We start from the raw sequence: 57,671 nt of genomic DNA, 5'->3' as shown, positions 1-57,671 counted from the left end.
GGCATCGTTATCCAGGCGCTCATTGGCGCCCTCTCCGTTAAGTTGAAGCTCTCCTGGTGGTCTGTGGCTCTGCACTTCCTGCCGTCGATGATCCTGGTGTGGGTGGCTGCACTGCTCTACATCCGCATCACCGAGTCCGATGAGGACACCCCCACGGTGATGTTCCCCAAGACCATCCGCACCGTCGCCGCCTTGGCCGCCACCGCACTGTCCATCGTGCTCATCACCGGCACCTTCGTCACCGGTTCCGGCACGCACTCCGGCGATGACGGCGTGGGCATGGAGGAACGCCTGGGCATCGACACCTACCAAATGGCCGTGGGCCACGCGGTGTGCATGTACATCTACCTGGCGCTGACCATCACCGTAGTCTTCCTGCTCTACCGCAACCACGCGGCACGGGACACCAAGCGCATCGGCTGGGTGCTCATCGGCTGCATCATCGCCCAGTGGATCATTGGCGTGAGCCAGTACTACCTGCACATCCCGAGCTGGACCGTGCCCTTCCACGTGCTCATGTCCTCGGTAGTGACTACCTACACCGCCTTCTTGTGGGCACAGGGGGTGCGCCGCCTGCCCGCCGCGGAAGCAGCCGTGGCCACAGCCTCCTAGCCCGCCTCCTTGAGGCTTAGACCGCCTCTCCCGCTACGCCCCCGCGTGCCTGTTAGGCAATTTCGGGGGCGTTTGTGCTGCGTCGACCCGGCGTGATTCATTAGCCTGGAAAGCATGCACGCAATCCAGATCACTGAGACCGGAGGGCCTGAGGTCCTCACCTACACCGAGGTTGACTCCCCTGCTCCCACCGAGGAACAGGTGCTTGTCGACGTCCACGTGGCCGGAATCAACTACATCGATACCTATTACCGCGAGGGCATCTATAACGCAGCAACCCCCTTCATCCCGGGCCTGGAGGGCACCGGGCGCGTGGCCTACGATCCGCGCGGGGAGATCGCCGAGGGCACCATGGTGGCCTGGGATCACGCTTTCGGCTCCTACGCCGAGCAGGTCTGCGTGCCGCGTGACCGGCTCGTAGCCGTGCCGGACGAGATCCCCTCCGAGATCGCCGGTTCCATGCTGTTGCAGGGCATGACGGCGCACTACCTCTCCCACGGCGTGTACCGGCTGGGTGAGGGTGCTACCTGCCTCATCACCGCCGGGGCCGGCGGTGTGGGCCAGGCGCTCACTCAGATGGCCAAGGCGCTGGGGGCAACGGTCTACACAGTGGTCTCCACAGACGAGAAGGAGAAGATCTCCTACGCCGCGGGCGCGGATCAGGTCTTCCGCTACAGCGAGGGCCTGGCGGAGCAGGTACGCCGCTTCAACGGCGGCTACGGCGTGGACGTGGTCTACGACGGCGTGGGCAAGGACACCTTCATGGAGTCCCTGGAGGTGGTCCGCCCGCGCGGCACGGTGGCTCTGTTTGGCGCATCCTCCGGCCCCGTTGCCCCGATGGACCCGCAGCTGCTCAACACGCACGGCTCCATTTTCCTCACCCGCCCCTCGCTGGGCGCGTGGACCTCCCAGGAGGGCGAGTTCCAGATGCGCGCCCAAGCGGTGGTGCAGGCCATCGTGGAAGGCGATCTGCGGTTCAACGTCACGGCCGAATACCCGTTGGAGCAGGCCGAGCAGGCCCACCGCGACCTGCACGCCCGCAAGACCACGGGTTCGATCGTGCTCCGCGTGCGCTAGGATTTCCAGCCACGGCTTCCACGATCGCAGCCGGCCGCTGATCGAGCAAGCAATGTGGAGCCAGTGCAAGCAAGGCCCTAAAAACTCACCGATCGCGGACGCTGTTTGGTCTCACGCCACACGGCACCCCAGCGAGCCAGACTAGAACAGGACCGTGGACCAGCCCAGCATGCGGCCAATGGGCTCCCAGCCCACGACGGCGTCGATAGACAGGCCGATGAACAGCACCGAAAGGTAGTTGTTGGAGTAGATAAACAAGCGCATCGGCTTGACCTTGGCGCCGTTCTTTACCCCTTGGTGCAGGCGGATGGCCATCCACAGAAAGACCGCGCCGGAGAGCACCGCGGCCACCAGATAGATCCAGGATGCGGCCGGGATGATGAGGAAGGTCACGATCACCGTGCCCACCGTGTACCACACGATTTGGCGGGTGACCTCCCGCTCAGAGGCGACCACCGGCAGCATGGGCACGCCGGCCTTGCGGTAGTCCTCCTTGTACTTCATGGCAAGCGCCCAGGTGTGTGGCGGGGTCCAGAAGAAGATGATGAGGAAGAGCACGATGGCCTGCCACCAGCGGTCCGGCTGGCTGGGATCAGCGTTGTCGCGGATGACGGCCCAGCCCACCATGGCGGGCATGCAGCCGGCGAGGCCACCCCACACGATGTTCTGCGAGTTCCGCATCTTGAGGAACTTGGTGTAGACCACCACGTAGAAGAAGTTGGTGAGCAGCACGAAGAACGCGGCCAGCCAGGACTTGGCCAGCACGCCCAGCCAGAACACGGACAGCGCCAGCATGATGGTGGCGAAGATGGCCGCGTTGCGGCGCGAGATGGTGGCCCGCACGAGCGGGCGCGCACGGGTGCGCTGCATCTTCTGGTCGATCTCATAGTCGACCACGTTGTTGTAGGTGTGAGCAGCCGCAGCGCCCATCCAGCCACCAAAGATGGTGGAGATGATGAGCCAGAAGTTGCCCGACACCGCCTCGAAGCCTCGCTCTGCTTGGAGCATGGCCGGGATTGCAGCAACGAGGAGGAGCTCAATGATCCTCGGCTTCGTTAGCGCAAAGTAGGCCTTGATGGTCTCCAAGGAAATGCCCTCCAATATCCGGCGCGACACGTTTTCACTGTTTCTTGCTCGGTTTAGGCCCTCGAGCGCGGGGCTTTATTACAGGCGCCTTGTACTTGTCGTTGCCGCTCACGCGAAAGTTCCCGGGGAAATTCATTATGCACATTCACAGTCGGGAGATGTGCCGGGTACATCCGGTGAGAGCACACGACGCTAACCATGCCAGCCTACCGGTTCGGTGCCAGTTTCAATAATCCGAGAAATTGGCCCGACTTTGCCCGAACTTTGCTCCGGCTTTGCGCCGCCGCCCATTCAAAAACCTCTAGACTGAGGAGAGTCTATGTACATAACCGCTAAGCGAAATGAGGCTTTTCATCGTGTCACAAGATAAGTTGTCGCCGGAACTGCAGGCCATGGTCCAGCGCCGCTACCCGGAGGACTGGAGTGACCTCGATACCCGCGCCGTGGACACCATTCGTGTGCTGGCTGCCGACGCCGTCCAGAACTGCGGCTCCGGCCACCCGGGTACTGCGATGTCACTCGCCCCGCTGGCGTACACCCTGTACCAGCGCGTCATCAACCACGACCCGAGCGACGTCAGCTGGGCTGGCCGCGACCGCTTCGTGCTCTCCGTGGGCCACTCCTCGCTGACCCAGTACATCCAGCTCTTCCTCGGCGGCTTCGGCCTCGAGATGGAGGATCTCAAGGCGCTGCGCACCTGGGGCTCCAAGACCCCGGGCCACCCGGAGGTGCACCACACTGACGGCGTGGAGATCACCACCGGCCCACTGGGCCAGGGCTTGGCCTCCTCCGTGGGCATGGCCATGGCCGCCCGCAAGGAGCGCGGCCTCTTCGATCCCGAGGCCGCTGCCGGCGAGTCCCCCTTCGATCACTTCGTCTACGTCATCGCCTCCGACGGCGACCTGCAAGAGGGCGTCACCGCCGAGGCCTCCTCCCTGGCTGGAACCCAGAAGCTGGGCAACCTCATCGTCTTTTGGGATGACAACCGCATCTCCATCGAGGACGACACCAACATCGCCTTCAACGAGGACGTCGTGGCCCGCTACGAGGCCTACGGCTGGCACGTCCAGACCGTCGAGTCCGGCGAGGACGTCGTGGCCATCGAGGAGGCCGCCGCTGCCGCCCGCGCCGTCACCGACCGCCCCTCCTTCATCCGTGTCAAGACCGTCATCGGCTACCCCGCACCGAACAAGATGAACACCGGCGGCGTGCACGGTGCCGCACTGGGTGAAGAGGAGGTCGCCGCCACCAAGGAGGTGCTCGGCTTCGACCCGCAGCAGCACTTCTACATCGACGAGGACGTCCTGGCTCACACCCGCCAGCTGCGCGAGCGCGGTGCCGCCAAGCACGCCCAGTGGCAGGAAAAGTTCGACGCCTGGGCTCAGGCGAACCCCGAGGCCAAGGCCCTCTTCGATCGCATGCAGGCCCGCGAGCTGCCGGCTGACTTCGCCGCCGAGCTGCCCACCTGGGAGGCCGGCGAGTCCCTGGCCACCCGCAAGGCCTCCGAGGCCACTATCCAGGCCCTAGCGAAGTCCCTGCCGGAGATGTGGGGCGGCTCCGCCGACCTGGCCGGGTCCAACAACACCGTGATCAAGGGCGCTGATTCCTTCGGCCCGGAGTCCATTACCACCGATACTTGGACTACCCAGCCCTACGGCCGCAACCTGCACTTCGGCATCCGTGAGCACGCCATGTCCGCCATCATGAACGGCATCGCGCTGCACGGTAACACCCGCGTGTACGGCGGCACCTTCCTTATCTTCTCCGAGTACCAGTACCCCGCCGTGCGCCTGGGTGCTCTCATGTCCACTGACACCTACTACGTCTGGACCCACGATTCCATCGGCTTGGGCGAGGACGGCCCCACCCACCAACCCGTGGAGACCCTGGCCGCGCTGCGCGCCATCCCGAATCTCTCGGTGATTCGCCCGGCCGATGCCAACGAGACCGCCCAGGCCTGGGCCGCGGCCATGGAGTACAAGGCCGCCCCGAAGGGCCTGGCCCTGTCCCGCCAGAACCTGCCCGTGCTCGAGGGCACCAAGGAAAAGGCCGCCGAGGGCGTGCGCCGCGGCGCCTACACCCTGGTGGAGTCCTCCGCCGAGACCCCAGACGTTATCCTGCTGGCCACCGGCTCTGAGGTGCAGCTGGCCGTCGAGGCCGCTAAGCAGCTCGAGGCCGAGGGCACCGCGACCCGCGTGGTCTCCGCCCCCTGCCTCGAGTGGTTCGACGAGCAAGACGAGGACTACCGCGAGTCCGTCCTGCCCCGCGAGGTCCGCGCCCGCGTGTCCGTCGAGGCAGCCCTGGCCATGCCGTGGCACAAGTACACCGGTTCCTTTGGCCGCAACGTTTCCCTGGAGCACTTCGGCGCCTCTGCCCCGGCCGGCGAGCTCTTTGAGAAGTTCGGCCTCACCGCCGAGGCCGTCGTGGCCGCCGCCAAGGAGTCCCTGGCTGAGGCCGCCAAGTAGCGCCCACGATTCAATTGCTCAACCCGATTTACTCCATGTGAGAAATCCGATTCACTCAACGTGAGAAAGGACCGCGCAGTGACCTACATCGACGATCTCGCAGCGCTGGGTACCTCTACCTGGCTCGATGATCTCTCCCGCGATCGCCTCGACTCCGGCAACCTGGAGTCCATCATCTCTTCCAAGTCCATCGTGGGTGTCACCACCAACCCGGCCATCTTCGCCGCGGCCATGTCCCAGGGCAGCGCCTACGACTCCGACATTGCCACCCTCAAGGAACAGGGCGCCAGCGCCGATAAGGCTGTCTACGCCCTCGCCGTGGACGACGTGCGCCGCGCCTGTGATCTCTTCGCCGACATCTACAAGTCCACCGGCGGTGTGGACGGCCGCGTCTCCATCGAGGTGGACCCGCGCATTTCCGACGACGCTGCAGCCACCATCGCCCAGGCCCGCGAGCTGTGGGCCACGGTGGACCGTCCCAACCTCATGATCAAGATCCCGGCAACGGACGGCTCTCTGCCCGCCATTAGCGACGCCCTCGCGGAAGGAATTTCCGTCAACGTCACCCTGATCTTCTCCGTCGAGCGCTACAAGCAGGTCATCGACGCCTTCGTCGAGGGCATCACCCGCGCGGCGCAGGCGGGCAAGGATGTCTCCGCCATTCACTCGGTGGCCTCCTTCTTCGTCTCCCGCCTCGACACCGAGGTGGACAAGCGCCTGGAGGCCATCGGCACCGAGGAGGCTTTGGCTCTGCGCGGCAAGGCCGGGGTGGCCAACGCCCAGCTGGCCTACGCTCTTTTCACCTCTGAGCTGGCCGCCAACTCCGAGCTGCCGGAGGGCACCAACCTGCAGCGCCCGCTGTGGGCCTCGACGGGCGTGAAGAACCCGGAGTACCCTGCCACCCTCTACGTCTCCGAGCTGGCCGGCCCTAACACGGTCAACACGATGCCGGAAAAGACCCTGGACGCCGTTCTCGAGCAGGGTAACCTGCACGGCGATACGCTCAGCGGCTCCGCCGCGCAGGCCCAGCAGGTCATGGACGAGATCGCGGCGGTGGGCATCGACTTCGCCGACGTGTTCGCGGTGCTGGAGAAGGAGGGCGTCGACAAGTTCGTCGCCGCCTGGGAGGAGCTGCTGGAGTCCATGGGCTCCCGCCTCGCCTAAAGGTCTCCGCACAGGTTGTTCACTTCCGAGCATCCTTCCTTGCGTCCCATGCGGCGCCCCATGCGCCCCTCCGAGTAACCGCGGAGGGGCGCATGTCGCTAGAATGAGCGGCTGGACAATCTGAACATGGGAAAGGACACGTCGTGAGCGATTCGAGCGTTTGGCACAACCCGCTGCGCAACGCCAAGGACAAGCGCCTCCCGCGCATCGCTGGGCCTTCCGGAATGGTCATCTTTGGCGTCACCGGCGATCTCGCGCGCAAGAAGCTGCTTCCGGCCATCTACGATCTGGCCAACCGCGGCCTTCTGCCCGCCGGCTTTACGCTCGTTGGCTACGGCCGCCGTGACTGGGATAAGCAGGCCTTCTGCGACTACGTCAAGGAGGCCGTCCAGGCCGGGGCCCGCACGCGCTTTAACGACGCCGTCTGGGAGCACCTCTCCAAGGGCATCGAGTTCGTTCGCGGCTCCTTCGACGACGAGGGCTTCGACGGCCTCTCCGCCCGCCTAGAGGAGCTCGACGCAGCCCGCGGCACCGGCGGAAACTGGGCCTTCTACCTCTCGGTGCCGCCGGAGTTCTTCTCCTCCATCTGCCACCAGCTCGAGCGCGTGGGCATGGCGGACAGCGCCGAGGATGCCTGGCGCCGCGTGATCATCGAGAAGCCCTTCGGCCACGATCAAGCCTCCGCCCGCGAGCTCAACAGCATCGTCAACGCCGTCTTCCCGGAGTCCGATGTCTTCCGCATCGACCACTATCTGGGCAAGGAGACGGTGCAAAACATCATGGCACTGCGCTTTGCCAACCAGATCTTCGAGCCGATGTGGAACTCCCACTACATCGACCACGTGCAGATCACCATGGCGGAGGATATCGGACTGGGCGGGCGCGCTGGCTACTACGATGGCATCGGCGCGGCCCGCGACGTCATCCAGAACCACTTGCTGCAGCTGCTCGCGCTGGTGGCCATGGAGGAACCCTCCTCCTTCGAGCCCGCCGCGCTGCAGGCGGAGAAGATCAAGGTGCTGCGCGCCACCCACCCGGTCCACCCGCTCAACAAGACCACCGCCCGCGGCCAGTACTCCAGTGGCTGGCAGGGATCAGAGTGGGTCAAGGGCCTGCGTGAGGAGGAAGGCTTTGATCCCAACTCCAACACCGAGACCTACGCGGCCTGCACCCTGGAGGTCAACTCGCGCCGCTGGGCGGGCGTTCCCTTCTATCTGCGCACCGGCAAGCGCCTAGGCCGCCGCGTCACGGAGATCGCCCTGGTGTTCAAGCCCGCGCCGCACCAGCCCTTCGACAACGATCAGGCCGCGGCCCTGGGCCAGAACGCGGTGGTCATCCGCGTCCAGCCGGATGAAGGCGTGACCATGCGCTTCGGCTCCAAGGTGCCCGGCTCCACCATGGAGGTCCGCGACGTCAATATGGACTTCGCCTACGCCGAGGCCTTCACCGAGGAGTCCCCGGAGGCCTACGAGCGCCTCATCCTCGACGCCCTGCTGGACGAGTCCTCCCTCTTCCCCACCAACGAAGAAGTGGAGCTGTCCTGGTCCATCCTCGATCCCATCATCGAGTACTGGGCCAGCGCCGGCCAGCCGGAGCAATACCCCGCCGGAACCTGGGGCCCAGAATCTGCCAACACCATGCTGCGCCGCCGGGGCCACGCCTGGCGCCGGCCGTAGGAGGAACACCGCATGATCATCCCTTTGCCTGATACCACCACGCGCAAGATTGCTAAGAAGCTGGTGGAGATGCAGGAGCACTACACCCTGACCACCGGCCGCGTGCTCACGCTCATCGTCGTGGCCTATAAGGAGGACAACCTCGAGTCCATCCTCAGCTCGGTGCGCGACGCCTCCCACGAGCACCCCTCGCGCGTGCTGCTCGTTGTCTCCGGCGACGAGACCGCGCCCACCTCCCTCGACGCCGAGCTGCGCGTGGGCGGCGAGGCCGGCGCCTCGGAGATCGTCGTCATGCAGCTCCACGGCGCCCTAGCCGACCAAGCGGAAGCCGTAGTCACCCCGCTGCTGCTTCCGGATACCCCGCTGGTAGCGTGGTGGCCCACCGCTGGGCCTGAGTCCCCCGCCGCGGATCCCATCGGCGCGCTGGCGCAGCGCCGCATCACCAACGTGGCTTATGGTACGGGCGCGAACCAATTCGATCTGCGCCTGCTCTCCCAGGGCTACACCCCGGGGGATTCCGACATGTCCTGGGGCGCCATCACCCTGTGGCGCGGCATCGTCGCCTCCGCCCTGGACCGCCACCCGCACGAGGAGGTCACCTCTGTGGAGCTGCTCGGAGCCTCTTGCCACCCGGCGGTGGACTTCGCAGCGGGCTGGCTTGCCGACGCCCTCTCCGTACCCGTCTCCCGCTCCTCTGACGGCCCCCGCGAGGGCGAGCGCTCCAACCTTTTCCCTATCACCCGCCTGCGCTTCAACCGCCCCACCGCCCCCGTTGAGGTGGAGGTCGTGGATTCCAGCACCGTGCGGGTGAGCATGCCGGGCGCGCCGGAATCTCTGGTCAACCTCACCGTTCGCTCCCAGGCCGAGGTCCTCTCCGAGGAGCTGCGCCACCTCGACGCCGACAAGACATACGCCCACGCTCTGCGCGCCCTGGCGCGCGTGGACTACAGTTAATCAAATCATCCTGTTTCTACCCGCGAAGGACTTCTGCACACCATGGTTACTCTTCACCGCGTCAGCGATGTAGATGAGCTCATATCCGCCGCCGCCCTACAATTCATTGATACCGTTACCGCTATTCAGGCCCCGGGCGGCGGCCTGCATGGTGACGGTGTTGCCCGCATCGTTCTTACCGGCGGCGGCGCGGGTATCGGAGTCCTTCGTGAGCTGGCCCGCCTGGACCAGGCCGCGCGCGAGCAGGGTCCGGATTTCCCAGCGCTGGCCATCGACTGGACCCGTGTGCACGTTTTCTTTGGCGATGAGCGCAACGTACCGGTGTCTGACCCCGAGTCCAACGAGGGGCAGGCTCGCCACGCGCTGCTGGGCCCGGTGGGCGTTCCGGAGCAGCACATTCACGGCTACGATCTCGGCGCTGTGTCCATGGAGCACGCCGCGATGGCCTACAGCGGCGAGATCCAGGACTTCGCCCCCAAGGGCTTTGATCTTCACCTGCTGGGCATGGGCGGCGAGGGCCACATCAACTCGCTTTTCCCCCACACCCCGGCCGTGCTGGAGACAGAGGAGCTCGTCGTCGCCGTCGATGACTCTCCGAAGCCCCCGGCCGAGCGCGTCTCGCTGACCCTGCCGGCCGTGAACCGTTCGCAGCGTGTGTGGTTCCTCGTGGCCGGCGAGGAAAAGGCCGAGGCCGCTGCGCACCTCGTGGCCGGCTCCCCCGCCGTGGAGTGGCCCGCCGCCGGCGCGCACGGCGCTGAGGAGACCATCCTTTTCCTGGCTGAGGACGCCGCCAGCGAACTGCCCAGCTAGGTGGCCCCTCGAACGAAGCGTAGCGAAACGAAGCCGCGCCCCGCGTCCACATGGACGTCCGGGGCGCGGCTTCCTTTCTGGCGCTAGCGCGCTTCCTAGGCCGCGAAGGCCTGGATGAGGTTGAGCGCCACGATGCAGGCCAGCCAGATGATCACCATGACGATGGTGTAGCGGTCCAGGTTCTTCTCCACCACGGTCGAACCAGAGAGATTGGACTGGACGCCGCCGCCGAAGAGGCTGGACAGGCCGCCGCCCTTGCCCTTGTGCAGAAGCACGAAGATGGACATCAAGAGGGCAGAAATCACCAGGATGATTTGCAGTGCCAAAACCATGAATTAATTCCTTGTTCGATCTCGTTCGATGCAGAGCATGCGGTAGTTGGCATCTTTCACCAACGGTACGTATTTAGCTCTTGACCATGCTACACCATACGGCGAGACGCACTGGCGTGCGCCCCGCTGTTGCGGCGTGATGAGTCAGCGCGCGTGCTAGGCCACCGTGGAGGCGTTAGCCACCAGCTTGGCAAAGTCCTCGCCCACCAGCGACGCGCCGCCAACGAGGCCGCCGTCCACGTCCGGCTTCTCCACGATCTCAGCAACGGAATCGATCTTCACCGAGCCGCCGTACAGGATGCGGATGGACTCTGCTACCTCGTCGCCAGCCAGCTCGCGCACGAGGGCGCGAATGGCAGCGCAGACTTCCTGGGCGTCGTCAGCGGAGGCCACCTTACCGGTGCCGATTGCCCACACGGGCTCGTAGGCGATGACGGTCTTCGAGAGATCCTCGGCGGAGAGGCCAGCCAGGGAGTTGCGGGTTTGGGTCACCACGTAGTCCACGTGGGTGCCCTTCTCGCGGACCTCGAGCGGCTCGCCCACGCAGACGATGGGGCTGATGCCGTTGGCCAGCGCAGCTGCGGCCTTCTCTGCCACGAGCTGATCGGTCTCGCCGTGGTACTCGCGGCGCTCGGAGTGGCCCACGACCGCCCAGCTGCAGCCGAGGGACTTGAGCATCTGGCCGGAGACCTCACCGGTGTAGGCACCCGACTCGTGCTTGGACACATCCTGCGCGCCGTAGGTGAACTTGAGATCGTCGCCGTCGACCAGCGTCTGCACCGTGCGAATGTCGGTGAAGGGGACGATGAACGCGACGTCGACCTTCTCGTAGTAGTCCTTCGGCAGTGCGAAGTCGAACTTCTGCAGGGTGACGATTGCTTCCTTGTGATCGTGGTTCATCTTCCAGTTACCAGCGATCAGCGGGGTACGTGCCATGGGTACGTCCTTTCTGTCCTATATAGAGGGGAAATTTACGCTTCGAGAACCTTGACGCCCGGCAGCTCCTTGCCCTCGAGGTACTCGAGGGAAGCGCCGCCGCCGGTGGAGATGTGGGAGAAACCCTCCTCATCCAGGCCCAGCAGGCGCACGGAGGCAGCGGAATCGCCGCCGCCGACCACGGTGAAGGAGCCGTTGTTGGCGGTGGCATCGATGATGGCCTGCGCCACGCCAGCGGTGCCCTTGGAGAAGGCCTCCATCTCGAACACACCCATCGGGCCGTTCCAGAAGACGGTCTTGGAGGAGGCGATGATCTCGGAGAACTTCTTGACGGACTCCGGTCCGATGTCCAGGGAGAGCCAGCCCTCCGGGATGCCGTCGAGCGCAACGACCTTGTTCTCGGCGTCGGCAGCGAATTCGGTGGCGGCCACGAGATCGACCGGCAGGACGATCTTGTCACCGAAGCGCTTCAAGAGGTCCTTGCAGTTATCGATCTGATCCTCCTGCAGCAGGGACTTTTGGACGTTAAAGCCTTGGGAAGCCAGCAGCGTGTAGCACATGCCGCCGCCGATGATGACCTTGTCTGCCTTGCCTGCCAGGGCCTCGATAACACCCAGCTTGTCGGAGACCTTGGCGCCGCCGAGGACCACAACGTAGGGGTGCTCGGGCTTCTCGGCCACGGCGGCCAGCGTCTCTACTTCCTTCTGCACCAGCGTGCCGGCGTAGGCGGGCAGACGCTTGGCGACGTCGTACACGGAAGCCTGAGCGCGGTGGACCACGCCGAAGCCGTCGGAAACGAAGGCGCCGTTGTCAGCGGCGAGGGCAGCGAGTTCGTCAGCAAAAGCGGCGCGCTCGGCCTCGTCCTTGGAGGTCTCGCGCGGATCGAAGCGCACGTTCTCCAGGAGCATGACGTCGCCCTCGTTGAGGCCGTTGGCGCGCTCGTGGGCGTCCTCACCGGTGACGTCGCCTGCCAGGGCAACGTACTGGCCAAGCGCCTCGGAGAGGGCCTCGGCGACAGGTGCCAGGGAGTACTTGGGGTTGACCTCGCCCTTCGGGCGGCCCAGGTGCGCGGAGAGGATGACCTTAGCGCCGCCCTCGACGAGTGCCTTGATGGTGGGCAGCGACGCGGTGATGCGGCCCGGGTCAGTGATGTTGCCTTCCTCATCCAGCGGGACGTTGAAGTCGGAGCGAACGAGGACGTGGCGGCCTTCGACGCCTTCGGCGAGCAGGTCATTCAAAGTCTTGAAAGCCATGGACATCTCCTTTGTTAAGAAAATCTAGGGCTAGAAAATTATGGTCAGGGCGTGCTAGCGCACAATCTGTTTGGGCACAATGCCTGTTGGGGCACAGTGTGGCGGAGCACCGCGCGCAGCCTACAAAAAGAATACCGGCCCCACGCCGCCCCGTGGGGCTGTGGCGTGTGGGCCGGAACACTTAAACGCTGTGCATCACGATGCGCGCGAGTTTAGAGCTTGGAGGCGACCAGTAGGGTGGTGCGGACGAGCTGGTTGGTGTAGCCCCACTCGTTGTCGTACCAACCCAGGACCTTGACCAGGTTGCCGTTGGAGACCTTGGTCATGCCGGCGTCGAAGATGCAGCCGTGCGGGTCGGTGATGATGTCGGTGGAGACGATCGGGTCCTCGGTGTAGGCGAGGGTGTCACCAAACTCGCCGGTGGCGGCTTCCTTGATGGCGGCGTTGATCTCCTCAACGGTGACGTCGCGGGAAGCAGTGAAGGTCAGGTCGGTGGCGGAACCAGTGATGGTCGGAACGCGCATTGCGTAGCCATCCAGCTTGCCCTCGAGCTCCGGCAGAACCAGGGACACGGCCTTGGCTGCACCGGTGGAGGTCGGAACCATGTTGACGGCAGCGGCGCGGGCGCGGCGCAGATCGCGGTGCGGGGCGTCCTGCAGGCGCTGGTCACCGGTGTAGGCGTGGATGGTGGTCATCAGGCCCTTTTCGATGCCGAACTTCTCGTGCAGCACCTTGGCCATCGGGGCCAGGCAGTTGGTGGTGCAGGAAGCGGCGGAGATGACGTTGTGCTTCTCGGCGTCGTACTCATCGGAGTTCACGCCGTAGACGAAGGTGGCGTCAACGTTCTTGCCCGGGGCAGAGATAATGACCTTCTTGGCGCCGCCCTCGATGTGGGCCTTGGCTGCCTCACCGTCGGTGAAGCGGCCGGTGGACTCGATGACGATGTCGACATCGTGCTTGGACCACGGAAGATTCTTCGGGTCAGCCTCTTCGTAGACGGCGATGCGGTGACCGTTGACGGTGAGGGACTCCTCGTCATAGGTGATTTCGCCGTCAAAGCGGCCGAGGACGGAATCGTACTTGAGCAGGTTGGCCAGGGTGCCGTTATCGGTCAAGTCGTTGACTGCGACGACCTCGAGGTCGGAGTCGCCCTGCGCGACAGCGCGGAAGAAGTTGCGGCCGATGCGGCCAAAGCCGTTGATACCTACGCGAATGGTCATCGATGTTCTCCTTAAAAATCGACTTAAGATTGTGGTCGAATTCCCAACACCGCCGATAGTACCGCCACTTAACACACCTCGCAGCGGGAGAAAATAAAAAGCATTCGGGCGCAAGCACAATATTTCAGACAGGTGTACACTGGTGGACCTTTAGCGCTCCCCGGCCCGCATTGCCGCTGCGTAGACGGCTATAATGCCCGCTTATATTCGTTTCTGTTGGGTTGAGTGGTATTTCTCACGCCCGAGCAGAAAAGCAGAAAAGCGCCGACTTTCACGTCGACGCTGTGCCCGGTCAGTGCCTCACCGGCCTAGTCATTATCGGCCTAATCGTTGTCAAAGAGGGCCTCGGTCACCGACTCGTTGGTGTCCGGGATCTTCAGCTCGGCTGCCCGCTTATCCGCCATGGACAGCAGCCGGCGGATGCGCCCGGCCACGGCGTCCTTGGTCATGGGCGGCTCCGCCAGGCGGCCGAGCTCCTCCAAGGAGGCCTCACGGTGTTGCACGCGCAGGCGGCCGGCATCGGCGAGGTGTTCGGGGACGTCGTCGCCCAAGATAACCATGGCGCGCTCCACGCGGGCCGCAGCGGTGACCGCCGCGCGCGCAGAGCGGCGCAGGTTGGCGTCATCGAAGTTATCCAAGCGCTTGGAGGTATCGTGCGCCTCCCGCTTGACGCGCTTCTTCTCCCAGCTCAGGCGGGTCTCCTGCGCGCCCATGCGGGTGAGCAAAGCCCCGATGGCATCGCCGTCGCGCACCACCACGCGATCCGCGCCGCGGGTCTCCTTGGTTTTGGCCGCGATGCCCAGGCGGCGGGCGCAGCCCACCAGGGCCAGGGCCGCTTCCTGGCAGGGGCAGACGACCTCAAGCGCGGAGGAGCGCCCCGGCTCCGTCAGCGCACCCTGCGCCAGAAAGGCCCCGCGCCAGGCGGCCTCATTATCCGCAATGGAACCGGAGATGACCTGCGGCGGAAGCCCCACCACCGGGTGCCCGGAGCGGGTGATAAGTCCCAGCCTGCGGGTAAGCTCCCGCACGTCGCGGTCAATGCGGATCTGGTAGCGGGATTTCTTGGCGGAGCCAGCCGGGCCCACCACCTGCGGAGTGACCTGGATGCCGTAGAGATCATCGAGTGCTGCCACCAGGCGCTGCGCAGCCTTGTGGTGCTCTAGCTCGACCTCGTAGCTGAGCTGATCACCGTTGATGAGCAGCTGGCCGGCAAAGCGCAGCATGGCGGCGACCTCCGCCGCACGGGAGGACTGCCGGGGAACGGAGACCTCAGTGAGCTCGTCCTTGACCTGATCGGTCAATGAAACAGACATCTCGTGCGTCCCCTTTCAGTGGATTAGCTTGGCTCGATTGGGTGGGCAAGATAAGTTGTGCTCGGTGAGCTGGGCGTTAAACGGTGGTCAGCTTGACGCCGGAAGCAATGCCCGGCGCTTATGCCGGGCACAAGTGGGCTTCATTCTAGCGCGCGGCGGAGTCCTCAACGAACTCGCGGTAGATCTCCGAGAAGACGGCGGAGAGCTTTTCCGGGCAGTGCTTGGTGACCTCCTTGCCCTGAGCATCGCCGCCGGTATGGTTCTCGGAGACGTCCCGGAAGATGGCCGTGGCCCCCAAGGCGGAGGCTGCCCGCTGTACGTAGACGCGCTCGGACTCGTTGGGCAGCGAGGTACTATCCACGATGACCCGGTCAACGCGCAAACCCGGAGCGTGCTGTGCCAAGACGTGCAGGTGACGTTCCGCGGAAAAGCCCTGGGTCTCCCCCGGCTCAGCGGTGAGGTTAAGCACCACCACGCGCAGGGCGTCGGAGGAGGCGATAGCCTCGACGATCTCCGGCACCAGCACGTGCGGGATCACCGAGCTGAACCACGAGCCCGGACCGATGGTGATCATGTCCGCCTGCTCGATGGCCTCGATGGCCCACGGGTTGGCGGCCGGCTGCTCCGGGATGATGCGCACTCGGCGCACCTGGCCCGGGGTGGAGGCCACCGCCACCTGGCCGCGCACGGCGCGCATGATACGGGGGTCGTCGTCAAGCCCGGCCACCTCGGCCTCGATGTCGAGGGGCTGGTTGACCACCGGCAGCACGCGCCCGGCTGACTGCGTCAGGCGCGCCACTGTATCGAGGGCTGCCTGGTAGTCACCGAGGACGTCGGCAAGCCCGGCAATCATGAGGTTGCCCACCGCGTGCCCGGCCATGGCGCCGTTGCCGCGGAAGCGGTGCTGCAGGGTCTGTGCCCACAGGTGTGGATCGGCGTCATCACTGGACAGCGCGGCCAGGGCCATGCGGAGATCCCCCGGCGGGATGATCTCCAGCTCCCGGCGCAGGCGGCCGGAGGAACCGCCGTCATCGGCCACGGTGACAACAGCGGAAATAAAGTCAGTGGCGCTGCGGCGAGCGGCCAAGAGAGTTTGGTACAAACCATGGCCGCCACCCAAGCAGGCCATGCGAGATGGTTGGGTCATAGAACGGACAAAACTTTCCACACAGTGATTTCTACACAGTGATTACCACACAGTGAATCGAAACTATTCAATTGCGTGCACAGCGGGCACAGGTCCCAGCACTAATCGCGGGCGATATCGCGGTGCAGGGTTGCGATCTCCAGATCCTCGCGCTCGCGCAGCCTGCGGGCAACTTCCTCGGTGATGGCCACGGAACGGTGGTGCCCACCGGTACAGCCAATGCCCACGGTGATGAAGTTCTTTCCCTCGTGGCGGTAGCCGGCCAGCATGGAATCGAGCATCTCGATGAAGTGCTCGATGAATTCCTCCGCGGCCGGCTGCGCCAGCACGTAATCGGCGACCGGCTCATCGGTGCCGCGGTAACCGCGCAGCTCCGGCACCCAATAGGGATTGGGCAGAAAGCGCACGTCGAGGGTGAGATCGGTATCTCGCGGCGAGCCGTGCTTGAAGCCGAAGGACTCCAGGGTCACGTGCTGGCGCTCGTGGCTCATCTCGCCGAAGGAGGCCTCGATGGCGCGGCGCAGATCGTGGATGGAGAGGTTCGTGGTGTCGATGATGATGTCCGCGCGATCGCGGATCTCCTGCACCGCCGCGCGCTCGCGCTGGATCCCTGCCTTGAGGGTCTCGCCCTGCTGGAGCGGGTGGGTGCGGCGCACGGAGTCGAAGCGGCGGATGAGTACGTCATCGCGTGCATCGAGGAAGAGCAACGTCGGTGTGATCCCGAGTTCCTTAAGCTCGTCGAGGGTCTCCGTCAACGAGCCTGGGAACATGCGGGAGCGCACGTCGGTCACCGCGGCGACCTTTTCCACCGGGGACTCAGGCTGCATGCACAGCTTGAGGAGGTCCACAATCGCCTTCGGCGGGATGTTGTGGGCGACGTAGTAGCCCTTATCCTCCAGCACCTTGGCCGCGGAGGTCAGGCCGCCCCCGGACATTCCGGTGATGAGGATCGGCGGTGTCGTGAAGATCGTCATGCGCACTAGTCTAGCCACGCGCCAGGTCAGCTGTGCAAGTGCTCAAAGACCGTCTGCGCCAGCTTCGGCCCGAAGCCCTTGACCTCGGCGATCTCCTCCACGCTTGCCTCCTTGAGCTTCTTCACGGAGCCGAAGTGCTTGACCAGATCCGTGCGGCGCTGCGGGCCCAGACCGGGAATGGAATCCAGTGCCGAGGCACGCATGCGCTTGGAGCGCTGCTGGCGGTGATAGGTGATGGCGAAGCGGTGGGCCTCGTCGCGGATTTGCTGCAAAAGGTAGAGCGCCTGGGAGTTACGCGGCAGGATCACTGGCTCGTCGTCGCCCGGCACCCAGATCTCCTCCAGGCGCTTGGCCAGGCCCACCAGGGTCACATCCACGATGCCCAACTCGTCAAAGACCTCCTGTGCCGCGGCCACCTGCGGGGCGCCGCCGTCCACGATGAACAGCTGCGGCGGGTAGGCAAAGCGGCGGCCGGCCTCGGCGGCCTCCTCCACCACGTTCTCATCGGAGAAGGTTGATGACTCCAGCTCCTCGTCCGGCACGGCCAACTTGTCCTCGTTGTGGCGCTTGAAGCGGCGGCGCGTGACCTCCGCGATGGAGCCGACGTCATCGGAGCGACCGTCGCCGGCCGCCTCCTTGATGCGGTAACGGCGGTAATCGGACTTGCGGGGCAGGCCGTCTTCGAAGACCACCAGCGAGGCCACCACGTCCGTGCCCTGGATGTGGGAGATATCGGTGCACTCTATGCGCAAAGGGGCCTGGTCCATGCCGAGGGCCTCCTGGATATCCTGCAGAGCCGCCGAGCGCGCGGTGAGATCGCCCACCCGCTTGAGCTTGTGCTGGCGCAGCTGCTCCTTGGCGTTTTTCTCCACCGTCTCCATGAGTGCGCGCTTATCGCCGCGTTGCGGCACCCGCAGATCGATCTGCGCGCCGCGCAGCTCCTCCAGAAGCTGGCGCACCTCCCCGGCCTCCTCTGGGAGGACCTGGACCAGGATCTCGCGCGGGATCACGCTGCCGCGCTTCTCGGCGGTGTGGGACTCCTGGTCCACGCCGCGGCGTGTGAGGGCGGCATCCTCCGCCGCCTCCTGCTCCTCGCGCTCGGCGGCATCGGAATAGAACTGGATGAGGAAGTTCTCAATGAGTGCGGGCAGCCCCGGATCCGGCTCGCCCTCGGCCACCGGCTCCGCCACGGCCTCATCACCCGAGCGCTCCACCACCCAGCCGCGCTGGCCGCGGATGCGCCCGTCGCGCACGTGGAAGACCTGCACCGCGGCCTCCAGCTGATCCGCGCAGAAGGCGATGAGATCGGCGTCGGTGCCCGCGGGCAGAACCACGGCCTGCTGCTCCATGATCTTGGTAATGGCGCCCAGATCGTCGCGCAGCCGCGCGGCCAGCTCGAACTCGAGGTTCTCGGCGGCCTCCTCCATGCGGCGGGTCAGTTCCCGGCGCACCGGGGCGGTGTTGCCGTTCATGAAGTCCACCAGCTGCGTAACGGTGGCGCGATGTTCCTCCGCGCTCACCCGCCCGATGCACGGGGCATCGCACTTGCCGATGTAGCCCAACAGGCAGGGCCTGCCCAGTCGCTCGTGGCGGTTGAACACGCCTTTGGAACAGGTGCGCATGGGAAAGACTCGGGTGAGCAAGTCAAGGGTCTCGCGCACGGCCCACGCGTGGGAATAGGGGCCGAAATAGCGCACGCCCTTGCGCCGCGGGCCGCGGTAGAAGAACGCGCGCGGGTAGGTCTCCCCCACGGAAACCGCGAGCATGGGGTAAGTCTTGTCATCGCGGTACATGACATTGAAGCGCGGATCGAAGCGCTTGATCCAGGTGTACTCCAGCTGCAGGGCCTCGACCTCGCTGGCCACCACTGTCCACTCTACGGAGGCAGCCGTGAGCACCATCTGCCGGGTACGCGGGTGCAGCTGGGTGATGTCCTGGAAGTAATTGGACAGCCGCGCGCGCAGGTTCTTGGCCTTGCCCACGTAGATGACGCGGCGGTTTTCATCTCGAAACTTATAGACGCCCGGATCCGTGGGAATGCTCCCCGGCGCCGGGCGGTAAGTGGTGGGATCTGCCACGGTTAATCCTGCGGCATGTACTTGGCTTCCAGCTCGCGGAAGCGGCGGACCTTGGCGATGACATCGTCCTTATCCCCGGCCTGCAGCGCCCACACGGGGACGAACTCGAACTCCGGCAGCTCCAGACGGGCCATGCGCTGGCCCTCTGGGAAGGACAGGCCGTAGATGACCTGCCACGGGTAGAAGCGCGAGCCCACAATGTTGCGCACCTCAACACCGTCGGAGTTAGCGCGCAGGCGCGGGCGGGTCAGCGCCAGCCAGGACAGGACGGAGATCACCACGCCCACGCCGGGGAAGGCAAACTTATCAATCTCAGTGACGGTGGCACCGGTGAAGGAGAGGCCCACGGTAAAGCCCATGAACAGGTGGGCTGCCATGACGAGGATGACCCACACGATGGCCACCTTGCGCAGGTAGGGCGACTGAGCCTCGTACTCCCAGGGCTTGGTGGAGGTCTGGGCGAAGGGATCGGCGCTGGTATAGGCCAGTACTTCGGCGTCGCTCAGCTTGCGCTGGGCGGCGGCGGGCTGAGTGCCTGCGTCCTTGGCCGGTTGGGTTGATTCACTGGAAGCGTGTGCGTCGCTCATCCTCGTCCTTCTTCTCCGTTCAGCCTTCTCAGGCAGTCTCCATACGGCAGTGCGGTTAGGCTGCGTACGGCAGTGTGATCGGGCAGAAACCAGTGCCCGTTCTATGACTCGTTCAGTCTACGCAAGGTGAGCACGGTTTCTAAAGCCGCGGCCATGGCCTCAGCGCCCTTGTCCTCAGCCGAGCCCTCGAAACCAGAGCGGTCCACCGCTTGGTCGTAGTCGTTGACGGTGAGCACGCCGTTGGCCACCGGGGTGGACTCGTCCAGCGCGATGCGGGTCAGCCCCTGGGTCACGGAGTCGCACACGTAGTCAAAGTGCGGAGTTCCGCCACGCACCACGCAGCCCAGCGCCACCACGGCGTCGTGGGTGCGTGCGGCGGCCTGCACCACCACGGGAAGCTCCAGCGCGCCTACCACGCGCCACTCGCTGATCTCGGCCCCGCACTCGCGGGCGGTGCTCACGGCGCGCTCGTGCAGCTGATCGCAGATCTCGGCGTTCCAGGTGGAAGTCACCACGGCCACGCGGAGACCGCTGGCATCAACCTGGCGGATCTCCGGCAGTCCTTCTTTACTCATTTAGCTGTCCTTCCTCGCGTTATCCCAGGCCTCGACCTGCGGCAGATCGTGGCCCATGCGGTCGCGCTTGGTGCGCAGGTACTCAATGTTATCCGCGTTGGCCGGCACAGCCAGGCGGGTGCGCGCCGAGGTGTCGATGCCGAAGCCCTCCAGGCCCTCGCCCTTGTGCGGGTTATTGGTCAGCAGGTTGACGCTGGCCACCTGGAGATCCCGCAGAATCTGCCCGGCCACGGAATACTCGCGGGCGTCCTCCGGCAGGCCTTGCTCCACGTTGGCGTCGACGGTATCACGTCCGTTGTCCTGCAAGCGGTAGGCCTTGAGCTTGTTGACCAGCCCAATGCCGCGGCCCTCGTGCCCGCGCAGGTAGATGACAATGCCGCGCCCGGCCGCCTGCACCTCCTTGAGGGATTCGTGCAGTTGGGGGCCACAATCGCAGCGGCGGGAGCCAAAGACGTCACCGGTGAGGCACTCCGAGTGCACGCGCACCAGCACGTCCTCGGCGCCGGCGTAGTCCTCTGGGCTGCCGACCACCAAGGCGATGTGCTCCTGCTTGTCGACGTCGTGGGTGTAGCCCACCGCGCTGAACTCGCCGTAGTCGGTAGGCAGCGTGGTCACCACCGAGCGGGTGACCTGCTGCTCGTTGTGGCGGCGCCAGGCGATGAGCTGGTCGATGGAAATCATGCTCAGCCCGTGGGTATCGGCAAAGCGGCGCAGCTCGGCCGAGCGGGCCATGTCGGTGGGATCCTCCTCGGAGACGATCTCGCAGAGCACGCCGGCCGGGCGCAGACCGGCCAGGCGGGCGAGATCCACGGCGGCCTCGGTGTGGCCATCGCGTTCCAGCACGCCGTTGGGGCGCGCGCTGAGCGGAACCACGTGGCCGGGGCGGGTGAAATCCCCCGGCTGGGCGCTGGGATCCGCCAGGTGCCGGATGGTGGCCGCGCGGTTCGCCGCGGAAATGCCCGTGGAGCCATTGGCCAGGTCCACGGTGACGGTGTAGGCGGTGTGGCGCACGTCCTGGTTGACCGCCATCATCGGCGGAAGCGCCAAGCGGGCACAGTCCTCCGGCAACAGCGGCGCACAGATATATCCGGAGGAGTAGCGCACCATAAAGGCCACCAGCTCCGGGGTGGCCAGTTCCGCGGCGAAGATGAGGTCGCCCTCGTTCTCGCGGTCCTCGTTATCAACGACAACTACTGCTTTACCGGCTGCGATATCGGCGATTGCTTGCTCGACGCTATCGAGGGTGATGGAAGTGTATCCGGCGGTCATAGCAACTAACTCTAGCCCGCCGTGTTTTCGCTCACTGCGTTGGGGTTGAGCATCTTCTCCACGTACTTGGCCAGCACGTCCACCTCGATGTTGACCGCGGCGCCGAGCGCCAACCCACCGAAGATGGTGTCACGCAGGGTGGTGGGGATCAGCGAAACCTCGAACCAGGCACCCGCGGCATCCCGGCCCAGCGCGCTGACGGTCAGCGAGGTGCCGCTGACCGCAATGGAGCCTTTCTCCACCACGTAGCGCTCCAGCTCCTCCGGCAGGCTAAAACGCAGCACCTCCCAGTGCTCGGAAGGGGTGCGGGAGACCAGCGCGCCGGTGCCGTCGACGTGGCCTTGCATGATGTGGCCTCCCAGGCGGGTGCTGGGCAGCAGTGCGCGCTCCAGATTCACCGGGTGGCCAACCTCCAGCTCCCCCAGCGCAGAGCGGCAAAGCGATTCCTGCATGACGTCAGCGATGAAGCTGGACTCCCCCAACTCCGCCACGGTCAGGCACACCCCGTTGACCGCGATGGAATCCCCCAGCTGTGTCTCCTCCAGCACCGTCGTAGCCCGAATGCCGAGACGGATAGCGTCCGCCTGCGGCTCGAGAGACTCCACGGCGCCGACTTCCTCAACCAATCCAGTAAACATTTGTTCTGTCTTCCCTTCTCTTTCACTTCCCACTCGTTGAACACGAAAATTGGAGCTCACTATGAGCTCAAAGCCGAGTCTCACGAGCTACTACACGCGAGCGCACGCTCGAGTCGAGACCAAGCCCCAGAGCAAGCACCGTAAAGCAAGCACTGTAGAGCAAGCACGCTAAAGCGAATACTCAATAAGCACGTCCTCGCCCAGCACCCGGGTGGCCTCGCGGTGCAGGCGCGGCGCCCCTGCGAGGGTTGGCGCCACCGCCCGGGTGAGCACGCCGCGGCCCGCGCCGAGAATCACCGCACCCACGTAGGCCTGGATCCAATCCACCACGCCCGCCTCGAGGAAGGAGGTGGCCAGGCCCGCGCCGCCTTCTACCAGCACGTCGCGCGCGCCGCTGGCGTAGAGCTTGTCCAGCGCTTCCTCAATGCTGGCGTAGTGCTCGTATCCCAGCCGCGCCAGGTTGCTCTCTTCGCCTGCGTGCTTGGCTGCGTCCCTCGTGCCAATCACCACCCTGCGCGGCTGGCCTTCGCGCAGGCTGCCATCCGGGTAGCGCGCGGTGAGCGAAGGATTGTCCGCCAGGGCCGTTCCCGTGCCGACGATGATGGCATCGCGCCGGGCGCGATCCTCGTGCACGAACTCCCGGGCCTCCGGCCCGGTGATCCACTGGCTCGTGCCGTCGGGGGCGGCGGTAAAACCGTCGAGGCTCTGCGCAAACTTGAGGGTGACGTGCGGGCGCGAGCGTTCTACCGCGCGCAGCCAGGGGCGCAGTGCGTCCGGAATCCCGGCAGCATCCTCGGGGCTGAGCTTGTTCACCTCAACCCCGGCCTGCCGCAGGGTGTCCGCTCCCCCGGCGGCGTTCGGATTGGGATCGGAATGCAGGTAGAAGACCCGCTCGATGCCCGCCTGGATAAGCGCCTGGGAGCAAGGTCCGGTGCGCCCGGTGTGGTTGCAGGGTTCCAGGGTGACCACCGCCGTGGCGCCGTTAAGCGTCCTGCCGCTTTCGGCGGCCGCACGCAGGGCCATGACCTCCGCGTGCGGGCCGCCGGGAGGCTGGGTGGCGCCCACGCCGATGACCTCCCCCGCGCTATCGAGGATCACCGCGCCCACCGGCGGGTTGGGGCTGGTAGTACCGCGAACCTCCTGCGCCGCCTCCATGGCGCTGCGCAGCGCCGCGAGAATCGTCGCGTCCGGCACAGCGCGGCTACGCGGTGGCAAGGCGTCGCAGCTCATCGACCGCCGCGGCCTTATCGTCCTGGGAGAAGATTGCAGAGCCCGCCACGAAGGCATCGCAGCCGGCCTGTGCGGAGGCCTCGATGGTCTCCGCGGAAATGCCGCCGTCGATCTCGATGAGCGTGCTCAGGCCGCGCTCGTCGATGGCCGCGCGCAGCGCGCGCACCTTCTCCAGCTGCTCGGGCATGAACTTCTGTCCGCCGAAGCCCGGCTCCACGGACATGACGAGCACCAGGTCAAAGTGCTCAAGCTTGTCCAGCCAGGGCTCAATTGGGGTGCCCGGCTTGATGGAGAAGCCAGCCCACACGCCCAAATCGCGGATCGTGCGCGCCAGCGCCAGCGCTGCTTCCTCATCCTCCATGGCCTCGACGTGGAAGATGATGCAGTCGGCGCCCGCCTTGGCGTAGGTCTCCACCCACTTCGCCGGCTCCTCGATCATCAGGTGGACGTCGAGGTGCTGCGAGGTGATGCCATCAACGGTAGCGGTAAGCCCCGGGCCGAAGGAGAGATTGGGCACAAAGTGCCCGTCCATGATGTCAACGTGGATCCAGTCCGCGTTGCTCACGGCTCGCACTTCCTCACCCAAGGTGGCAAAGTCAGCGGCAAGGATGGAGGGAGAAATGATCGGTGCAGACATATGGTTCATCCTAGTCATCACTCGGTGGCGTCGGTGCTACTTTGCTCGCTGCCGGAGGCCTCGGCCTCCAGCGGGCGGCGCAGCACGGCGAAGAACATGGCATCGGTGCCGTGGCGGTGCGGCCACATCTGCACCGACAGTTCCCCTCCCACATTCCCCATGTCCGGGATGAGGCTGCGTCCGTCCAGCTCCTCGACGCCCGTGGCGGCCACCACCGCGTCCACCACCTCGCGGGTCTCGCGCAGATCCGGCGAGCATGTGGAGTAAATTACCACGCCGCCGGGTCGGACCAGGGAGAGCGCGGAGGTGAGCAGTTCCTTTTGCAGTGAGGTGAGCTCGAGGACATCGCTTTCCTTCTTGCGCCAGCGCGCCTCTGGCCGACGACGCAGGGCCCCGAGGCCGGAACAGGGGGCATCAACGAGCACGCGATCGTAGCCCGGCTCCAGGCCCGGGCTGCGCCCATCCGCTACGTGCACAGTCACCGGAAGATCTCGCACGGTCTTCTCAATGAGCGCGGCGCGATGCGGCGAGACCTCCACGGCGTCCACGGTGCTTCCTTCGATGCGCGCGATGGCGCCCATGAGTGCGGCCTTGCCGCCCGGTCCCGCGCAGAGATCGAGCCAGCGTCCGTGGTCTTCTCCTTCCACGGGCGCTTCGGTCACCGCGCGGGCGATGAGCTGCGAGCCTTCGTCCTGGACCGCGGCGAGTCCCTCGCGCACGGGGTCGAGTGCGCCCGGGTCCCCGTGGTCCATGTAGACCGCGTAGGGCGAATACTTTCCTTCCTCAAAGCCAGTGATGAGCGCGAGCTCTTCGGCGGAGATTTCGCCAGGCCGCGCCACGAGGTGCACGATCGGGCGATCGGAATCCGCAGCCAGGGCGGCCTCCAGCTCCTCGCTGCCCACCACGCGGGCAAAGCTCTGCGCAATCCACTCCGGGTGCGCGTGCTTGAAGGCCACGGAGGCGATCTCCCCGCCCGGGGCGAGCTTCTCAAACCACTCTGTGACCGGGGTGCGGGTAATGGTGCGCATGATGCCGTTGGCAAAGCCCTTGGCTTTCTCCTGCCCGCAGGCCTCCACCAGGCGCACCGTGGTGTCCACGGCCGCGTGCGGCTCGACGCGCGTGTAAAGCAGCTGGTAGGTGCCCAGGCGCAGCGCGGTGAGGACCACCGGGGAGATGCCATCGAGCTCGCGGGAGGAGCACGCGGCGATGACCTCGTCGAGCACGCCCTCGGTGCGCAGCGCACCGTAGGTGATCTCCGTGGCGAAGGCGGCGTCGCGGCCCGTTAGCTTCTGCTCGCGCAGGACCTTGGGCAGAATGAGGTTGGCAAAGGCATCATCGCTGGCTACCCGCTCGATGACGTGGAAGGCCACTGCCCGCGGCAGATCCACGCCCGCGCCACGCGCCGCGCGGAAGAAGTCCTGCTCGCCACGCTGGCCCTGACGCCGCTGGGGGCCACGGCCCTGGCCACCGCCACGCTGATTGGCCCGTTGGTTGCCACCGCGCTGATTTCCTCCGCGCCGGCCGCCACCACACTGGCCTTTACGGTCTGCGTTCTTGCGGCCGCCTGCGTCGCGCTTGCCGCCCTGCGGGGTGCGCTCCTGGTCACCGGACTTGCTGCGGGAACGAAATCCGCCGCTCATGAAAAGATCACCTCGCTGTTGTCACCTGCGCCTCTAACCGCTGGCGCGATACCGCGGCCCCAATCTGCTGCGTTCATCATCTTCTTTCCTGGTGGTTGGATGCGGTCGAGGCGCACGGGCAGGCCGGCAGTGCCCACGAACACGGCCTTCTTGGTCACGTGCACCTGGCCCGGTGCAAGCTGCGGAAGTGCTTCAGCAGCGGCAGCATCCAGGAGCGCTACCGGCCCCACCTTGAGGCGAGCGCCGTTCCACGTGGTCCACGCGCCCGGCCCCGGGGTGTGGGCGCGGATGTGGCGGTCAATCGCCTCCGGCTGCGCCTCCCACACAATGCGCGCGTTGTCCGTGGTGATCTTGTGGGCATAGGTGGCCTCGCCCTCCTGCGGCCGGGGCTGGACGCTGCCGTCTTCGAGACCGTCCATGGTCTCCACCAGCAGGTCACCGCCGGCGTACGCCAGGCGGGTCAGCAGGTCATCTGCGGTATCGGTGGGACGGATCTCCTCCTCCATCACCTTGAGGATCTCACCAGTATCCAGCCCCTCATCGATACGGAAGGTAGTAGCGCCCGTATGCTCCTGGCCTGCTGCGATGGCGGCCTGCACTGGGGCGGCACCACGCCACTGCGGCAAAAGGGAGAAGTGCAAGTTCACCCAGCCGTGCGGGGCGGCATCGAGCAGATCTGGGGTGATGAGGTTGCCGTAGGCCACCACCGGGATGGCCTCAGGCGCCAGCTCTCGCAGTCGAGCACGCAGCGCTTCGCCGTCCTCGGTGCCCGGCTTCAGCGTGCTGGGGGTGAGCACCTCGATTCCGTGGCGCTGCGCCAGCTCTTTGACGGGGCTGGGGTGCAGGCTGCGGCCGCGGCCCTTGCGGGCGTCCGGCCGGGTAAGCACCGCGACAACCTCATGGGTGGATTCGATGAGTTTTTCCAAAGCAACCACCGCGGGTTCCGGGGTGCCGGCGAAGATGATGCGCACTGTCTCAAGCTCCTTCGATGGGCAGTGAAGTTTGGTGAAGTTCGGGGAAGTTCGGGGAAGAAAGGTGACGAAGACGGACTAGGCGTTGAACCACTCGGAGTTGCGGATGGTACGCATGGCTTCCTTGCGCAGCTCCGGGGCGAGCTTGTCCAAGAATAGAACACCGTCAAGGTGATCCGTCTCGTGCTGAATACAGCGGGCCATGAGCCCCGAGGCCACCATGGAGATCTCGCGCCCGTAGACATCGCGGCCGCTGACTTTGACGGTACTAAAGCGCTCGGTTTCCGCGGAAACATCCGGGATGGACAGGCATCCTTCTCCGCCGAGCTGGGTCTGCTCCCCCAGCGGCGCCCACACGGGATTGATGATCGCCCCGCGCAGGCCTGTCTGATAGTGCGAGCAATCGTAGACAAAAATCCGCTTGGTCAAGCCGATCTGGTTGGCGGCAAGGCCCACGCCGCCAGCAGCGTCCATGGTCTCCAGCATGTCCTGCGCCAGTACTTCCAGTGAGCCATCGAATTCGGTGATCTCCGTAGCGCGAGTATTCAGTACTGGGTCTCCGTAGAGCCGGATGTCCCGGATGGTCATGGTGCTGCCTTTCTCTTCCGCTCGGTGACAGGCCTGGGCTATGTCTCGCTCGCTGGGTTGTCTACCTGTGGTCATTCCCAGCGTGCCGCGCGGCTTCCCGTGTACAAGGCCCCGCGCAGGCCAACGTATCGACAATAGTTGAGCGTACTGAGTACAGGCCACAGTGGTCTAGCCAATGTTGATCGGGTTGACTGCAATGCGCATGGGCAGCTCGTCTTTCTGCGCACCGCGCAGGGCGTTAGCCGCGCGCAAGGCGCTGCCGAGCTGCGAGCGTGGACCCAGAGGCGTGCGCACGAGTACGCGCTGCGGCGGACCAAAACGCTCCTGATCATAATCGCCCGGCAGGCTCACCCCCGCAGGAAGCGGCACTGGGCCCAGGATCTCGGCGTGCTCGGGAAGCTCCGCTAGCTCCAAGAAGTGATCCACCGCGGCATCAGGTCCGTCGATGGCCGCCAAGTGCACCGCCGGCGGGAAGCGCACCTCACGACGCCCGCGCAACTCCTCCGCGGCAGCCCCCACCACGTCCCAGCGGCAGAAGTGCTGCACCACGGGAAGCTCCTCGTCAGCGGCCACCACCACCTCGCCGCCGTGCAGGCCGGAGGTGACCAAAGTGGCGGCCTGAGTCCACTTGGCCAGGGTGTCCTCCGTGGCCCGCAGATCCTGGCGCCCGAGCAACGCGGTGGCGTCGAGAAGCAGCGCAGCCCCGTAGTGGCCACCCTTCTCCACGCGCGGCTCCGCGCCCGGGGTAGCCACCACCACGCTGGCCTTCGCCGCGACCTCGTCGATGACCTTGTTACCCCCGGAAACAATCACCCGGGTGCTGGGAAAGCTGCGGCCAAGCTCCTCCGCGGTGCGCTCAGAGCCCAAGACCACGGCGCGCAGGCGGGGCGAGCCGCACTCCCCGCAGCGGTACTGGACATCAACTCGCCCACACCAGCGGCAGGTGGGAAGCTGCGCCGGGGCGTTGCCCTCGGCAGGAGGCAGACCTAAGGGGCCGTTGCAGTGGCGGCAGCGCGCCGGAGAAAAGCAGCTGCCGCAGGCCAAGACCGGCGCGTAGCCCTTGCGCGGAACCTGCACCAGCACGGGCTCGTCGCGCTGTAAGGCGCGCGTTGCCGCCTGGTAGGCGGGGCCGGAGAGAGTGGTCGTGCCGCCCTGCATGTTGCGCGCCACGCTCACGCCGTAGGTGCCCACCGCGGTGATTAACGGGCAGCGCTTCTCCAGGGTGCTGGGGCTGGCCACCAGATCGTGCGCCCAGCCGGACTCCACCAGCAGCTGGACCTCAGCGGTGCGGGAGTGGCCGGCCAGGATGAGGCTGCAGCCCTCCTGCGAGGAGCGCGTGGTGAGCACCTCCCTGGCGTGCACGTAGGGCTTGAGGTTATCCACCAGGTTGTCGTCGCCGTCGTTGAGGATCACTGCCAGCTGCAGGTTGTGCACCGGGGCGAAAGCGGCTGAACGCGTGCCAATGACAATGCGCCCCTGGCCAGTCAACACCGAAAGGAAGCGGCGGTAGCGCGCCTGCGGCCCCGTGCTATTGGCCAGCACGGTGATCTGCTTGGCGGAGACCAGCTGCCGCAACGCCGCTTCCAGCGTGGACAGTTCGCGGTGATCAGGCACCACCATGAGCACGCCGCCGCCCTCGCGGGCGACCTTCACGGCCAGCGCAGCCAAGGCCTCAGCCCATCTGTCCCCCGGCGCAATCTGCCACGCCGCGCGCGCGAGCCGCCCCTCCAGGATGGAGTCCACGAAGGACTCGCCATACTGGTAAGCCGACCACCCCGAAAGATCCGGCTCGGTAGCCTCCCCCAGTTCCTCCCAGGGGGTGCTGAGGTCCGACTCCTCCGCCTGGGCGTGGCGCGGCGGGATGGCGCTGCGGATGATGTCGGAGCGCACTCCCCCGTAGCGCGCGGCCAAGGACTCCACCAAACGCGACATCGCCGGGGTGTAGACCGCATAGGGGGAAATGACGCGTTCGACGTAGCGCAGGTTGCCGCCGTACTCGGACTCGCTGAGGCGATTGAGTACGAGGGCGTCGACAAGCCTGCCGTTGAAGCGAATGCGCACGCGCACGCCGGGCTGGGCGGCCTCGGAGTCGGCCTCGTCCACGAGGTAGTCGAAGCCGCGGTCCAGGTGTGCCACCCCCAGCAAAGGCAACACCCGCGCGACCGGTCTGTGGGCGGCGGGTGTTTTCTTAGGCATGGGCCCAGATTCTACAGCCCCGCCGCCGCGCGTAGTGCCTCGGCGCGATCCGTGCGCTCCCAGGGCAGGTCAACGTCGGTGCGGCCGAAGTGGCCGTAGGCCGCGGTCTGGCGGTAGATCGGGCGGCGCAGGTCCAGCTCGCGGATGATGGCGGCCGGGCGCAGGTCGAAGACCTCGTTGACGGCGGCCTGGATGTGGGCGTCGGTAAGCCCATGCTTGGCCGTGCCGAAGGTCTCCACGTACAGGCCCACCGGCTTGGCGCGGCCGATGGCGTAGGCCACCTGGACCTCGGCGCGGTGCGCGAGATCGGCCGCCACGATGTTCTTGGCCACCCAGCGCATGGCGTAGGCGGCGGAACGATCCACCTTGCTCGGGTCCTTGCCGGAGAAGGCGCCGCCGCCGTGGCGGGCCATGCCGCCGTAGGTATCGACGATAATCTTGCGGCCGGTCAGGCCGGCATCACCCATGGGCCCGCCCAAAATGAAGGAGCCGGAGGGGTTGATGAGCAGCTGGGTGTCCTCGGTGTAGTACTTCCCCAGGTCGGCGTCCTTGATGACCCACTCCACCACGTGCTCGCGCAGCTGCTCGGCCAGCCACTCCTGGGTGATCTCCGGGGAGTGCTGGGTGGAGATGACAATGGTGTCCAGGTGGGTGGGGTTATTGTCTGCGTCGTAGGCATAGGTCACCTGGGTCTTGCCGTCCGGGCGCAGGTTAGGCACGAGACCCTCCTTGCGCACCTGGGTGAGGCGGCGGGAAAGGTGGTGCGCGGTAGAGATGGGCAGCGGCATGAACTCCGGGGTCTCCGCGGTGGCGTAGCCGAACATCAGGCCCTGGTCACCCGCGCCGTACTGATCATCGTCCTCGAAGGTGCCGGACCGGACTTCGCTGGAGTTATCCACGCCGGCACCGATCTCCTCGGACTGCTCGCCGATGGCCACGTTGACGCCGCAGGTATGGCCGTCGAATCCCACATCGGAGGAGGTGAAACCGATGTCCACCAGGGTCTTGCGCACGAGCTGCGGAATCTCGACGTAGCCGGTGGTGCGCACCTCGCCCACCACGTGGACCTGCCCGGTGGTCACCAATGTCTCCACCGCGACGTGCGCGTCAGGGTCCGTCTCCAGCAGGGCGTCCAGGATGGTATCGGAGATGGCATCGCAGATCTTGTCCGGGTGGCCTTCGGTCACGGATTCACTGGTGAATAGGCGCGTTGCCTGGGCAGCTTGTTCAGTCACTTTCAAACCTTCTTCTCGTTCCAATTATCCGCTCAGTCGCGGTGCGCGGCGCGTGCGCGCGGCCTCAAGCTCTGTCGAATACGACAACAGTGTAGACCAAGCGGTCTATAGCTGCAATCTGACCTGTCTAATTTCCCTACTTGGCAGCCAGAAGGGGATCCACCGCAGAGAGGATTTGCGCGGCCACCGCCTGCTTGGAACCGGACTCCACCACCTGCGGCTGCTCGCCGCGGCGCAGAATCCACCCCTCGTTGCTGCGCTGGCCAAAGACCTTCCCCTCCCCGACCTCGTTGGCCATGAGGACGTCGCAGCCCTTGCGGGCAAACTTCTCCGTGGCGTACTCCAGCGCGCTGTGCTCGGCGTCCCCGGTCTCCGCGGCAAAACCCACGATGACTGCCTGCACGTTGATCTCGCCGGCATCGCGCTTGCGCACTAGGCCCGCCAGGATATCCGGGTTCTCCACCAGCTCCACCCGCGAAAGCTCCTCGTCAGCGCTGCCCTTCTTTAACTTGGACTCTGCCACCTTGGCTGGGCGGTAATCAGAGACGGCCGCCGCCATGATCACGACGTCGGCGTCGCGCGCGGCCTCCTCCATGGCCTGCTGCATCTGCGCGGTGGAACGCACCCGCACCACCTGCGCCCCACAGGGGGTGGGAAGCTCGTCGGTGCTGCCGGCCACCACGGTGACCTCGGCGCCGCGCTGGGCGGCCACCTCCGCGAGGGCAAAGCCCTGGCGCCCCGAGGAGCGGTTACCAATGAAGCGCACCGGATCGAGGTTCTCCTGCGTGCCGCCGGCGGAGACCACCACCTTCCTGCCCTGCCAATCACACGGCACGGCGTGGCCCTCGAGGATGGTGCGGGCAAAAGCGGCGATCTGCTCCGGATCCGGCAGCCGGCCCGCACCCGTGTCCCGGCCGGTGAGTCGCCCGTGGGCCGGCTGCATGACGTGGATGCCGCGGCGACGCAGCGTGGCCACGTTCTCCTGGGTGGCGGGGTTGAGCCACATCTCGGTGTGCATGGCAGGGGCCACGATCACCGGGCAGGTGGCCACGAGCACCGTGGCGGTGAGAAGATCATCGGCCCGCCCGGCCGCCAGGCGCGCGAGGAGATCCGCCGTGGCCGGCGCGATGACGATGGCGTCGGCCTGCTGACCGATGGTGACGTGCTGCACCTCGTCCACGGCATCAAAGACCGTAATGGAGACCGGATTTCCGGAGAGCGCCTCAAAGGTGGCAGCGCCCACGAAGTTCAGCGCGCTGGGAGTAGGCACCACGCGGACGCTATCGCCGGCTTCGGTGAACTCACGGATGAGGTGGCAGGCCTTGTAGGCGGCAATACCGCCGGCCACGCCCACCACGATGTTGCGGGAGGAGCTACGTTCTTCAATCACTCGCCCGATGTTACCTCAGGTACAGCAAACGCCCGCCCCGGCCGGGGTGGCGGGGCGGGCGTGGGGCTCACTAGCGCTAGCTAGGGTCTTACTTGCCTTCCTCGTGGTCGAGGAGGCCGGCCTCAATTTCGCGCAGGGCGATGGACAGCGGCTTCTCGCCGGGCTCTGGGGTCACCAGCGGGCCGACAAACTCGAAGACGCCCTCGTCCTGCTCCTGGTAGTAGCTGTTGATCTGACGCGCGCGCTTGGCGGCGAAGATCACCAACGCATACTTGGAAGAGACCTTATCCAGCAGAGTGTCAATGGCCGGGGCGGTAATGCCGATCGGCGGATCAAAGACTGGCTCTGGCTTTGCAGTCTCGTTGTTAGCAGGGGTGGTCACGTCGGTCACATGCACCTTTACTTCGTGGTTGATGGTTGGGCGGTCGATGATGCGAAAATCATCCTATCCACGCAGGATAGCACTAATAGCTGCCACGGCGTCATCGAGGTTCTCGTTGACAATCACGTGATCAAACTCGTCTTGGGCGGCAAGCTCCGACTGTGCGGTCTGCAGCCTGCGGTCAATGACGTCTTGCGGCTCGGTGCCGCGGCCGGTCAGCCGCTCCACCAGCACGTCCCACGAGGGCGGGGCCAGGAAGACCGTCTCCGCCTCAGGCAACGCTGCCTTGACATTGCGCGCGCCTTCCAGATCGACTTCCACCAGAACCGGGCGGCCCTCCTGCATGGCCTCCACCACCGGCTGGGCTGGAGTGCCGGAGCGCTGCAGGCCACCGTGGATATCAGCCCACTCGAGCATCTCGCCGGCATCGATGCGTTCCTGGAACGCCTCGGGGGTCACGAAGAAGTAGTCCACCCCATCCTGCTCACCAGGACGAGGCTGGCGCGTCGTCATCGAGACGCTGAAATACAGCTTGTCGACATCATTGCGCAGACGCGACACTACCGTGGACTTGCCCACTGCGGAGGGCCCAGCCAGAACGACGAGGCGCCCGCGTGCAGCTGCGTCAGACATGATGAATTACTCGCCGAAGCCGAAACGCTCGAGCAGGGCGCGACGCTGACGCTCGCCCAGGCCACGCAGACGACGGGTCTGCGCAATCTCGAGGTCCTCCATGATTTCCTTGGCCTTGACCTTGCCAACCTTCGGCAGAGCCTCGAGGAGAGCGGAGACCTTGGTCTTGCCAATGATCTCGTCGGTCTCAGCCTTCTCCAGAACATCCTTCAGGTTGGTCTCGCCGCGCTTCAGCGCAGCCTTGAGCTCAGCACGTGCCTTGCGGGCCTCAGCGGCCTTAGCCAGGGCTTCCTTGCGCTGCTCATCAGTCAACTTGGGAAGGGCCACGGGTTTCCTCCGATTTCTTAGTGTGAATATGTACGTGTGGTAACTAGTACCAGATCTCGGCCACGCGGCGGGGTATTACCCCAGCTTGGACACCGTGAGGAGGTGCTCGCGAGCCGACTTCTGGCAATCCTAGCACTGGTCTACGCACATTGACGTAATTTGCTCTCCGTGCCGGAGAGGTTCGTGCACGTCAACGGCTTGCCTGTAACAAAATACCAGGTCGGCGGCGGGCCTGTTAAATGCCCCACCACCGACCTGGTCACGGTGAAATTTTCGCTCGCGCTAGCTCAGCTCTTCGGCCGCGCGTTTCACGGCGTCGCGCAGGTCAGCAACCCGCGGGCCCTGCTTGAGGATGCCCCGCGAGACGTTAGCAAAGCCAAGCTCCGGGGCCGCCGCAGTGATAGCGCGCACATCCTGCGCGCTCGCACCTTGGGCGCCCACGCCCGGCAGGAGCACCGGGCCGTTGAGCTCATCGAGACGCGGTGGCTCGGCCAAGGTGGCACCCACCACAACGCCGATGTCCCCGCCCACACCGGCGGGCTTGTCCGCACTGCCGCGGTTGTAGCCCGCGCAGGCATCCACCACGGACTGCGCGATGCTGCGCCTGGAGGAGTCGCGCACGCTCTGCAGCTCGCGGGCCTCCGGGTTGGAAGTGGCTGCCAGCACGAAGACACCCGCAGAGTTTCTCTCCGCCTCTTTAAAGACCGGTGCCAGCGCGCCCACGCCTAGGTAAGGCGAGACCGTCACCGAGTCCGCGCGCAGCGGGGAGGACTCTCCCAGCCAGGCCTCGGCGTAACCGGCCATGGTGGAGCCGATGTCCCCGCGTTTGGCGTCGGCCAGCGTCAAGCAACCGAGCTCGCGCAAGCCCGCCAAGGCCTCCTCGAGCACCGCGAACCCGCGGGAGCCGAAGCGCTCGAAGAAGGCCACCTGGGGCTTCACCAAGGCGGCGGAATCCGCGAAGGCCTCCACACAGGTCATCGTGAAGCTGCGCAGCCCGTCGACGTCGTTGCTCAGCCCCCAGGCCTCCAGCAAGTGCGCGTGCGGGTCGATGCCCACGCACAGCCTTCCGCGCTGGCGCCCCGCCTCGACGAGGCGCTGCCCAAAGCCCACCGCTTGCTGATTACTTGGCTGGGGCATGCTCGAGCTCCTGAAGTGCGCGCACGCGCATGTCGCCCACGCGCAGCGCCTCAATGCCCTGCACCGCGGCGGTCACGCCCTGCACCGTGGTCACTAGCGGGATGCCCACGTTGACCGCGGCGGCGCGGATCTCGTAGCCGTCGTGGCGAGCGCCCGCGGAGCCGGCCGGGGTGTTGAGGATGAGGTCAATCTTGCCGCCGAGAATCTGATCCACTATCGATTCCTGGCCCTCGGTGGCGTCCGAAACCTTGACCGCAACCTCGCACTCGACGCCGTTGCGGCGCAGCATCTGGGCCGTGCCCGAGGTGGCAATCACCTTGTAGCCCATGGAGGCCAGGCGCTGAATCGGGAAGATGAGCGTGCGCTTGTCGCGGTTGGCCACGGAAACAAAGACGGTTCCCTCAGTGGGCAGCTGGCCAAAGGCGGCCTCCTCGGCCTTGGAGTAGGCGGCGCCGAAGTTATCGGCCAGGCCCATGACTTCGCCGGTGGACTTCATCTCAGGCGAAAGCAGGGTGTCGAGCAGCTTGCCGTCCGGGCGGCGGAAGCGGTTAAAGGGCAGCACGGCTTCCTTGACCGCAATCGGGTGCTCCAACGGCAGGGAGCCGCCGTCGTAATCGCTGGGGATCATGCCTTCGGCGCGCAGCTCGGCGATGCTCGCGCCCAGCATGATGCGGGAGGCGGCCTTCGCCAACGGCACGCCGGTGGCCTTGGACACGAAGGGCACGGTGCGGGAGGCGCGCGGATTGGCCTCGATGACGTAGAGGGTGTCGTCCTTGAGCGCGTACTGCACGTTCATCAGGCCCTTGACACCGATGCCGTGGGCCAGCTTGCGGGTGGACTCGCGCACTTTCTCGATGTCCTCCGGGCCCAGCGTCATCGGCGGCAGCGCACAGGAGGAGTCGCCTGAGTGGATGCCGGCCTCCTCGATGTGCTCCATGACGCCTCCGAGGTAGACCTCCTCGCCGTCGCACAGGGCATCGACGTCGATCTCGATGGCGTTGTCCAGGAAGCGATCCACCAGCACCGGGTGATCCGAGGTGATCTCGGTGGCGCGGTTGATGTAGTCCTTGAGCGAGGTTTCGTCGTAGACGATCTCCATACCACGGCCGCCCAACACGTAGGAGGGGCGCACCAGGACCGGGTAGCCGATCTGCTTGGCGACGTCCCGCGCCTCATCGAAGGAGGTCGCGGTGCCGAAGTCCGGGGCTGGCAGCTCGGCGGCGGAGAGCACCTTGCCAAACTCTCCGCGGTCCTCGGCCAGGTCGATGGCGGCGGCCGAGGTGCCCACCACCGGCACGCCGGCGGCGGTCAGGCGCTCGGCCAGGCCCAGCGGGGTCTGACCGCCGAGCTGGACGATGACACCAGCGACCTCCCCGCAGGAGGCCTCCGCGTGATAGACCTCCATGACGTCCTCGAAGGTCAGCGGCTCGAAGTAGAGGCGATCGGCGGTGTCGTAGTCGGTGGAAACGGTCTCCGGGTTGCAGTTGACCATGACGGTCTCGTAGCCCTTACGGGAGAGCTCGAGGGCCGCGTGCACGCAGGAGTAGTCAAACTCGATGCCCTGGCCAATGCGGTTGGGACCCGAGCCCAGGATGATGACCTTGCCCTTGGTCTCGCGCTCGCTCGGGCGCACCTCGGACTCGGCGTCGGGGTCCAGCTCGTAGGAGCTGTAGTGGTACGGGGTCTGGGCCTCGAACTCTCCGGCACAGGTGTCCACGGTCTTAAAGACGGGGCGGATGCCCAGGGACCAGCGCAGGGAGCGCACGCCATCCTCGCCCGCGAACTCGGGGCGCAGCGCGGCGATTTGGGCGTCGGAGAGCCCGAAGACCTTGGCCTCGCGCAGCAGTTCGGCGTCGAGCACCGGCGCGTTGACCAGCTCCTCGCGGAAGTTCACCAGTGCCTCCAGCTCGGCGAGGAACCACGGGTCCAGCCCGGAGTGCTCGTGCAGCTGCTCGATGCTCGCACCCAGGCGCAGGGCGAGTTCGACGTCGTACATGCGGCCCTCGGTGGGGCGCTCCAAATCCTTGAGTACCGCCTCGAGGTCGGTGGCGCGCTCGCCGGCGAAGTACTCGTCGGGCTGAGTCCAGAAGCCGGAGGGCTTGGTTTCCAGAGAGCGCATGACCTTGTTGAGGCCCTGGATATAGTTGCGGCCGATGCCCATGGCCTCGCCCACGGACTTCATGGTGGTGGTCAGGGTGTCGTCCGAGCCAGGGAACTTCTCAAAGGCAAAGCGCGGGGCCTTGACGATGACGTAGTCCAGGGTGGGCTCGAAGGCGGCCGGGGTCACACCGGTGATGTCGTTGGTGACCTCGTCCAGGGTGTAGCCGATGGCCAGCTTGGCGGCTAGCTTGGCAATCGGGAAGCCGGTGGCCTTGGAGGCCAGCGCCGAAGAGCGGGACACGCGCGGGTTCATCTCGATGGTGATAATGCGGCCGTCGACGGGGTTGACGGCGAACTGAATGTTGCAGCCGCCGGTATCAACGCCGACCTCGCGGATGATGGCGATGCCCTGATCGCGCATCTTCTGGTACTCGCGGTCCGTCAGCGTCAGCGCCGGCGCCACGGTCACGGAGTCGCCGGTGTGTACACCGAGGGCGTCGACGTTTTCGATGGAGGCGATGACCACGACGTTATCGTCGCCGTCACGCATGAGCTCGAGCTCGAACTCCTTCCAGCCCAGGATGGACTCCTCGATGAGCACGTTGGCCTCCGGGGAGGCGGCCAGGCCGCCGCCGGCGATGCGGTCGAGGTCCTCCATGGTGAAGGCCAGACCGGAGCCCAAACCACCCATGGTGAAGGAGGGGCGAACCACAACGGGCAGGCCCAGCTCGGCGACGGTCTCGTGGACCTCGTCCATGTTGTGGCACACGCGGGAGCGGGCGGACTCGCCGCCGATGGAGGCCACGATGTCCTTGAACTTCTGGCGGTCCTCGCCGCGCTCGATGGCGTCGATATCCGCACCGATGAGCTCAATGCCGTACTTCTCCAGGATGCCCAGGCGGTCCAGCTGCACCGCGGCGTTGAGCGCGGTCTGGCCGCCGAGGGTGGCCAGCACGGCGTCAATGGGGTGGCCCTCCTCCTGTTCCTTGATGAGGATCTTCTCAATGAATTCCGGCTGGATGGGCTCCACGTAGGTGTGGTCTGCGAACTCCGGGTCCGTCATGATGGTGGCCGGGTTGGAGTTGACCAGCGTGACACGCAGGCCCTCCTCCTTGAGCACACGGCACGCCTGGGTGCCGGAGTAGTCGAACTCGCAGGCCTGGCCAATGACAATCGGGCCGGAGCCGATGACCAGGACGTGGTTGATGTCGTTGCGCTTTGGCATAAGTCTTCTCGTCTTTCCTATTCCTGGTGCTCTTAGTTGTTCGGGGAGTGCTCGTCCATCAGGGCGATGAACTGATCGAAGAGCGGGTTGGCATCGTGCGGGCCAGCGGCAGACTCAGGGTGGTACTGCACGGAGTAGGCCATGCCGTTCTGGAGGGCAACGCCTTCGATGGTGTTGTCGTTGAGGCAGGTGTGGGTCACAACCGCCGGGCCGAAATCGGTCTCGAACTCCTCGCCCGCCGGATTCTCCTGGCCGCTGGGGCTGGCCAGGGCGAAGCCGTGGTTCTGGGAGGTGATATCGATCTTGCCGGTGAGGTGGTTGCGCACCGGAACGTTGATGCCGCGGTGGCCGAACTTCATCTTGTAGGTATCCATGCCCAGCGCGCGGCCGAGGATCTGGTTACCAAAGCAGATTCCGAAGAACGGGTACTTGGCTGCGAGGATCTCTCGCACGATCTCCGCCATGGTGTCGGCCGTGGCCGGATCGCCGGGGCCGTTGGAGACGAAGACGCCGTCCGGGTTGTACTGCTTGATCTGCTCGAAGGGGGTGTTGGCCGGGACCACGATGGTCTCAATGCCGCGGGAGGCAAAGTTAGCCGGGGTGGCGGTCTTGACACCCATGTCGTAGGCGACGACGGTGTACTTCTTCTCCCCTTCTGCCTCGATGGTGTAGGGGGAATCGGTGGAGACCTCGGTGGAGAGGTCGCGGCCCGCCATGGAGGGCTGCGCCTTGACCTCGGCGAGGAGCTCCTCCACGGGGCGGGTGGCGGCCTCACCGCTGAAGATGCCGGCGGAAATGGAGCCGTAGTTGCGCAGGTGGCGCACCAGGGTGCGGGTGTCGATGCCGCGGATGCCAATGATGCCCTGCGCACTCATCTCCTCCGAGAGGCTGCGCTCGGCGCGCCAGTTGGACACGCGGTGCGCGAGGTCGCGGATAACCAGGCCAGCGACCCAAATTCGGTTGCCGTGGGACTCGTTGTCCTCATCGTTCCAGCCGGTGTTACCAATCTGCGGGGCTGCGGCGACCACGATCTGGCGGTGGTAAGAAGGATCGGTCATGGTCTCCTGGTAGCCAGTCATCGCGGTGGTGAAGACAGCCTCACCCAGCGAAGTGCCGGTGGCACCGAAGCCATAGCCGCGGAAAGTGCGGCCATCTGCCAGCACGAGAATCGCCGGGGTTCTATCCGGAGTGGAGTTAGTCACGTCGTGGCCTTTCTGTGGCTGTAAAACAAGCTGCGGCGTGCAGCCGTGATTCGTTGTGTCGTGATTTACAGTGTCGTGAATTGTTGTGTCGGAGAAATTCTCTTGAGTGCAAGGTTAGCGATCTTCTGAGCCCTCGCCCGCGGATTCGCTGGCCAAGTCGTAAGTCACTGCGCCGCGCAGGATGGTGTGGGTGACCTTGGCGCCGAACTCCTCGCCCTCGTAGGGGTTGTTCTCCGACTTGGAAGCCAGCTGTGTGGAATCGGAGACCCAGGGGTAATCGGGGTTGACGATGGTGAGGTTGGCCGGCTCGCCGACGGCAATCGGGCGGCCGTGGCCCGGCAGGCGGGTGATCTCGGCGGGGCGCTCCGACATGACTCGCGCCACGAAGCGCCAGTCCGCCAGGCCGGAGGCGACGAAGATCTTGGCGATAACCGCCAGGGAGGACTCAAGGCCCAGCATGCCCGGCTTGGCGTTTTCGAACTCCACGCACTTGTCCTCAGAGCCGTGCGGGGCGTGGTCGGTGGCTACGACGTCGATGGTGCCGTCGAGCAACGCCTGGCGCAGGGCCTCGGTGTCGTGCTGCTCGCGCAGCGGCGGGTTGACGCGGAAGACTCCGTCGTAGGTGACCAGTTTGTCGTCAGTAAGCATGAGGTGGTGCGGGGTCACCTCGGCGGTGAGTGGAATGCCCTGGGACTTGGCCCACTTGAGCAGCTCCACGGTGCCCGTGGTCGAGGCGTGGCAAATGTGCATGCGGTTGCCGTAGTCGCGCGCCAGCAGGGCATCGCGGGCCACGATGGACTCCTCAGCCACGCGGGGCCAGCCGCGCAGGCCCAGCCTGGCGGCGTTCTCGCCCTCGTGGGCACACGCGCCTTCGGTCATGCGGTGATCCTCCGCGTGCTGAGCCAGCAGCACGTCCAGGCCCTTGGCGTATTCCAGGGCGCGGCGCATGAGCTGCGGGTCCTGCACGCATTTGCCGTCATCGGAGAACATGCGCACCTTGGCGTCGCTGCGGGCCATCATGCCGAACTCCGTGAGGGACTTGCCCTCCAGGCCCTTGGTGATGGAGCCCACCGGGTGGACGTCGCACAGGCCGAGTGCCTGGGACTTCGCCCACACAGATTCCGCGATGATCGGCTGGTCCGTCACCGGGGAGGTATTGGCCATGGTGAACACAGCGGTAAAGCCGCCCTTGGCCGCGGCCTTAGAGCCGGTCTCGATGGTCTCGGTGTCCTCGCGGCCCGGCTCGCGCAAGTGTACGTGCATGTCCACCAAGCCCGGCAGCAGCACGTGGCCCTCGGCGTCGATGGTGCGGTCTGCTCTGCACTCGGCGGCCTCGGCCCCGATGGCCTCGATGGTGCCCTCACTAATGAAGACGGCAGTCGGCTCGCCCTCGCCGTAGGGGCGGACGTTGGTGATCAGCAGGGACTGCGCTGCCGGGGCGCGCAGGGCGCCGGTTTCTGGGTAATGAGTCATCGTCAAAGCTTCTCCTAGATTCCGGCGTTCTCGCCATTGGTGAGCAGTGTAAACAGTGCTGCCATGCGCACGTGCACGCCGTTGTTGACCTGCTGCAGCACGGCGGCCTGGTCGTAATCGGCCACCGCGTAGTTGATCTCCATGCCGCGCAGCATCGGGCCGGGGTGCATGATGATGGCCTCCTTGGGCAGGGCTGCGGCGCGCTGCTTGGACAGGCCGTAGAGGTTGGCGTACTCGCGGTGGGAGGGGAAGAACCCTCCGTGCATGCGCTCGGCCTGCACGCGCAGCATCATGACCACGTTGGCGTCGGCCAGCTCGGCGTCAAAGTCATAGGAGACCTTCACCGGCCAGTGCTCCACGCCCTGCGGCAGCAGCGTCGGCGGTGCCACCAGGGTGACCTCCGCGCCGAGGGCGCTGAGCAGATCTACGTTGGAGCGCACCACGCGGGAGTGCAGGCAATCGCCCACGATCTTCACCTTGAGGCCCTCAAAGCCCGTGCCCTGTGCGGTGGCGTGCAGGCCTAAACGCTGGCGCATGGTCACGGCGTCGAGCAGCGCCTGCGTGGGGTGCTGGTGCGAGCCGTCGCCAGCGTTGATGACGGAGGGGCCCTGACCGTTCGGGGCCACCCACTGCGCGAGCTGCTGGGCAGCGCCCGAGGAGGGGTGGCGGATGATGATGGCATCGGCGCCGATGGCCGTCAGGGTCAGCCCCGTGTCCTTGAGGGATTCGCCCTTCTTCACCGAGGAGGTGGAGGCGGAAAGGTTGATGACGTCGGCGGACATCCACTTGCCCGCGGTCTCAAAGGAGGAGCGGGTACGGGTGGAGTTTTCAAAGAAGAGGGTAAATACGGTGCGCCCACGCAGGGTGGGCAGCTTCTTGACTTCACGGCCCTCGAGGGCCTCGCGGAATCGATCCGCCTCATCCATGAGGCCGAGGATCTCGTCGGCGGACAGGGCGGAGATATCAATGAGGTGTTTCATTTAAGCCTCAGCATTCTGACGGGTAAGCACGACTGCATCGCGGCCGTCAATAGCCGCGCTGTAGACAGAAACGTCTTCTTCGCGCGCGGTGGGGATGTTCTTGCCCACGTAGTCGGCGCGGATGGGAACCTGGCGGTGGCCGCGGTCCACGAGGACGGCGAGCTGGATGACGTCGGGGCGGCCAACGTCGGCCACAGCGTCAAGGGCCGCGCGGATGGTGCGCCCGGAGAAGAGGACGTCATCGACCAAGATGACCGTTGCGCCCTCGATGCCGCCGTCCGGGATGGTGGTCGGCTGCAGGGCCCGGTGGGGCTTGGAGCGCAGATCGTCGCGGTAGAGAGTGATGTCGAGGGAACCCCAGGGAACCTCTACCCCGGAGAATTCTTCAATCTTGGTGGCTAGGCGCTGAGCAAAAGGCACGCCACCAGAGGGAATGCCAAGGAGAACGACTCGAGGTGCGCCCTCGGAGCCTAGCGCCGTCTTTTCAATAATCTGGTGCGCGATGCGTGCGACAGTACGCGCGACGTCCTCGGAATTCATGAGCTCGTTGCTCACGCCGCCGGACTCCGCGTGGGTGTCAGCTCCACTCATCGTGACCTCCTTCCCCGCCTCACGGTGCGGTCTTTAAAGGATGCCGGTAAATGGTGACTTTCATGTCTATGCTTAAAAGCCACATGTAACCTTAGCACCATTGCCCGGAGTGGAGGCGAACATGCACACACAGAGGCACCCCCGGTGGCCAGTCCACCCCTCTCCCCTCCCCACCGCCCTTGGCCCGTTGCGAAAGGAAGGAAACTTTCACCGTGAGCTTTCAAGCGCAGCATGTCGTGCCCGCCGAGCGCAACGAGGTGTGGCACTGGCATACCCGAGCCGGCGCGCTGACTCGCCTCACCCCGCCCTTTACCTTCATGACACCGCTGAGCCAGGCCGAGTCCTTGGCCGATGGCACCTCCGTGCTCGGCATCGCCGGCGGCTTGAAGTGGGTGGCCCGCCACGATCTCTCGCGCTATCTCAAGGGGCATTCCTTCAGTGATGTCTGCATCAGCGCGCCCATGCGCGCGCTGGCTCAGTGGCGCCACGATCACCGCTTCAGTGATCACCCGCAGGGGACCCTCATCACCGATACCGTGGATACCCGCATCCCCGGATCAGCGCTCGAGTCCATCTTTGCCTACCGTCAGCGCCAGCTCATCGGCGATATCTCCTTTGCCCAGCAGCTGGGCCCGCTCAACGAGCGCCCGCTGACTATCGCGCTCACCGGCTCCCACGGAGGGGTGGGGCGCGCCCTGGCCGCGCAGCTGAGCACCCTGGGCCACACGGTCATCCCGCTGGTGCGCTCTGCGCCCACCGGCCCCACCGGCGCCCAACGCCTGTGGCGCCCGGAGGACCCCACCGAGGATCTGCTGCGCGGGGCGGACGTCCTCATCCACCTGGCCGGCGAACCCATCTTCGGCCGCTTCAACTCCGCGCACAAGAAGGACATCCGCTCCTCCCGCGTGGAGCCCACCCGCCGCCTGGCGGAGCTCGCCGCCCGCACCGAGGGGCTCCGCGCGATGATCTGCGCTTCGGCCATCGGCTTCTACGGCCCGGACCGCGGCAGCACCGAGCTGCACGAGGATTCCTCCCGCGGCGAGGGCTTTTTGGCGGACGTCGTCGCCGATTGGGAAGCAGCCTGCCAACCCGCCCGGGACGGCGGCGTGCGCGTGGTGAGCATGCGCACCGGGGTGGTGCTCTCCGGCAACAGCGGCGTGCTGCCGATCATGCGCGCGCTGTTTTCCACCGGCCTGGGCGGCTCCCTGGGCAAGGGCAATTTTTGGTACAGCTGGGTGGCACTGGATGATCTCACCGACATGTACGTGCGCGCAGCCCTCGACGAGTCCTGGGAAGGCGCCTTTAACGCGGTCTCCCCTACGCCGGTGCTCAACAAGGACTTCGGCGCCGCGCTGGGCGGCACCCTCAAGCGCCCGGCCGTTGTCCCCATCCCGACCCTGGGACCTGCCCTGCTGCTGGGCAAGGAGGGGGCGCGCGAGCTGGCCCTGGCGGATCAGAAGGTCCTGCCCGCGCGCGTCACGCAGCACGGCCACGTCTTCCGCTACCCCACCATCGAGCAGGCGCTCGCGCATGAGCTGGGCGCTGAGCAGCTTGTTGAGACCTCCACGGCCTAACCACCGAGTGAGTCGAGTGAGAAGGGCCGCCACGCCCGCACCGCGTAGCCCCGCTGCACCACGCCTCCGGTACCCTCGGTGAGGTCCATTGTTAACCGAGAGAACCGAGTGAGATCACACTGTGACTGATACACCCAGGCCTGATAACGACAGCGCAGAAAGCGAGCTGTTGCCCGATACCCCCGTGGAGCCGGTGACGCTGGAGCGCATTGCCGAGATCTTTGACATGCAGGGGCTCGAGTACCGCCTTGAGGAGCAAACTGTAGGCGAGACCGAGGGCGAGGCCCAGACCGTACGCATGCTGCGCAGCGGTTTTTCCAACGCCGCGATTGCGATGCAGCTCTCCGGTGATTCCCTCACCGTCGATTCCGTCTGGCGCGGTTCCATCCCCACCTCTGAGGGGCCCACCCTGCTCATGGTGATCAACCAGTGGAACCAGGATCACTTCGCGCCGACCTTTCGTTTCTTTGAGGGCCCCGAGCAGACCCTCGCGGTCTCGGGCGTGCGCCAGCTCAACGTGGCCCACGGCGCGTCCCGCAACCAGATCGGCGCCTTCGTGATGTCCACGCTGGATGCCATCCTGCAGTCTTTCGCGTGGGTCGAGCAACAGTACCCGCAGCTTGTTACCTGGGAGGAGCACAACCATGACTAACTCGAACCCGCACGCGCTGCCGGCGGTCACCCTCGACCGCGTCATTGAGGCCATGAAGAGCCACGACGTTGAGCTGACCCCAGTGGAGGGCCGCAACGACTCCGCCACGGCCAACCTCAACGGGCTGCCCTGCCTCTTCGCGGTGCTCGACACTGTGGTCATCGTGCGCTGCGATGTGCCTACCGACGCCGTCTTTGCCAAGGCCGATGCCGGCCTCTTCCTGGCCGCCAACCAGATCAACTCGGTGTCCTTCGGCGCCCGCGCCGTCATCACCGAGCACGACACCCTGCTCGTGGTGCGCACCGAGTCCGATATCCCGTGCGCTGCCGGCATGAGCGACGAGCAGCTGGCCACCGCGCTGCACGGTGCGGTCGACGGAGTCATTTCCGCCCAGGACGCCATGGTGGCCGCCGCCGAGGAGATGGCCAAGCTGGGCTCCGAGTCCGCCCAGCAGGCCGGAGGCGACTCCTAGTGAGTAGCACCGATAACGCGCTGGCCTCCGAGCAGGCCGCCGAGATCCACCCGGTGACCATCCACCGCCTGGTGGAGGTCTTCGAGCTTCTCGACGCCGAATACGTCATCGTGGACAAGCCCGCCGAGGATGCGGACGAGCCGCAGCTGGTCCTGCAGACCGGCATTCCGCACGTGAGCATCCACCTCGACATCGAGGAGGATATCCTCAGCGCCTTTGCCACCTGGCAGGCCCGCCTCCCCGCTTCCGCGGAGGACGAGATCTCGCTCACGCTCTCCCAGTTCAACTGGGAGTCCGTGGCCCCGACCTTGAGCTACCTCGTGGAGGAGGGCGCCAAGGGCAACGAGGAGATCCTCGTCGGCGCCAACCGCGCCATGGCCGTGGGCGAGGGCATGAGCCAGCAGCAGCTTGCCGCGTTCGTGCTCAGCGCCTTCGACAGCTTCGGGGAGATCTTCGACGCCTTGGCCCAGCACTACCCGCAGGCCGCGCCGTGGGCGGCAGGCAACGCCGCAGACAGCGAGGAGAACTAATTATGGATACCGCACCGTTTCTTTCCCACTCCCCGCTGCCGCAGGTCACCCGCGAGCGCGTGCTCAGCGCACTCAACGGCCCGGAGCTCGATATGGCTGCGGTGGCTCACCCCGAGGATGCCGAGGCCGCCGTGGCGCGCCTCAACGAGCTGGACTGGGTGATCTCCACCGCCGACAGCGTGGTCAAGGTTGACTGCGTGCTGCCCACCGAGCTTCCCTTCGAGGATCTCGCGCCGGTGATGTGCGTGCTGAGCAACGAGTACAACGCTGGCGCCTTCGACGGGCGAGCGCTGGTGGGCAACGTCGACGGCCTCATCGAGCTGCGTGGCGACGCCTGCTTTGTCACCGCCGCGGGCATGAACGATGACCAGCTCTTCCACGCGCTTAACCTGGCAATCATCGCCGCCCAGGACGCGCTGCTGGCCACCATTGATCGCTTCAACGAGGCGGCCCGCGGGCTCTAGAGCGAGGTCAGCCCGCGCACCAGGGCGCTGAGAGCGCCCAGGCTGGCCACGCTGAGGGAGAGAATGCGCGCCTTCTCCCGGGGAACTCGATTAGCCAGCCGGTTGCCTGCGGCGATGCCCACGAACATGCCCAGGATTCCCAGCGGCCATACCAGCCACGGCAGACCGTGGAAGTCGCCAGCGCCGACACAGAGCTTGGTCAGCACCGAGAACAACCCGCCCACCATGAAACAGGGCTGCAGGGTCGCCGCATAGACGTGCTGCGGCATGCGCGCGGCCTGGGCGTAGACGGTGATCACCGGCCCGGCCACGCCGGCCAGCGTGTTGGTGAAGCCGCCCAGGATGCCGGCGGAGACCGCCGGGCCGACGCCGTTCATCTCCGGGACAAAGCGGCGGCCGAAGCTCACCACGCCCAAGGCTACGAGCAATGCCCCGCCCACCAGCACCAGCAGCGGCGCGGTATCCATCCGGGAGATAAGGAACGCCGCCGGCAGCGAACCTAGGATCATCACTGGACCGATCTGCGCCCACTTCTTCCAATCCACGCGGTCACGCAGCGAGTAACTCAACAGCGCGGCATTGATCATGGCCAGCACGTTGATCACCATGATGCCCTCGACTGGGCCCAGCATGAGCGTGAGAATCGGCCCGCCGATGAGCCCCAAGCCCATGCCCGAAACGCGTTGCAGTGTGGAACCAACGACAACAACGGCGAAGATGGCTAGCGCGAGGGCCAGAGCGGACATAGATCACAGACTCCTTAGGGCACAGGGATTGCGCACTGCGATAGTGCTACAACGAGAAACTACTTTTCTTGGGCGGCGTAGCGGGCCATGACAGCCTCAGCCACGTGCTCGGGAAACATCCCGGTGACGTCGCCGCCGTACCTTGCCACCTGCTTGCACAGGGAGGAGGAGATATAACCGTACTTCTCATCCGTGAGCAAGAAGACGGTGTCGATGCCCGACAGGCGGCGGTTCATCTGCGCCATCGGCAGCTCGTACTCGTAGTCCAGAGAGGAACGCAAGCCCTTGACCAGCGTGTCCACGTTGTTGGCCGTGGTGTAATCCACAAGCAGCCCGCTCCACCAGTCCACGTTGATGTTCTCCGGCACGGCTTCGCGGATGAAGGCCACGCGCTCCTCCACGCTAAACAGGCCGGAGGGCTTATCAGGGTTGGCGGTGACCAGCACGGTTACTTTGTCAAAGAGCTGGGCTGCGCGGTGGAAGATATCCACGTGTCCCAGGGTGATGGGGTCGAAGGAACCGGGGCAAACTGCGTGGGTGCTCATGGGAAATTCCTAGTCCTCTGTGTCGTGGTCAGTACCTGGGCGGTGGTAAATGGCCATGTCGAAGCGGGCGATGCCAAAGGTACGCTTCTTCAGCTTCTGGCCGGTGGCCTCGAAGCCCTCCGGCCACTCGGTCTGAGGGGAGTCCACGTGGCGCTCGATGACCACGATGGCGGCGTCGGCAAGCGCGGGCTCCAGTGCAGCCAGCAGCCCGTCGACGTCCTCGAAGGAGTACGGCGGATCCGCCAGCACCATGTCGAAGTAGCCACGCGGCGCACTGGCCAGGTAGGAGGAGACCTTCATCTCGCGGACCTCCACCCGCGGGTGCTTGACCACGCCAACGTTGTGGCGGATGATTTTCACCGCGGCCGGGTTGTCCTCCACCAGGACCACGTCCTCCGCACCGCGGCTGGCTGCCTCGAGGCCCAGAGCACCGGAGCCAGCAAAGAGATCGAGCACGCGGCAATCGTGGAATCCCCAGCGCGCATTGAGGGAAGAAAAGAGCCCCTCGCGGGCGCGATCTGAGGTGGGCCGTGTTCCGGCCTCAGGAACCTTGATGGTGCGGCCGCGGGCCTCGCCGGCGATGATGCGGGTCATGGGTGCCTCCCCTTGTGTATGCGAATGTGATGGGCTCTACACTATCGCGCACTCGCCCACCGCACGCGTCCGGGGTGCGTTGTCCCGGCCAACCCTAAAAGTCTGAACCTGGAGGGCTGAACCTCGACGTCGCCAAGCTCAGCGCCACCGAATGCGTCAGACGCGACCTGGAGGTTCAGCTTTCTAGGTTCAGCCTTGTAGCTGTAGACAGGCAACAGCACGGGGCAGACGCGGCATCTACTGACCGGGGTGCTGGTGAACCCCTCCCAAGCCGCCTGCCGAACGCAAAAGTCTAGCCCTGGAAGTCGAAACCTACAGGTCGCGGTCTTCTCAGCGGTGGGCTCAGCGCTTGGCGACGCCGAGGTCTGTACTTCCAGGGCTAGACTTCTAGAGCACGAACTCGGAGCCGGGGTGGAGAACGCAGGCTCCGGGCAGGCTTGGGATGAAAGACTTGCCTAGCTCTTGTCCAGGTACTCCTGCTCCTCGTCGCTCAAGTTGCGGGTGAGCTTCAGGGCCAGCTCGGGGTTGCGGCTGACCAGGGCGGCGGCGTCGCTATGCGTGCGCTCGATGATGTCGCGGTCACGCACGAGGTCCAGCAGCTTCAGGGTGCGCTTCGTTCCGGACTGCACGGTGCCCAGGATGTCGCCCTCGTGGCGCTGACGCAGGTCCAGCTCGGCAAGCTCAAAACCGGAGGTGGTATCCGCAATCGCGCGCACGCGGTTAAAGGAGCTGGAGTGCTCCAGGGCCGTGGTGTGGAACAGGCACACCGCAGCGGCCCGGCCACGGCCCACACGCCCGCGCAGCTGGTGAAGCTGAGATACACCGAAGTTCTCCGACTCGCGGATGAGCATCACGGTGGCATTCGGCACGTCCACGCCCACCTCAATGACCGTGGTGGAGACCACAACGTCGGTCTCCCCTCGTGCGAAGCGCTCCATCACCTCGTCCTTATCGCTGAGTCGGCCATGCATAACGTCCACCCGCAACCCTTTGAGCGGCCCGGCAGCCAGCTGCTCGGCTACCTCCAGTACGCCGCCCTCGCCCTCAATGCGGGGGCAGACGATGTAGGCTTGGTGTCCCTCGGCCACCTCCTCGCGGATGCGCTGCAACGCACGGGAGACCCAGCTGGGCATCCACTCCGGGACCACCGAGGACTGAATGGGCGAGCGCCCGCGCGGCAGCTCCCGCAGCGTGGAGACGGCCAGATCCCCGAAGACCGTCATGGCGATCGTCCGCGGGATGGGGGTGGCTGTCATCACCAGCAGGTGCGGGCTAATGCCCTCGCGCGCCTTGTTGCGCAGGGTATCGCGCTGCTCCACGCCGAATCGATGCTGCTCATCCACCACGATGAGGCCCAAGTCAAAGAACTCTACCGAGTCTTGGATAAGCGCGTGGGTGCCGATGACAATGTCCGCCTCGCCGGAGACGATATCGAGCAGCGCCTGGCGCTTTTCGGCGGTACGCATCGAGCCACTGAGCACCGTCACCCGCACCCCCTCGGGAACGCTGGCGCTTATCGACGCCCCATGCTGCGCCACCAACACCTCCGTGGGGGCGAGCAAGGCGGCTTGCTTGCCGGCGTCGACAGCCTGCAGCATGGCGCAGATGGCCACCATGGTCTTGCCCGAGCCCACCTCGCCCTGCAGCAGGCGGCTCATCGGCCGGGTGCCGGCCAGATCCTCGTCTATCTCCGCCAAGACCGTGCGCTGGCCCTCGGTCAAGGTGAAGGGAAGACTCTCCAGCAGCTCCTCGCGGTAGCTACCGAGGATGGCAGGCATGGGGGTGGCCGTACGCAGTTGCGCATCGCGCTGACGCAGCGCCATGACCAGGCCGATGGACAGCGCCTCGTTGTACTTGAGCCGCTGAATGGCGCGCTCGGGGCCCGTAGCCGGCGGCTCGTGGATTTCGCGCACCGCCTGATCAAGGGTGACCATCATCCGATAGTCCAGCGGCTCCTCGATGGGTGGAGTCGCCTCCAGCACCTTGTGAATGGCCCCCATGATGTACCACGAGGTGACCTTACCGCTGGCCGGGTAGACCGGAATCCACTCTCGCTCCAGCAGGGCCTCCAGGGAGCCGAACTGCGAGAGGTTGCGCAGGGAGCCGGTGGCCTGAAGCTTGGGCGTGCGACCACCGGAAAGCTCAGGCGCGCCCCCGCCGGCATCGATGATGACGAAGTCAGGGTGCTGCAGCTGTGGCTGGTTGCGGAAGAACTTCAGCTTGCCGCTGAGCATGAGCCGCATGCCGCTGCGTAATACGCGCAGCAGGTAGTGCGCGTTGAAGAAGGTGGCGGTGATCCCGCTGTCCATCGTGAGCGTGAGCAGGAAGGTCTTCGCGGTATCGCGCTGCTGGATGCGGGTGATAACACCGGTAATGGTGACGTAATCCCCCTCCGCGGCGTTGCCGAGGCCCACGTCCTTGTTGTGGCGGATGTAATCGCGCGGATAGTGGCTCAGCAGCTCGCCGCAGGTGGTATAGCCAAAGGCACGCTTGAGGGCGCTGGCGTCCTTCTTCGGCAGCACCGAAACCAAGGGCCTATCATCCTGCCACCCCAGCACTGCTACTCCACCCCGATCTCAGTGCTCATCCCAGCAACGCGCAGCACCACGACGTCCACGCCAAGCGCCCTGGAAAGCTCGTCCTCATCCAGGGCTTGCTCCGTCAAGATGGTGATCTGCTCGCCGCCCTGGGCGAGCATCTCTTGGCAGCACGCCAGCACCGCCGCGGGCGACTCCCGCGCCGGGCGGCCCACCCGCATGGAGCGAGCGGCATCGTTCATCGCGACGAGCATCGCCTGCGTATCTGGGTCGTCCGGTTGGTACACGGAGATGGCCGCCAGCCCCGACACCAGCGAATCAGTAGAAACCACCTGCGCCGGGCCGGGCTCCCCGGGATAGCCATTGGCGAGGAAGATATCCTGCTTGCTAGCTCCTGCCCCGGCAGCGGACTCCCCTGGCGCCAGCACCTGCGCGCCGGCGGTCTCAAAAAGCGCGGAGACTGGGCCGCTCGGGGCGAGGACAAAGACTCGGCGCTGCTCCGCAGAACGTTCCTCGCTGGACGCCGGTGCGGCGGGCAATACCTCCAGGCGCAGGCCAGATACCGCTCCCAAGCCAAAGGCAGTTTCGATCACCCCACCGGCGTTAAAGGTATGGATGTGCACGCTGGCAGAACTCTCATCCGCTCTGGCCACAATGAGGCTGTTGCCCTGCGGGGAGATGGCGGATTCCAGCGCCTCCACGTCGCCTTCGTAGAAGAAGACCACCTCGAGTTCGTACTCGCTATCTGGGATCTCCTCCGCCTCTGCGGCGCGGGCGCCCTCGAGCTCCGCGAGCAGCGCCTCCAGAAGAATAAGGAAGCCTGTGCCGCCGGCATCGACTACTCCGGCCTCGCGCAGCACGGCGAGCTGCGAAGGTGTCTTATCCAGCGCCACCCGCGCCGCGGCGATGGTGTGCACCACAATCTCGTGCAGCTGCGCGCCGGGCTCAGCGGCGGCCTCGCTGGCAGCCTGGGCAGCCGCGCGCAACACGGAGATGACTGTGCCCTCCACCGGGGTGGAGATAGCGCGCTCTACCAGCACCACAGCTTGGTTGAGTGCTTGGGCCAGGATGGGCCCGTCGATGCGGGAATCCACGGTGGCATCGGCCACCCCGCGCAAAACCTGGGAAAGCACCATGCCGGAGTTGCCGCGCGCCCCGCGCACCGAGCCGATGGCGAGCGCCTCAGCGACATCGCCGCCCTTGTCCACCTCGGCCAATGCGGCCTCCATTGTGTGCGCCATGTTGGAGCCGGTATCGGCATCAGGGACCGGAAAGACGTTGAGCGCGTTGATCTCGGCGCGGCGGTGAGACAGTTCGGCCACGGTTCTCTGCGCCCAGCGGTGCAGGCCCTGGGCATCTAACGCACTCGGAAAGGACATGGGGGTTAGTTTACAAGTGCCAGTCCACTTCCTGCGCCCCACGTCGGACTAAGGCCTCGTTGGCACGGGAAAAGGGCTTGGAGCCAAAGAAACCGCGGTGCGCGGACAGCGGCGAGGGGTGCGGGGAACACAGGCATTCCACGTTGGGCAAGAACTTCGTGCAGGCCTGGGCGTCCCTGCCCCACAGGATTGCCACGATGGGAAACGCGTTAAGTGCGCGGATGGCGGCCTCAGTAATCTTTTGCCAGCCCACGCCGCGGTGGGAACCTGCCTTGCCGGGCGAGACCGTGAGGACCCTGTTGAGCAAAAGCACGCCCTGATCCGCCCACGCGCGCAGGTCCCCGTCCTCGCGCCCGCCAAGACCGAGATCGGATTCCAGCTCGGCGTAGATATTGACCAAGGAGCGCGGGGCCGGCACACCGGGCTTCGTGGAAAAAGACATGCCCATCGCATGCCCCGGGGTGGGATAGGGATCCTGGCCCACGATGAGCACGCGCACCTTGTTCAGCGGCAAGGAGAAAGCCCGGAACACGTCCTCGGCCGCCGGCAGGAAGTCCTGGCCCTCGAGCTTCTCCTCGATTCCCGGCAGGTAGTCCTCCACCGCCGGGCCGAGGACCGGCCACCAGGAAGGATGCACGATGGAGAGATCAAAAAGCCTCGAGTGCGGCAGGGTGGATGCCGCACGGGTGTCACGCTCAGTCATTAGAAGCTCTCCCATCCGGAAGTAAAACGCGGCTCCTTGCCGCCGATGCTCACGCCACTGCCGCGCTGCACCTCACCGAGCACCCGGAAACCGCTGGGGGCGGCATTGAAGGTGGTGGCCAACAGCGTGTGGTCCTCTCCGCCGGAAAGCACCCACTGCCAGGGATCCACGTTGAGCACCGCGCCCGCAGTAACCAGCAGGGAATCCGGGGCAATGGCCTCCTCGGCGACATCGATATGCACCCCGGAGCGTTGGGCAATCTGCGTGAGATCGGAGACCAGCCCGTCAGAGTTATCGGTCATGGCGGTGGCTCCGGTGGCCCGCGCAATCATGCCGCGCCCGGGTTTGAGTTCGGGGGCGCAGTGGGCGTCGACAAGCGGCCACAGCTCCTCCAACCCGCTGGGCAGTGCGCGGCCAAAGCGCTCCAAGAGCGCCAGCCCCGCCGCCGAGTAGCCCACCTTGCCATGCGCCACTAGCTTCTGGCCGGGGCGAGCGGCCCCCAGGGTCAGCGGCTCCTGGCTTCCGCCCAGGGCCCCGATGGCGGTCACGGTGATCACCAGGCAGTCCGCCCGCGTGAGATCCCCGCCCACCAGCTCGGCGTTGTAAATGGCGCAGCGCTCAGCAATGCCCTGGGCGATGCCACGGACAAAGCCCACCGGGGTGTCGGCCGGGGCGGCCACGGCCAACAGCGCGGCGGTGGGGCGCGCGCCCATGGCTTCGATGTCGGCGAAGTTGCGCACGATGAGCTTGTGGCCCACCTCGTTGGGCGTGGACCAATCCCGGCGGAAGTGGCGGCCCTCCACCATCATGTCCGTGGCTGCCACCGTGCGTGAGTTCGGGGTGGCGGGATACAGCACGGCGGCATCGTCGCCGTTGAGCGAGCTGGGAGCCGCGGCCACGATCTCTTCGATGACCTGCTTTTCGCCCGCCTGGGCGAGGGTCTGTGACAGGCGCACTGTTGCCTTACTGCCTTTCGTCGTCGGTGCAGATGCGGTTAGGATGATTCCCTATGACCCACCAATTTAACCGCACCGCCATTTATATCGCTCTTGGACTCTCCCTCGTGATGGTGGTGGCGGTTATCTTCGGCGCCAAGTTTGTCTATGAAAACGTGGCCAAGGCGCCGGTGGCCATGGCTCCTGTCCAGTCTGATCACGCCGACTCCCCCGAGTGCGCCGCGGCTATCGAGGCCGCCCCCAAGGAGCTCATGGGCCAGCCGCGCGCGGAGATCGCCGAGCCAGTCCCCGCCGGGGCTGCCGCCTGGGCCAGCAACTCTGAGGAGAAGGTCACGCTGCGCTGTGGCGTGGATCTGCCGCTGCAGTACACCGAGTACTCCCAGACCGAGGACGTCGAGGGCGAAGCCTGGCTACAGGTCAAGGACATGACCCCGGGCTCCGATCTCACCACCTGGTACAGCACCGAGCGCTTCCCGGTGCTGGCGGTGACCACCTTTGATGACTCCCGCCCCGAGGGGCTAGGCGATGTCCTCGCTGCGGTTCCCGCTCAGCACAACACGCCTGCCGCTGCTCCCCTCTCTGAGCTCAAGGCCGGCCCGGATTCCATGTGCGCTGACCTCAACGCGGCCTTGCCGGAGTCCATCGCCGAGGGCTACGAGCGCCGCAGCGACGTGCCTACCAAGGATGCTTCTGCCAAGAACGTCACTGTGTGGAGCGCTACAGGCCGCGAGGACATCGTGGTGCGCTGCGGGGTGGCCCCGCCGGAGAACTACCGCGCGGGCGTGCAGTTGCAGCAGGTCAATGACGTGCCCTGGTTCGAGGACACCACCCTGGGCGAGGGAACCACCTCCGGGCGCTGGTTCGCCCTCGGCCGCGCGAATGACCTGGTCCTTTCGGCCCCGCAGGACGCCGCCAACTCCGCGCTGGTCAAGCTCAGCGACGCCCTCGTGGAAACCACACCCGAGCAATAGGCAGCTAGCGGGCCAGGGCGCTTGCGATGAGGGTGTCGAGCAGCTCCGCGTAGGCAACGCCGGTGGCGGCGAAGACCTGCGGGTACATGGAGATCGCCGTGAAGCCAGGGAAGGTGTTGATTTCGTTGATGTAGTAGGTCTTGTCCGTCACGAAGAAATCCACGCGGGACAAGCCGCTGCAGCCCAGCGCCTGGAAAGCCTCGACGGCGCGGGCGCGGATCTCCTCGGTGGTCGCCTCATCCAGCGGCGCGGGGATTTGGGCTGAGACGCCTTCGTCGATGTACTTGGCGTCGAAATCGTAGAAGCCCTCCTCCGAGTCTGTGGTGCCCAAAAGCTTGGCCGGCACGGAGGCCACGAGGCTTCCGTCCGGGCGTTGCAGCACGCCGATCTCCACCTCGGCGCCGAGGATCTCCGGCTCGATGAGCACCTTGGAATCGGACTCGTAGGCCAGGCGCACGGCCTTCTCAAAGTCAGCCCAGTCCGTCACGCGGGAAACCCCAATGGAGGAACCACCCCGGGCAGGCTTGACAAAGACCGGCAGACCCAGATCCTCGCGCTGGGCGCTGCTGAGCTCCACCGCGCCGTCCTTCAGGATGACCTCCGGCACCACCGGCAGGCCCTCGGCGTGCAGCAACTTCTTGGTGAACTCCTTGTCCATGCCCACGGCAGAGGCGAGCACGCCCGCGCCCACGTAGGGGATCCCGGAGAGCTCAAAGAGCCCCTGCACCGTGCCGTCCTCACCGAAGGGGCCGTGCAGCACCGGAATAATCACGTCCACCTCGGCGTGGTGGCATTCCTTGGTTACGTTGTGGAAGCGGCCCTTGGTGGCCGGGTTGAGGGAGAGCGCCAGCTCGTCCTTGAGGGCTACCTCCGGTAGGACGCCGTCGCGGATGGCCAGGCCCTCGGTAGTTCCCTGGGTCCACGTGCCCTCCTTGGTGATGCCGATGGGCACGAGCTCGTACTTGGACGCATCCAGATGCGCCATGATCGAGCCGGCGGAAACGCAGGACACCGAGTGTTCGGAGCTGCGGCCGCCGTAAACCACGCCCACGCGAATCTTCGTGCTGGGCTCGGCCTTGCCGCTGGTGAGGGAAGAATCCTGGGTGTTATCAGGGTGCGCTTGAGTCATAAACGCAAACTTTACCCTGTCCTATTCGGCCTTCTTGGTGCGACCCATCAAAGCGACGATCATGTCATCCACGCTCATGCCTTCGTGGCACACGCCGAAGACTGCGCGGGTAATGGGCATGTCCACCCCGGCCTGGCTGGCCAGGCGGAAGATGGAGTCGGAGGAGATAACGCCCTCGGCCACCTGGCCGTTGGTGGCGGCGGTGGCCTCCTCCAGCGTGCCACCTTGGCCCAGGCGGTAGCCAAAGGTGCGGTTGCGCGAGAGCGTCGAGCTACAGGTGGCCACGAGATCGCCCATCCCAGCCAGGCCGGAGAAAGTGAAGGGATCCGCGCCCAGTGCCACGCCCAGGCGGGTAATCTCCGCCAGACCGCGGGTCATGATGGTGCCCATAGTGTTGTTGCCCAGGCCCTTGCCGGCTGCCATACCGCAGGCCAGCGCGATGACGTTCTTGCAGGCGCCGCCGATCTCCGCCCCGATGACGTCGATGTTGGTATAGGGGCGCAGGTAGGGCGCTGCGGCCGCGTGCTGGATGAGCTTGGCGCGCTCCTCGTCACTGCAGGCAATCACGGTGGCCGCCGGCTGCTCCTCGGCGATCTCGCGGGCGAGGTTCGGCCCGGAGAGCACCGCGATGCGCGAATCCTCAATGCCGGCGGCATCGGCGATAACCTCGCTCATGCGCTTAAGCGTGGAGGATTCCACGCCCTTGGACACCGAGACCACCGAGGCCTCCTCCGGCAGCAGCGGGGCCCAGGTCTCCAGGTTGGGGCGCAGCGTTTGCGAGGGCACGCTGAGCACCACGATCTCCGCGCCATGCAGGGCCGCTGCGGGATCCGTGGTGGCGACGATGGAGTCCGGCAGGCGCAGCCCCGCGAGGTAATCCGGGTTTTCGTGGGTCTCATTGATGGTCTGGGCCAGGTTCTCGCGGCGGGCCCACAGGCTGACCTCATTGTCAGCATCGGCGAAGACCTTTGCCAGGGTGGTTCCCCACGAGCCCGCACCCATCACTGCCACCTTGACCATGCTGTCTTCCTCCCGTTAGCGAATCTACGTCCCTGCCATTTAATCACGCCCGTGCTTTCTTCCACCGGCTCTCATGAGCGCTGGGCACTAATTGGGGTGGTGTTCGGCGCGCTTAGATGCACACGCGAGCCCAAAGGTGGAAAATGGATAAAGCCTGTGCGCTTGTGGCGCCTGCCAGCACCGTGCAGCACAGTCCACAGCGCATCGTCCACGGCGCACGGCCGTTAAAACAGCACAGCGCACCACCGCCACGACAGCAAGGAGCAGCGAAGCATTATGCCCAAGGCCAAGAACATGCATGAAACGGACAAGGACGCCAAGTCTGACGTTTTTGTCTGCGGCCGTCACCAGGAAATCCCCGTTGACCCGGCCAAGGAGTTCAAGCGCACCACGCTGGCGGCCGGTGCTGTGTTGTGGCGCGGCGACCCCCACGATCCCGAGGTGGCCATCATTCACCGCCCGCACTACGACGACTGGTCCCTGCCCAAGGGCAAGGTCGATCCCGGCGAGAGCCTGCCTGTGACCGCCGCCCGCGAGATCTGGGAGGAGACCGGTTACCAGGTGCGCCTGGGCAAGCTCATTGGCAAGGTCACCTACCCGGTGCAGGGGCGCACCAAGGTGGTCTACTACTGGCTGGCCAAGGCTCTCGAGGGCGATTACAACGCCAACAGCGAGACCGATGAGCTGCGCTGGATGCCCATTGCGGAGGCCTGCGAGCTGCTGTCCTACGACGTAGACACTGAGGTTTTGGATAAGGCCCGCAAGCGCCTGCTGAAGTCACCGACCACCCGCGTGCTCTACGTGCGCCACGCCCGCGCCCACGAGCGCCGCAACTGGGCTGGCGATGACAACCTGCGCCCGCTGGATAAGAAGGGCCGCCGCCAGGCTGAGATGCTCGTGCCGATGCTCACCCCCTACCACCCCACGGCGATCTACTCCGCCACCCCGCAGCGTTGCCAGCAGACGGCCGCGCCGCTTGCCGACGAACTCGGGCTCGACATCGCAGTCAACTCCGACTTCGGCGACGAGGTCTTCGCGGTCGACCCCGCGGCGGCGATGCGCGCCTTCCAGCGCGTGGTCAAGGCCGGCGGCGTGCCCGTCATCGTGAGCCAGGGCGAGACCATCCCGGGCATCATCAAGGCCCTCGAGCCGGTCTTCCTCAAGGCCCCGGTGGAGGACCTCAAGTTCAAGAAGTCCTCGGTGTGGGTGCTCTCCTTCAACGACGGCGAGCTCACCGGCGCCGACTACCTGGCCAGCCCGCTGCCCGTGCGCTAGCAAGCACCACCGCTAGCAAGC

Annotated in this window: 53 protein-coding genes (1 of these 53 only partly in view); 14 read left to right on the top strand and 39 right to left on the bottom strand. The window is 65.8% G+C overall.

Going from position 1 to position 57,671, the window contains the following annotated elements; all coding sequences use genetic code 11:
- Both Q4E25_RS02735 and Q4E25_RS02730 read left to right on the top strand, forming a co-directional pair.
- Positions 1–612, top strand: the 3' portion of a protein-coding gene (locus Q4E25_RS02735; RefSeq protein ID WP_303153774.1) for a heme A synthase. 360 nt of this gene lie to the left of the window's left edge; 612 of the gene's 972 nt are visible here — the last part of the coding sequence; its start codon lies beyond the left edge, outside the window; its stop codon occupies positions 610–612.
- A gap of 114 nt (positions 613–726) precedes the next feature.
- Positions 727–1,689, top strand: coding sequence for a quinone oxidoreductase (locus Q4E25_RS02730; RefSeq protein WP_303153773.1), 963 nt, complete (start codon positions 727–729; stop codon positions 1,687–1,689).
- A 141-nt stretch (positions 1,690–1,830) separates the two neighbouring features.
- Here the strand turns inward: Q4E25_RS02730 and Q4E25_RS02725 are convergent, their stop codons facing one another.
- Positions 1,831–2,775 carry a heme o synthase gene (locus Q4E25_RS02725; protein ID WP_303153978.1) on the bottom strand — a complete coding sequence of 315 codons (945 nt, stop codon included), beginning with the start codon at positions 2,773–2,775 and terminating at the stop codon, positions 1,831–1,833.
- A 392-nt stretch (positions 2,776–3,167) separates the two neighbouring features.
- On the opposite strand from Q4E25_RS02725, the gene tkt reads away from it, so the two are divergent.
- The 5 genes from tkt to pgl all read left to right on the top strand — a co-directional run bounded on the left by tkt (position 3,168) and on the right by pgl (position 9,844).
- Entirely contained in the window at positions 3,168–5,240 is a 2,073-nt protein-coding gene (gene tkt, locus Q4E25_RS02720) for a transketolase (protein WP_303153977.1), read from the top strand.
- A 78-nt stretch (positions 5,241–5,318) separates the two neighbouring features.
- Positions 5,319–6,404, top strand: coding sequence for a transaldolase (gene tal / locus Q4E25_RS02715; protein WP_303153770.1), 1,086 nt, complete (start codon positions 5,319–5,321; stop codon positions 6,402–6,404).
- Positions 6,405–6,547: 143 nt separating this feature from the next.
- Complete coding sequence (gene zwf, locus Q4E25_RS02710; protein ID WP_303153767.1) at positions 6,548–8,080, top strand: glucose-6-phosphate dehydrogenase; 1,533 nt, start codon at positions 6,548–6,550, stop codon at positions 8,078–8,080.
- Between the two features lie 12 nt (positions 8,081–8,092).
- A complete protein-coding gene (locus tag Q4E25_RS02705) occupies positions 8,093–9,034 on the top strand; it encodes a glucose-6-phosphate dehydrogenase assembly protein OpcA (RefSeq protein WP_303153765.1) in 942 nt (313 codons plus the stop codon).
- Positions 9,035–9,076: 42 nt separating this feature from the next.
- The gene (pgl, locus tag Q4E25_RS02700; protein WP_303153763.1) at positions 9,077–9,844 is read left to right on the top strand and encodes a 6-phosphogluconolactonase; all 768 of its coding nucleotides are present in this window, start codon (positions 9,077–9,079) and stop codon (positions 9,842–9,844) included.
- A 95-nt stretch (positions 9,845–9,939) separates the two neighbouring features.
- On the opposite strand, the gene secG is transcribed toward pgl, so the two are convergent.
- From secG to pyrR, 29 genes are all read right to left on the bottom strand, one after another.
- Positions 9,940–10,176: a preprotein translocase subunit SecG gene (secG, locus tag Q4E25_RS02695; protein ID WP_303153761.1), complete on the bottom strand. Its 237-nt coding sequence runs from the start codon at positions 10,174–10,176 to the stop codon at positions 9,940–9,942.
- Between the two features lie 156 nt (positions 10,177–10,332).
- A complete protein-coding gene (gene tpiA, locus Q4E25_RS02690; RefSeq protein WP_303153759.1) occupies positions 10,333–11,112 on the bottom strand; it encodes a triose-phosphate isomerase in 780 nt (259 codons plus the stop codon).
- A 35-nt stretch (positions 11,113–11,147) separates the two neighbouring features.
- Entirely contained in the window at positions 11,148–12,365 is a 1,218-nt protein-coding gene (gene pgk / locus Q4E25_RS02685) for a phosphoglycerate kinase (RefSeq protein ID WP_303153758.1), read from the bottom strand.
- A 212-nt stretch (positions 12,366–12,577) separates the two neighbouring features.
- Positions 12,578–13,585, bottom strand: a complete 1,008-nt coding sequence (gap, locus tag Q4E25_RS02680; RefSeq protein ID WP_303153756.1) for a type I glyceraldehyde-3-phosphate dehydrogenase — start codon at positions 13,583–13,585, stop codon at positions 12,578–12,580.
- 323 nt (positions 13,586–13,908) lie between these two features.
- Positions 13,909–14,898, bottom strand: coding sequence for a DNA-binding protein WhiA (gene whiA / locus Q4E25_RS02675; RefSeq protein WP_303153754.1), 990 nt, complete (start codon positions 14,896–14,898; stop codon positions 13,909–13,911).
- Positions 14,899–15,043: 145 nt separating this feature from the next.
- Positions 15,044–16,045, bottom strand: a complete 1,002-nt coding sequence (yvcK, locus tag Q4E25_RS02670) for a uridine diphosphate-N-acetylglucosamine-binding protein YvcK (RefSeq protein ID WP_303153752.1) — start codon at positions 16,043–16,045, stop codon at positions 15,044–15,046.
- Positions 16,046–16,146: 101 nt separating this feature from the next.
- Positions 16,147–17,019, bottom strand: coding sequence for an RNase adapter RapZ (gene rapZ, locus Q4E25_RS02665; RefSeq protein ID WP_303153751.1), 873 nt, complete (start codon positions 17,017–17,019; stop codon positions 16,147–16,149).
- 26 nt (positions 17,020–17,045) lie between these two features.
- Positions 17,046–19,097, bottom strand: a complete 2,052-nt coding sequence (gene uvrC / locus Q4E25_RS02660) for an excinuclease ABC subunit UvrC (RefSeq protein ID WP_303153749.1) — start codon at positions 19,095–19,097, stop codon at positions 17,046–17,048.
- A 2-nt stretch (positions 19,098–19,099) separates the two neighbouring features.
- Positions 19,100–19,684: a PH domain-containing protein gene (locus Q4E25_RS02655; protein ID WP_303153747.1), complete on the bottom strand. Its 585-nt coding sequence runs from the start codon at positions 19,682–19,684 to the stop codon at positions 19,100–19,102.
- A 101-nt stretch (positions 19,685–19,785) separates the two neighbouring features.
- On the bottom strand, positions 19,786–20,259 hold the full coding sequence (gene ribH, locus Q4E25_RS02650; RefSeq protein WP_303153744.1) for a 6,7-dimethyl-8-ribityllumazine synthase: 474 nt from the start codon (positions 20,257–20,259) through the stop codon (positions 19,786–19,788).
- Positions 20,260–21,528, bottom strand: a complete 1,269-nt coding sequence (locus Q4E25_RS02645; RefSeq protein WP_303153742.1) for a bifunctional 3,4-dihydroxy-2-butanone-4-phosphate synthase/GTP cyclohydrolase II — start codon at positions 21,526–21,528, stop codon at positions 20,260–20,262.
- Positions 21,529–21,539: 11 nt separating this feature from the next.
- Positions 21,540–22,166: a riboflavin synthase gene (locus Q4E25_RS02640; RefSeq protein WP_303153739.1), complete on the bottom strand. Its 627-nt coding sequence runs from the start codon at positions 22,164–22,166 to the stop codon at positions 21,540–21,542.
- A 168-nt stretch (positions 22,167–22,334) separates the two neighbouring features.
- Positions 22,335–23,381 carry a bifunctional diaminohydroxyphosphoribosylaminopyrimidine deaminase/5-amino-6-(5-phosphoribosylamino)uracil reductase RibD gene (ribD, locus tag Q4E25_RS02635; protein ID WP_303153737.1) on the bottom strand — a complete coding sequence of 349 codons (1,047 nt, stop codon included), beginning with the start codon at positions 23,379–23,381 and terminating at the stop codon, positions 22,335–22,337.
- Entirely contained in the window at positions 23,368–24,033 is a 666-nt protein-coding gene (gene rpe / locus Q4E25_RS02630; RefSeq protein WP_303153735.1) for a ribulose-phosphate 3-epimerase, read from the bottom strand. The genes ribD and rpe overlap by 14 nt, the downstream gene beginning before the upstream one ends.
- A 17-nt stretch (positions 24,034–24,050) precedes the next feature.
- Complete coding sequence (locus tag Q4E25_RS02625) at positions 24,051–25,673, bottom strand: RsmB/NOP family class I SAM-dependent RNA methyltransferase (protein ID WP_303153734.1); 1,623 nt, start codon at positions 25,671–25,673, stop codon at positions 24,051–24,053.
- The gene (fmt, locus tag Q4E25_RS02620; protein WP_303153731.1) at positions 25,670–26,644 is read right to left on the bottom strand and encodes a methionyl-tRNA formyltransferase; all 975 of its coding nucleotides are present in this window, start codon (positions 26,642–26,644) and stop codon (positions 25,670–25,672) included. The genes Q4E25_RS02625 and fmt overlap by 4 nt, the downstream gene beginning before the upstream one ends.
- A 78-nt stretch (positions 26,645–26,722) precedes the next feature.
- Positions 26,723–27,232, bottom strand: coding sequence for a peptide deformylase (def, locus tag Q4E25_RS02615; protein WP_303153729.1), 510 nt, complete (start codon positions 27,230–27,232; stop codon positions 26,723–26,725).
- Positions 27,233–27,400: 168 nt separating this feature from the next.
- Entirely contained in the window at positions 27,401–29,428 is a 2,028-nt protein-coding gene (locus tag Q4E25_RS02610; protein ID WP_303153726.1) for a primosomal protein N', read from the bottom strand.
- Between the two features lie 11 nt (positions 29,429–29,439).
- Positions 29,440–30,663 carry a methionine adenosyltransferase gene (metK, locus tag Q4E25_RS02605; protein ID WP_303153724.1) on the bottom strand — a complete coding sequence of 408 codons (1,224 nt, stop codon included), beginning with the start codon at positions 30,661–30,663 and terminating at the stop codon, positions 29,440–29,442.
- Between the two features lie 136 nt (positions 30,664–30,799).
- Positions 30,800–32,050, bottom strand: coding sequence for a bifunctional phosphopantothenoylcysteine decarboxylase/phosphopantothenate--cysteine ligase CoaBC (coaBC, locus tag Q4E25_RS02600; protein ID WP_303153975.1), 1,251 nt, complete (start codon positions 32,048–32,050; stop codon positions 30,800–30,802).
- 91 nt (positions 32,051–32,141) lie between these two features.
- Positions 32,142–32,444 carry a DNA-directed RNA polymerase subunit omega gene (rpoZ, locus tag Q4E25_RS02595; RefSeq protein WP_303153722.1) on the bottom strand — a complete coding sequence of 101 codons (303 nt, stop codon included), beginning with the start codon at positions 32,442–32,444 and terminating at the stop codon, positions 32,142–32,144.
- A 54-nt stretch (positions 32,445–32,498) separates the two neighbouring features.
- Positions 32,499–33,068, bottom strand: coding sequence for a guanylate kinase (gene gmk, locus Q4E25_RS02590; protein WP_303153720.1), 570 nt, complete (start codon positions 33,066–33,068; stop codon positions 32,499–32,501).
- A 6-nt stretch (positions 33,069–33,074) separates the two neighbouring features.
- Positions 33,075–33,395, bottom strand: coding sequence for an integration host factor, actinobacterial type (gene mihF / locus Q4E25_RS02585; RefSeq protein WP_303153717.1), 321 nt, complete (start codon positions 33,393–33,395; stop codon positions 33,075–33,077).
- A 282-nt stretch (positions 33,396–33,677) separates the two neighbouring features.
- The gene (pyrF, locus tag Q4E25_RS02580; protein ID WP_303153714.1) at positions 33,678–34,532 is read right to left on the bottom strand and encodes an orotidine-5'-phosphate decarboxylase; all 855 of its coding nucleotides are present in this window, start codon (positions 34,530–34,532) and stop codon (positions 33,678–33,680) included.
- The gene (gene carB / locus Q4E25_RS02575) at positions 34,516–37,857 is read right to left on the bottom strand and encodes a carbamoyl-phosphate synthase large subunit (RefSeq protein ID WP_303153713.1); all 3,342 of its coding nucleotides are present in this window, start codon (positions 37,855–37,857) and stop codon (positions 34,516–34,518) included. Before carB ends, pyrF begins: the two co-directional genes overlap by 17 nt.
- 32 nt (positions 37,858–37,889) lie before the next feature.
- On the bottom strand, positions 37,890–39,059 hold the full coding sequence (carA, locus tag Q4E25_RS02570; RefSeq protein ID WP_303153709.1) for a glutamine-hydrolyzing carbamoyl-phosphate synthase small subunit: 1,170 nt from the start codon (positions 39,057–39,059) through the stop codon (positions 37,890–37,892).
- 114 nt (positions 39,060–39,173) lie between these two features.
- Positions 39,174–40,532 (bottom strand): dihydroorotase, encoded by a 1,359-nt coding sequence (locus Q4E25_RS02565; protein ID WP_303153707.1) that lies wholly within the window; start codon positions 40,530–40,532, stop codon positions 39,174–39,176.
- A gap of 14 nt (positions 40,533–40,546) precedes the next feature.
- Positions 40,547–41,512 (bottom strand): aspartate carbamoyltransferase catalytic subunit, encoded by a 966-nt coding sequence (locus Q4E25_RS02560; protein ID WP_303153704.1) that lies wholly within the window; start codon positions 41,510–41,512, stop codon positions 40,547–40,549.
- A complete protein-coding gene (pyrR, locus tag Q4E25_RS02555; protein WP_303153701.1) occupies positions 41,513–42,103 on the bottom strand; it encodes a bifunctional pyr operon transcriptional regulator/uracil phosphoribosyltransferase PyrR in 591 nt (196 codons plus the stop codon). It lies immediately after the preceding gene.
- 212 nt (positions 42,104–42,315) lie between these two features.
- Here pyrR and Q4E25_RS02550 point away from each other — a divergent pair, with 212 nt between their 5' ends.
- From Q4E25_RS02550 to Q4E25_RS02530, 5 genes are all read left to right on the top strand, one after another.
- Positions 42,316–43,677 carry a TIGR01777 family oxidoreductase gene (locus Q4E25_RS02550; RefSeq protein WP_303153699.1) on the top strand — a complete coding sequence of 454 codons (1,362 nt, stop codon included), beginning with the start codon at positions 42,316–42,318 and terminating at the stop codon, positions 43,675–43,677.
- Between the two features lie 121 nt (positions 43,678–43,798).
- Positions 43,799–44,329, top strand: coding sequence for a YbjN domain-containing protein (locus Q4E25_RS02545; RefSeq protein WP_303153696.1), 531 nt, complete (start codon positions 43,799–43,801; stop codon positions 44,327–44,329).
- Complete coding sequence (locus Q4E25_RS02540) at positions 44,322–44,801, top strand: YbjN domain-containing protein (protein ID WP_303153693.1); 480 nt, start codon at positions 44,322–44,324, stop codon at positions 44,799–44,801. The genes Q4E25_RS02545 and Q4E25_RS02540 overlap by 8 nt, the downstream gene beginning before the upstream one ends.
- Positions 44,801–45,331 (top strand): YbjN domain-containing protein, encoded by a 531-nt coding sequence (locus tag Q4E25_RS02535; RefSeq protein ID WP_303153690.1) that lies wholly within the window; start codon positions 44,801–44,803, stop codon positions 45,329–45,331. The genes Q4E25_RS02540 and Q4E25_RS02535 overlap by 1 nt, the downstream gene beginning before the upstream one ends.
- Before the next feature lie 2 nt (positions 45,332–45,333).
- Positions 45,334–45,795, top strand: a complete 462-nt coding sequence (locus Q4E25_RS02530) for a hypothetical protein (RefSeq protein WP_303153687.1) — start codon at positions 45,334–45,336, stop codon at positions 45,793–45,795.
- Here Q4E25_RS02530 and Q4E25_RS02525 read toward each other — a convergent pair.
- The 7 genes from Q4E25_RS02525 to Q4E25_RS02495 form a co-directional block, all read right to left on the bottom strand.
- Positions 45,792–46,532: a sulfite exporter TauE/SafE family protein gene (locus tag Q4E25_RS02525; RefSeq protein WP_303153973.1), complete on the bottom strand. Its 741-nt coding sequence runs from the start codon at positions 46,530–46,532 to the stop codon at positions 45,792–45,794. The two genes, Q4E25_RS02530 and Q4E25_RS02525, sit on opposite strands and share 4 nt — an antisense overlap.
- Before the next feature lie 68 nt (positions 46,533–46,600).
- On the bottom strand, positions 46,601–47,086 hold the full coding sequence (gene coaD, locus Q4E25_RS02520; protein WP_303153684.1) for a pantetheine-phosphate adenylyltransferase: 486 nt from the start codon (positions 47,084–47,086) through the stop codon (positions 46,601–46,603).
- A gap of 9 nt (positions 47,087–47,095) precedes the next feature.
- Positions 47,096–47,680, bottom strand: a complete 585-nt coding sequence (rsmD, locus tag Q4E25_RS02515) for a 16S rRNA (guanine(966)-N(2))-methyltransferase RsmD (protein WP_303153681.1) — start codon at positions 47,678–47,680, stop codon at positions 47,096–47,098.
- A 455-nt stretch (positions 47,681–48,135) separates the two neighbouring features.
- Positions 48,136–50,238: an ATP-dependent DNA helicase RecG gene (locus Q4E25_RS02510; RefSeq protein WP_303153678.1), complete on the bottom strand. Its 2,103-nt coding sequence runs from the start codon at positions 50,236–50,238 to the stop codon at positions 48,136–48,138.
- A gap of 2 nt (positions 50,239–50,240) precedes the next feature.
- Positions 50,241–51,596 (bottom strand): DAK2 domain-containing protein, encoded by a 1,356-nt coding sequence (locus Q4E25_RS02505; protein WP_303153676.1) that lies wholly within the window; start codon positions 51,594–51,596, stop codon positions 50,241–50,243.
- A gap of 10 nt (positions 51,597–51,606) precedes the next feature.
- Complete coding sequence (locus tag Q4E25_RS02500) at positions 51,607–52,299, bottom strand: uracil-DNA glycosylase (RefSeq protein ID WP_303153674.1); 693 nt, start codon at positions 52,297–52,299, stop codon at positions 51,607–51,609.
- The gene (locus tag Q4E25_RS02495; protein WP_303153672.1) at positions 52,299–53,255 is read right to left on the bottom strand and encodes a thiamine-phosphate kinase; all 957 of its coding nucleotides are present in this window, start codon (positions 53,253–53,255) and stop codon (positions 52,299–52,301) included. The genes Q4E25_RS02500 and Q4E25_RS02495 overlap by 1 nt, the downstream gene beginning before the upstream one ends.
- Positions 53,256–53,308: 53 nt before the next feature.
- Between Q4E25_RS02495 and Q4E25_RS02490 the strand changes: the two genes are divergently transcribed.
- Positions 53,309–54,226 carry a DUF3515 domain-containing protein gene (locus tag Q4E25_RS02490; RefSeq protein WP_303153669.1) on the top strand — a complete coding sequence of 306 codons (918 nt, stop codon included), beginning with the start codon at positions 53,309–53,311 and terminating at the stop codon, positions 54,224–54,226.
- A gap of 4 nt (positions 54,227–54,230) precedes the next feature.
- On the opposite strand, the gene Q4E25_RS02485 is transcribed toward Q4E25_RS02490, so the two are convergent.
- On the bottom strand, positions 54,231–55,355 hold the full coding sequence (locus tag Q4E25_RS02485) for a D-alanine--D-alanine ligase family protein (RefSeq protein WP_303153667.1): 1,125 nt from the start codon (positions 55,353–55,355) through the stop codon (positions 54,231–54,233).
- A gap of 21 nt (positions 55,356–55,376) precedes the next feature.
- Entirely contained in the window at positions 55,377–56,375 is a 999-nt protein-coding gene (locus Q4E25_RS02480; protein ID WP_303153665.1) for an NAD(P)H-dependent glycerol-3-phosphate dehydrogenase, read from the bottom strand.
- A 276-nt stretch (positions 56,376–56,651) separates the two neighbouring features.
- Here Q4E25_RS02480 and Q4E25_RS02475 point away from each other — a divergent pair, with 276 nt between their 5' ends.
- Positions 56,652–57,650, top strand: a complete 999-nt coding sequence (locus Q4E25_RS02475; protein ID WP_303153663.1) for a bifunctional NUDIX hydrolase/histidine phosphatase family protein — start codon at positions 56,652–56,654, stop codon at positions 57,648–57,650.
- Positions 57,651–57,671 lie beyond the last annotated feature (21 nt).

It is taken from the genome of Corynebacterium sp. (assembly GCF_030532325.1).
Taxonomy (GTDB): domain Bacteria; phylum Actinomycetota; class Actinomycetes; order Mycobacteriales; family Mycobacteriaceae; genus Corynebacterium.
The sequence above is the reverse complement of the archived record's forward strand: the minus strand, read 5'-3'. Positions and strand labels throughout refer to the sequence as shown.

Coding starts and splice junctions, on each gene's coding strand:
- def (WP_303153729.1), bottom strand. CDS start 27,232: ATGACCATCCGGGACATCCGGCTCTACGGAGACCCAGTACTGAATACT.
- ribH (WP_303153744.1), bottom strand. CDS start 20,259: ATGAGTAAAGAAGGACTGCCGGAGATCCGCCAGGTTGATGCCAGCGGT.
- tpiA (WP_303153759.1), bottom strand. CDS start 11,112: ATGGCACGTACCCCGCTGATCGCTGGTAACTGGAAGATGAACCACGAT.
- Q4E25_RS02625 (WP_303153734.1), bottom strand. CDS start 25,673: ATGAGCGGCGGATTTCGTTCCCGCAGCAAGTCCGGTGACCAGGAGCGC.
- pyrF (WP_303153714.1), bottom strand. CDS start 34,532: ATGCCCCAGCCAAGTAATCAGCAAGCGGTGGGCTTTGGGCAGCGCCTC.
- Q4E25_RS02610 (WP_303153726.1), bottom strand. CDS start 29,428: ATGCCTAAGAAAACACCCGCCGCCCACAGACCGGTCGCGCGGGTGTTG.
- Q4E25_RS02485 (WP_303153667.1), bottom strand. CDS start 55,355: ATGACTCAAGCGCACCCTGATAACACCCAGGATTCTTCCCTCACCAGC.
- Q4E25_RS02645 (WP_303153742.1), bottom strand. CDS start 21,528: ATGACCGCCGGATACACTTCCATCACCCTCGATAGCGTCGAGCAAGCA.
- coaD (WP_303153684.1), bottom strand. CDS start 47,086: ATGAGCACCCACGCAGTTTGCCCCGGTTCCTTCGACCCCATCACCCTG.
- Q4E25_RS02530 (WP_303153687.1), top strand. CDS start 45,334: ATGGATACCGCACCGTTTCTTTCCCACTCCCCGCTGCCGCAGGTCACC.
- pyrR (WP_303153701.1), bottom strand. CDS start 42,103: ATGAGTGGAGCTGACACCCACGCGGAGTCCGGCGGCGTGAGCAACGAG.
- Q4E25_RS02540 (WP_303153693.1), top strand. CDS start 44,322: ATGACTAACTCGAACCCGCACGCGCTGCCGGCGGTCACCCTCGACCGC.
- Q4E25_RS02490 (WP_303153669.1), top strand. CDS start 53,309: ATGACCCACCAATTTAACCGCACCGCCATTTATATCGCTCTTGGACTC.
- carB (WP_303153713.1), bottom strand. CDS start 37,857: ATGCCAAAGCGCAACGACATCAACCACGTCCTGGTCATCGGCTCCGGC.
- whiA (WP_303153754.1), bottom strand. CDS start 14,898: ATGTCTGTTTCATTGACCGATCAGGTCAAGGACGAGCTCACTGAGGTC.
- yvcK (WP_303153752.1), bottom strand. CDS start 16,045: ATGACCCAACCATCTCGCATGGCCTGCTTGGGTGGCGGCCATGGTTTG.
- Q4E25_RS02475 (WP_303153663.1), top strand. CDS start 56,652: ATGCCCAAGGCCAAGAACATGCATGAAACGGACAAGGACGCCAAGTCT.
- rapZ (WP_303153751.1), bottom strand. CDS start 17,019: ATGACGATCTTCACGACACCGCCGATCCTCATCACCGGAATGTCCGGG.
- Q4E25_RS02505 (WP_303153676.1), bottom strand. CDS start 51,596: ATGTCCTTTCCGAGTGCGTTAGATGCCCAGGGCCTGCACCGCTGGGCG.
- tkt (WP_303153977.1), top strand. CDS start 3,168: ATGGTCCAGCGCCGCTACCCGGAGGACTGGAGTGACCTCGATACCCGC.
- pgl (WP_303153763.1), top strand. CDS start 9,077: ATGGTTACTCTTCACCGCGTCAGCGATGTAGATGAGCTCATATCCGCC.
- rpe (WP_303153735.1), bottom strand. CDS start 24,033: ATGTCTGCACCGATCATTTCTCCCTCCATCCTTGCCGCTGACTTTGCC.
- Q4E25_RS02500 (WP_303153674.1), bottom strand. CDS start 52,299: ATGACTGAGCGTGACACCCGTGCGGCATCCACCCTGCCGCACTCGAGG.
- Q4E25_RS02640 (WP_303153739.1), bottom strand. CDS start 22,166: ATGTTTACTGGATTGGTTGAGGAAGTCGGCGCCGTGGAGTCTCTCGAG.
- Q4E25_RS02560 (WP_303153704.1), bottom strand. CDS start 41,512: ATGAAACACCTCATTGATATCTCCGCCCTGTCCGCCGACGAGATCCTC.
- Q4E25_RS02655 (WP_303153747.1), bottom strand. CDS start 19,684: ATGAGCGACGCACACGCTTCCAGTGAATCAACCCAACCGGCCAAGGAC.
- rsmD (WP_303153681.1), bottom strand. CDS start 47,680: ATGACCCGCATCATCGCCGGCGAGGCCCGCGGCCGCACCATCAAGGTT.
- Q4E25_RS02705 (WP_303153765.1), top strand. CDS start 8,093: ATGATCATCCCTTTGCCTGATACCACCACGCGCAAGATTGCTAAGAAG.
- Q4E25_RS02480 (WP_303153665.1), bottom strand. CDS start 56,375: ATGGTCAAGGTGGCAGTGATGGGTGCGGGCTCGTGGGGAACCACCCTG.
- gap (WP_303153756.1), bottom strand. CDS start 13,585: ATGACCATTCGCGTAGGTATCAACGGCTTTGGCCGCATCGGCCGCAAC.
- secG (WP_303153761.1), bottom strand. CDS start 10,176: ATGGTTTTGGCACTGCAAATCATCCTGGTGATTTCTGCCCTCTTGATG.
- Q4E25_RS02730 (WP_303153773.1), top strand. CDS start 727: ATGCACGCAATCCAGATCACTGAGACCGGAGGGCCTGAGGTCCTCACC.
- pgk (WP_303153758.1), bottom strand. CDS start 12,365: ATGGCTTTCAAGACTTTGAATGACCTGCTCGCCGAAGGCGTCGAAGGC.
- Q4E25_RS02565 (WP_303153707.1), bottom strand. CDS start 40,532: ATGACTCATTACCCAGAAACCGGCGCCCTGCGCGCCCCGGCAGCGCAG.
- gmk (WP_303153720.1), bottom strand. CDS start 33,068: ATGTCTGACGCAGCTGCACGCGGGCGCCTCGTCGTTCTGGCTGGGCCC.